General features: G+C 38.5%; 51 protein-coding genes (1 of these 51 running past the window's edge). 15 read left to right on the top strand and 36 right to left on the bottom strand.

Features of this window, described 5'->3' with window-relative positions; genetic code table 11:
* Positions 1–3,574, top strand: partial view of an acyl-CoA dehydratase activase-related protein gene (locus ACFSR0_RS02070; protein WP_379979411.1) — the 3' portion only. It extends 662 nt beyond the left edge of the window; only the last 3,574 of its 4,236 coding nucleotides appear in the window; its start codon lies beyond the left edge, outside the window; it ends in the stop codon at positions 3,572–3,574.
* 52 nt (positions 3,575–3,626) lie between these two features.
* Here the strand turns inward: ACFSR0_RS02070 and ACFSR0_RS02065 are convergent, their stop codons facing one another.
* Positions 3,627–3,764, bottom strand: coding sequence for a hypothetical protein (locus ACFSR0_RS02065; protein ID WP_379979409.1), 138 nt, complete (start codon positions 3,762–3,764; stop codon positions 3,627–3,629).
* 182 nt (positions 3,765–3,946) lie between these two features.
* Between ACFSR0_RS02065 and ACFSR0_RS02060 the strand changes: the two genes are divergently transcribed.
* The 6 genes from ACFSR0_RS02060 to ACFSR0_RS02035 all read left to right on the top strand — a co-directional run bounded on the left by ACFSR0_RS02060 (position 3,947) and on the right by ACFSR0_RS02035 (position 8,463).
* Positions 3,947–4,873: a dihydroorotate oxidase gene (locus tag ACFSR0_RS02060; RefSeq protein WP_379979407.1), complete on the top strand. Its 927-nt coding sequence runs from the start codon at positions 3,947–3,949 to the stop codon at positions 4,871–4,873.
* A 15-nt stretch (positions 4,874–4,888) separates the two neighbouring features.
* On the top strand, positions 4,889–5,395 hold the full coding sequence (locus ACFSR0_RS02055) for a GNAT family N-acetyltransferase (RefSeq protein ID WP_379979405.1): 507 nt from the start codon (positions 4,889–4,891) through the stop codon (positions 5,393–5,395).
* Between the two features lie 70 nt (positions 5,396–5,465).
* Positions 5,466–5,654, top strand: coding sequence for a hypothetical protein (locus ACFSR0_RS02050; RefSeq protein ID WP_379979403.1), 189 nt, complete (start codon positions 5,466–5,468; stop codon positions 5,652–5,654).
* A gap of 101 nt (positions 5,655–5,755) precedes the next feature.
* Entirely contained in the window at positions 5,756–6,628 is an 873-nt protein-coding gene (locus tag ACFSR0_RS02045; protein WP_379979401.1) for a hypothetical protein, read from the top strand.
* Complete coding sequence (locus ACFSR0_RS02040) at positions 6,621–7,637, top strand: hypothetical protein (protein ID WP_379979399.1); 1,017 nt, start codon at positions 6,621–6,623, stop codon at positions 7,635–7,637. The genes ACFSR0_RS02045 and ACFSR0_RS02040 overlap by 8 nt, the downstream gene beginning before the upstream one ends.
* A gap of 94 nt (positions 7,638–7,731) precedes the next feature.
* On the top strand, positions 7,732–8,463 hold the full coding sequence (locus ACFSR0_RS02035; RefSeq protein ID WP_379979397.1) for a class I SAM-dependent methyltransferase: 732 nt from the start codon (positions 7,732–7,734) through the stop codon (positions 8,461–8,463).
* 89 nt (positions 8,464–8,552) lie between these two features.
* On the opposite strand, the gene sstT is transcribed toward ACFSR0_RS02035, so the two are convergent.
* Positions 8,553–9,833 carry a serine/threonine transporter SstT gene (gene sstT, locus ACFSR0_RS02030; RefSeq protein ID WP_379979421.1) on the bottom strand — a complete coding sequence of 427 codons (1,281 nt, stop codon included), beginning with the start codon at positions 9,831–9,833 and terminating at the stop codon, positions 8,553–8,555.
* A 410-nt stretch (positions 9,834–10,243) separates the two neighbouring features.
* On the opposite strand from sstT, the gene ACFSR0_RS02025 reads away from it, so the two are divergent.
* Genes ACFSR0_RS02025 through ACFSR0_RS02005 form a run of 5 tightly spaced genes read left to right on the top strand, consistent with a single transcriptional unit; the run spans position 10,244 to position 15,163 of the window.
* Positions 10,244–11,896 carry a peptide ABC transporter substrate-binding protein gene (locus ACFSR0_RS02025; RefSeq protein ID WP_379979395.1) on the top strand — a complete coding sequence of 551 codons (1,653 nt, stop codon included), beginning with the start codon at positions 10,244–10,246 and terminating at the stop codon, positions 11,894–11,896.
* 25 nt (positions 11,897–11,921) lie between these two features.
* Positions 11,922–13,010, top strand: coding sequence for a dipeptide epimerase (locus ACFSR0_RS02020; RefSeq protein ID WP_379979393.1), 1,089 nt, complete (start codon positions 11,922–11,924; stop codon positions 13,008–13,010).
* A complete protein-coding gene (locus ACFSR0_RS02015) occupies positions 13,007–13,894 on the top strand; it encodes a C40 family peptidase (RefSeq protein ID WP_379979391.1) in 888 nt (295 codons plus the stop codon). The genes ACFSR0_RS02020 and ACFSR0_RS02015 overlap by 4 nt, the downstream gene beginning before the upstream one ends.
* Positions 13,891–14,706 (top strand): serine hydrolase, encoded by an 816-nt coding sequence (locus ACFSR0_RS02010; RefSeq protein WP_379979389.1) that lies wholly within the window; start codon positions 13,891–13,893, stop codon positions 14,704–14,706. The genes ACFSR0_RS02015 and ACFSR0_RS02010 overlap by 4 nt, the downstream gene beginning before the upstream one ends.
* A 58-nt stretch (positions 14,707–14,764) precedes the next feature.
* Positions 14,765–15,163 carry a GNAT family N-acetyltransferase gene (locus ACFSR0_RS02005; protein WP_379979387.1) on the top strand — a complete coding sequence of 133 codons (399 nt, stop codon included), beginning with the start codon at positions 14,765–14,767 and terminating at the stop codon, positions 15,161–15,163.
* A gap of 443 nt (positions 15,164–15,606) precedes the next feature.
* Here the strand turns inward: ACFSR0_RS02005 and ACFSR0_RS02000 are convergent, their stop codons facing one another.
* The 15 genes from ACFSR0_RS02000 to ACFSR0_RS01930 all read right to left on the bottom strand — a co-directional run bounded on the left by ACFSR0_RS02000 (position 15,607) and on the right by ACFSR0_RS01930 (position 31,099).
* Positions 15,607–16,455 carry a DegV family protein gene (locus tag ACFSR0_RS02000; RefSeq protein WP_379979385.1) on the bottom strand — a complete coding sequence of 283 codons (849 nt, stop codon included), beginning with the start codon at positions 16,453–16,455 and terminating at the stop codon, positions 15,607–15,609.
* 81 nt (positions 16,456–16,536) lie between these two features.
* Positions 16,537–17,853 (bottom strand): LCP family protein, encoded by a 1,317-nt coding sequence (locus tag ACFSR0_RS01995; protein WP_379979383.1) that lies wholly within the window; start codon positions 17,851–17,853, stop codon positions 16,537–16,539.
* A 285-nt stretch (positions 17,854–18,138) separates the two neighbouring features.
* Positions 18,139–18,990, bottom strand: coding sequence for a prephenate dehydratase (pheA, locus tag ACFSR0_RS01990; RefSeq protein WP_379979419.1), 852 nt, complete (start codon positions 18,988–18,990; stop codon positions 18,139–18,141).
* Positions 18,987–19,496, bottom strand: a complete 510-nt coding sequence (locus ACFSR0_RS01985; RefSeq protein ID WP_379979381.1) for a shikimate kinase — start codon at positions 19,494–19,496, stop codon at positions 18,987–18,989. The genes pheA and ACFSR0_RS01985 overlap by 4 nt, the downstream gene beginning before the upstream one ends.
* Before the next feature lie 2 nt (positions 19,497–19,498).
* A complete protein-coding gene (aroA, locus tag ACFSR0_RS01980) occupies positions 19,499–20,782 on the bottom strand; it encodes a 3-phosphoshikimate 1-carboxyvinyltransferase (protein WP_379979379.1) in 1,284 nt (427 codons plus the stop codon).
* A gap of 11 nt (positions 20,783–20,793) precedes the next feature.
* Positions 20,794–21,885 (bottom strand): prephenate dehydrogenase, encoded by a 1,092-nt coding sequence (locus ACFSR0_RS01975; protein ID WP_379979377.1) that lies wholly within the window; start codon positions 21,883–21,885, stop codon positions 20,794–20,796.
* Between the two features lie 22 nt (positions 21,886–21,907).
* Positions 21,908–23,074 (bottom strand): chorismate synthase, encoded by a 1,167-nt coding sequence (gene aroC / locus ACFSR0_RS01970; protein WP_379979375.1) that lies wholly within the window; start codon positions 23,072–23,074, stop codon positions 21,908–21,910.
* A 1-nt stretch (position 23,075) separates the two neighbouring features.
* Positions 23,076–24,155 (bottom strand): 3-dehydroquinate synthase, encoded by a 1,080-nt coding sequence (gene aroB, locus ACFSR0_RS01965; RefSeq protein ID WP_379979373.1) that lies wholly within the window; start codon positions 24,153–24,155, stop codon positions 23,076–23,078.
* 14 nt (positions 24,156–24,169) lie between these two features.
* Positions 24,170–25,198, bottom strand: a complete 1,029-nt coding sequence (gene aroF, locus ACFSR0_RS01960) for a 3-deoxy-7-phosphoheptulonate synthase (protein ID WP_379979371.1) — start codon at positions 25,196–25,198, stop codon at positions 24,170–24,172.
* Between the two features lie 11 nt (positions 25,199–25,209).
* Positions 25,210–26,103 (bottom strand): shikimate dehydrogenase, encoded by an 894-nt coding sequence (gene aroE / locus ACFSR0_RS01955; protein WP_379979369.1) that lies wholly within the window; start codon positions 26,101–26,103, stop codon positions 25,210–25,212.
* Positions 26,104–26,528: 425 nt separating this feature from the next.
* Positions 26,529–27,308: an ABC transporter ATP-binding protein gene (locus ACFSR0_RS01950; protein WP_379979367.1), complete on the bottom strand. Its 780-nt coding sequence runs from the start codon at positions 27,306–27,308 to the stop codon at positions 26,529–26,531.
* The gene (locus tag ACFSR0_RS01945; protein WP_379979365.1) at positions 27,309–28,193 is read right to left on the bottom strand and encodes an ABC transporter permease; all 885 of its coding nucleotides are present in this window, start codon (positions 28,191–28,193) and stop codon (positions 27,309–27,311) included. It lies immediately after the preceding gene.
* 1 nt (position 28,194) lies between these two features.
* Positions 28,195–29,214, bottom strand: coding sequence for a tryptophan ABC transporter substrate-binding protein (trpX, locus tag ACFSR0_RS01940; protein ID WP_379979363.1), 1,020 nt, complete (start codon positions 29,212–29,214; stop codon positions 28,195–28,197).
* A gap of 1 nt (position 29,215) precedes the next feature.
* Positions 29,216–30,241, bottom strand: coding sequence for a tryptophan ABC transporter substrate-binding protein (gene trpX / locus ACFSR0_RS01935; protein ID WP_379979361.1), 1,026 nt, complete (start codon positions 30,239–30,241; stop codon positions 29,216–29,218).
* Positions 30,242–30,538: 297 nt separating this feature from the next.
* Positions 30,539–31,099, bottom strand: a complete 561-nt coding sequence (locus ACFSR0_RS01930) for a transposase (RefSeq protein WP_379979359.1) — start codon at positions 31,097–31,099, stop codon at positions 30,539–30,541.
* Between the two features lie 154 nt (positions 31,100–31,253).
* On the opposite strand from ACFSR0_RS01930, the gene ACFSR0_RS01925 reads away from it, so the two are divergent.
* Positions 31,254–32,975: an NFACT RNA binding domain-containing protein gene (locus ACFSR0_RS01925; RefSeq protein WP_379979357.1), complete on the top strand. Its 1,722-nt coding sequence runs from the start codon at positions 31,254–31,256 to the stop codon at positions 32,973–32,975.
* 82 nt (positions 32,976–33,057) lie between these two features.
* Here ACFSR0_RS01925 and ACFSR0_RS01920 read toward each other — a convergent pair whose 3' ends face one another.
* From ACFSR0_RS01920 to ACFSR0_RS01845, 16 genes are all read right to left on the bottom strand, one after another.
* Positions 33,058–33,771, bottom strand: a complete 714-nt coding sequence (locus tag ACFSR0_RS01920) for a carbonic anhydrase family protein (protein ID WP_379979417.1) — start codon at positions 33,769–33,771, stop codon at positions 33,058–33,060.
* A 140-nt stretch (positions 33,772–33,911) separates the two neighbouring features.
* A complete protein-coding gene (gene pyrE, locus ACFSR0_RS01915) occupies positions 33,912–34,541 on the bottom strand; it encodes an orotate phosphoribosyltransferase (protein WP_379979355.1) in 630 nt (209 codons plus the stop codon).
* On the bottom strand, positions 34,542–35,264 hold the full coding sequence (gene pyrF, locus ACFSR0_RS01910) for an orotidine-5'-phosphate decarboxylase (RefSeq protein ID WP_379979353.1): 723 nt from the start codon (positions 35,262–35,264) through the stop codon (positions 34,542–34,544).
* Positions 35,261–36,190: a dihydroorotate dehydrogenase gene (locus tag ACFSR0_RS01905; protein WP_379979351.1), complete on the bottom strand. Its 930-nt coding sequence runs from the start codon at positions 36,188–36,190 to the stop codon at positions 35,261–35,263. Before ACFSR0_RS01905 ends, pyrF begins: the two co-directional genes overlap by 4 nt.
* Positions 36,187–36,960: a dihydroorotate dehydrogenase electron transfer subunit gene (locus ACFSR0_RS01900; RefSeq protein WP_379979349.1), complete on the bottom strand. Its 774-nt coding sequence runs from the start codon at positions 36,958–36,960 to the stop codon at positions 36,187–36,189. The genes ACFSR0_RS01905 and ACFSR0_RS01900 overlap by 4 nt, the downstream gene beginning before the upstream one ends.
* Before the next feature lie 41 nt (positions 36,961–37,001).
* Positions 37,002–40,181, bottom strand: coding sequence for a carbamoyl-phosphate synthase large subunit (carB, locus tag ACFSR0_RS01895; protein ID WP_379979347.1), 3,180 nt, complete (start codon positions 40,179–40,181; stop codon positions 37,002–37,004).
* The gene (locus tag ACFSR0_RS01890) at positions 40,156–41,262 is read right to left on the bottom strand and encodes a carbamoyl phosphate synthase small subunit (RefSeq protein ID WP_379979345.1); all 1,107 of its coding nucleotides are present in this window, start codon (positions 41,260–41,262) and stop codon (positions 40,156–40,158) included. Before ACFSR0_RS01890 ends, carB begins: the two co-directional genes overlap by 26 nt.
* Positions 41,259–42,545 carry a dihydroorotase gene (locus ACFSR0_RS01885; protein WP_379979343.1) on the bottom strand — a complete coding sequence of 429 codons (1,287 nt, stop codon included), beginning with the start codon at positions 42,543–42,545 and terminating at the stop codon, positions 41,259–41,261. Before ACFSR0_RS01885 ends, ACFSR0_RS01890 begins: the two co-directional genes overlap by 4 nt.
* Positions 42,546–42,554: 9 nt before the next feature.
* Positions 42,555–43,487, bottom strand: coding sequence for an aspartate carbamoyltransferase catalytic subunit (locus ACFSR0_RS01880; protein ID WP_379979341.1), 933 nt, complete (start codon positions 43,485–43,487; stop codon positions 42,555–42,557).
* A gap of 10 nt (positions 43,488–43,497) precedes the next feature.
* A complete protein-coding gene (locus tag ACFSR0_RS01875) occupies positions 43,498–44,796 on the bottom strand; it encodes a solute carrier family 23 protein (RefSeq protein ID WP_379979339.1) in 1,299 nt (432 codons plus the stop codon).
* Positions 44,789–45,331: a bifunctional pyr operon transcriptional regulator/uracil phosphoribosyltransferase PyrR gene (gene pyrR, locus ACFSR0_RS01870; RefSeq protein WP_379979337.1), complete on the bottom strand. Its 543-nt coding sequence runs from the start codon at positions 45,329–45,331 to the stop codon at positions 44,789–44,791. The genes ACFSR0_RS01875 and pyrR overlap by 8 nt, the downstream gene beginning before the upstream one ends.
* A 235-nt stretch (positions 45,332–45,566) precedes the next feature.
* On the bottom strand, positions 45,567–46,475 hold the full coding sequence (locus ACFSR0_RS01865) for an RluA family pseudouridine synthase (RefSeq protein ID WP_379979335.1): 909 nt from the start codon (positions 46,473–46,475) through the stop codon (positions 45,567–45,569).
* Positions 46,465–46,935, bottom strand: a complete 471-nt coding sequence (gene lspA / locus ACFSR0_RS01860; RefSeq protein ID WP_379979333.1) for a signal peptidase II — start codon at positions 46,933–46,935, stop codon at positions 46,465–46,467. The genes ACFSR0_RS01865 and lspA overlap by 11 nt, the downstream gene beginning before the upstream one ends.
* Before the next feature lie 16 nt (positions 46,936–46,951).
* Positions 46,952–47,641: a CBS domain-containing protein gene (locus tag ACFSR0_RS01855; protein WP_379979331.1), complete on the bottom strand. Its 690-nt coding sequence runs from the start codon at positions 47,639–47,641 to the stop codon at positions 46,952–46,954.
* Positions 47,642–47,784: 143 nt separating this feature from the next.
* Entirely contained in the window at positions 47,785–49,458 is a 1,674-nt protein-coding gene (locus ACFSR0_RS01850; RefSeq protein WP_379979329.1) for a formate--tetrahydrofolate ligase, read from the bottom strand.
* 115 nt (positions 49,459–49,573) lie between these two features.
* Complete coding sequence (locus ACFSR0_RS01845; protein ID WP_379979327.1) at positions 49,574–49,969, bottom strand: EbsA family protein; 396 nt, start codon at positions 49,967–49,969, stop codon at positions 49,574–49,576.
* Between the two features lie 74 nt (positions 49,970–50,043).
* Here ACFSR0_RS01845 and ACFSR0_RS01840 point away from each other — a divergent pair, with 74 nt between their 5' ends.
* Entirely contained in the window at positions 50,044–50,448 is a 405-nt protein-coding gene (locus tag ACFSR0_RS01840) for a ribonuclease HI family protein (RefSeq protein WP_379979325.1), read from the top strand.
* On the opposite strand, the gene cls is transcribed toward ACFSR0_RS01840, so the two are convergent.
* The 3 genes from cls to ACFSR0_RS01825 form a co-directional block, all read right to left on the bottom strand.
* Positions 50,443–51,909 carry a cardiolipin synthase gene (gene cls, locus ACFSR0_RS01835; protein ID WP_379979323.1) on the bottom strand — a complete coding sequence of 489 codons (1,467 nt, stop codon included), beginning with the start codon at positions 51,907–51,909 and terminating at the stop codon, positions 50,443–50,445. The two genes, ACFSR0_RS01840 and cls, sit on opposite strands and share 6 nt — an antisense overlap.
* Positions 51,910–52,167: 258 nt before the next feature.
* The gene (gene alaS, locus ACFSR0_RS01830) at positions 52,168–54,810 is read right to left on the bottom strand and encodes an alanine--tRNA ligase (RefSeq protein ID WP_379979321.1); all 2,643 of its coding nucleotides are present in this window, start codon (positions 54,808–54,810) and stop codon (positions 52,168–52,170) included.
* Positions 54,811–55,082: 272 nt separating this feature from the next.
* A complete protein-coding gene (locus ACFSR0_RS01825) occupies positions 55,083–56,135 on the bottom strand; it encodes a DUF7278 family profilin-like fold-containing protein (protein WP_379979319.1) in 1,053 nt (350 codons plus the stop codon).
* Positions 56,136–56,270: 135 nt separating this feature from the next.
* Between ACFSR0_RS01825 and ACFSR0_RS01820 the strand changes: the two genes are divergently transcribed.
* Entirely contained in the window at positions 56,271–57,215 is a 945-nt protein-coding gene (locus ACFSR0_RS01820; protein WP_379979317.1) for a DNA-deoxyinosine glycosylase, read from the top strand.
* Positions 57,216–57,671: the final 456 nt, after the last annotated feature.

Below are 57,671 nucleotides of genomic sequence, written 5' to 3'. Positions count from 1 at the left end.
GTTACGGCAACGTTTTATTGAAACCTTAAATTTAGGGCCCGACCAGGTGATATTTCCCACACAATCACAACTGTTTGTTGCCTATGGTGCAGCATTGTATGCACAAGAAGAAAAGCAACCACTACGATTAAGTGAATTGCTCGAAAAACTACAAAGTGAACCTATGATTACAGAAAAACAGGCGAAAACGCTTGAACCATTATTTGTAGATGAAGGAGCTCGAAATGCTTTCGTTGAACGCCACCAAAAAGCAACGGTTCAGGAACGAGAATTGGATACCTATGAAGGACGTGCTTTTTTAGGGATTGATGCAGGCTCAACAACCACAAAAGTCGCTTTAATTGATGAACAAGGAGCCTTATTGTACTCCTGGTATGGCAGTAACGAAGGCCAACCGTTAGAGACGACCATTGCGATTCTAACTGAACTGTATCAGCAACTACCAACGGGCGTAGTCATCGCCAAAACAGCTGTTACAGGTTATGGTGAGCATTTGATCAAGCATGCATTGAAAGTGGATATTGGAGAAGTAGAGACGGTGGCGCATTATCAGGCTGCAAACTTCTTTTTGCCCGGTGTGGATTTTATTTTGGACATTGGTGGTCAAGATATGAAGGCCATGACTATAAAAGACGGGGCATTGTCGGCCATTCAATTAAACGAAGCCTGTTCTTCTGGTTGTGGGTCGTTTATTGAAACGTTCGCAAAATCGTTACATTATCCTTTAGAAGCATTTGTGCAAGGGGCTATCGAGTCCCAACATCCTGTCGATTTAGGTTCTCGTTGTACTGTTTTTATGAATTCAAAAGTTAAACAGGTACAAAAAGAAGGTGCCTCTGTCGGCGATATTGCTGCGGGTTTAGCCTATTCAGTCATTAAAAACGCGATTTATAAGGTTATTAAAGTCCGACGACCAGAACAATTAGGAGAAAAGATTGTTTGCCAAGGAGGTACATTCTACAATGATGCTGTTTTACGAGCCTTTGAATTGGTTACAGGACGAACAGTCATTCGCCCCAATATCGCAGGATTAATGGGCGCTTTCGGAGTCGCACTCATCGCTAAAAATGCCTATCAAGTGGGCGAGGAAACCACGCTATTATCAGTGGATGAGTTAGCTAAATTTGAAGCCAAAAAGGAACTGACTCACTGCGGATTATGTGAAAATAATTGTCTATTAACGGTGACGTTGTTCTCTGATGGTCGACAATTTATTACTGGGAATCGCTGCGAACGTGGCGCTCGAATCAAGATAAAGCGTGAGGATCGTAAAATCAATTTGTATGATTATAAATTAAAACGAATGTTTCATTACCGTTCCTTACGAAAAAAAGAAGCCGTTCGAGGAGAAATTGGTTTGCCCCGTGTCTTAAATATGTATGAAAATTATCCTCTATGGCATACATTTTTTACTGATTTAGGTTTTCGTGTGATTCTATCGCCAAATTCAACGAAAGGACTCTATGAAAAAGGCATTGAAACGATTCCTAGCGATACAGTTTGTTATCCAGCGAAAATGGTTCATGGGCATATTCAGGCATTAATTGACCAACAGCTACCAATTATTTTTTACCCAAGCATTGTTTTTGAGCAAGACGAAGGGCAAGCTGCCGATAATCACTTTAATTGCCCAATTGTCCAAAGCTATCCCGATTTAATTCGAATGAATGTGGAGGAAATCCGCTCAGGTGCTGTTGATTATCGTAACCCATTTTTAAATTTAGCAGATGAACAATCCATGGTTGCCGATTTGACTGAAACATTTGCTGATTTACAAATTTCTGCTGGAGATATTACTAAAGCACTCCATCATGGATTTGAAGAATTAGCAGCGGCGAAAAAAGAGATTCAGTCTAAAGGAGAAGAAACGTTACAACTGCTCATGCAGACCAACCAAAAGGGCATTGTGCTCTCTGGAAGGCCCTATCATTTAGATCCAGAAATCAATCATGGTATCGCTGAAGTATTAACCCAAGAAGGGTTTCATGTTTTGACAGAAGATAGCATCGCACAGCTGGCAGAAGTCAAATCGCTACGTGTGGTGAATCAGTGGATGTATCATTCTCGTTTGTACGCCGCAGCGCATGTTGTTGCCAAATGCCCACAGTTGGAAATGGTTCAATTAAATTCTTTTGGTTGTGGAATTGACGCAGTAACGACCGATCAAGTCGCGGAAATTCTTGAACATGCTGGTAAAATGTATACGGGCTTAAAAATTGATGAAGGTGCGAATTTAGGCGCTGTTCGTATTCGTGTTCGTTCCTTGAAAGCAGCGATTCGTGAACGTGAAAAAGCCGATCGTCCGGTGCATCAGCTAAGTAAGTTGCCAGAAAAAATTGTTTTCACCAAAGATATGCGAAAAACACATATATTACTTATGCCCATGCTCAGCCCGATTCATCAAAATGGTCTATTCGATTTAGCGATGCGTGCCTCAGGGTATCAAATTGTAGGCTTACCCGCAGATGATCCCAGCGTAATTGATACTGGATTGCAATATGTCAATAACGATGCTTGTTATCCCGCAATCATTTCGATTGGTCAATTGATCAAAGCTTTACAAAGCGGACAGTATGACTTAGCGAATTTCAGTGTCCTAATGAGTCAAACAGGCGGTGGCTGTCGCGCAACGAATTACATTCCTTTACTACGAAAAGCATTAAAAGAAGCTGGATTTGAACAAATTCCAGTCGTCTCGCTTTCATTCGGTAATCAAGGGGTCGAAACAAATCCAGGTTTCACCTATTCTTATAAGATGCTGAAGCGGGTGTTACTAGCTGTTTTGTATGGCGATTTATTTGAACGTTTAGTCTATCGCGTGCGACCATATGAACAAAAAGTGGGAGCCACCAATCAATTGCATCAAGCATGGTTGTTAAAAGTGGCGAATAATGTTGAAAATGGTTCCTTAACGCAATTCAATCGTACCGTGAAAAAAATCATCCATGATTTTGATACAATACCAATCCAAGACATTCAAAAGCCAAAAGTGGGGGTAGTTGGGGAAATATTGGTAAAATACTCCCCAATTGCAAACAATGATATTGTTCACTTGCTTGAATCAGAGGGAGCAGAAGTTGTTGTTCCAGACATTTTAGGGTTTATGAAATATTCTCTTTATAATCAAATTTGGAAAGAAGAACATTTGGGCATGCCGTTAAAAAGTAAGCGTACGGCACAATTGCTCCTAAAATTATTGTCTGTGGTCGAACAACCCTTACAAAAATCCTTGGACGCTTCCGAACGATTTCATACATCCGCTCCAATCGAGGACTTAGCCGATAAAGCAAGCCATATCTTATCGATTGGCAATCAAACTGGAGAAGGTTGGTTTTTAACAGCTGAAATGATTGAATTACTAGATGAACACGTGAATAACATTGTTTGTCTGCAACCATTTGGCTGTTTGCCCAATCACATTGTTGGGAAAGGCGTGCTAAAGGAGCTACGTACACGTTATCCACAAGCCAACATTGCTCCGATTGATTATGATCCAGGGGTGTCGATTGTCAATCAATTAAATCGCATTCGATTGATGATGTCGACTGCAAAGAAAAAACAAATACAAAAGTGACAGAATTCGCAAGAGGGTCTGGTCATTTCAAAAGAAAGAGCGACTGCCCGTTTTAACAGTCGCTCTTTCTTTCATAGCCACGAACTTCCATAAAATTGGCCATTGCGGTTGTTTGAAAAAAATTGGTACTATTTGCTTCAAATACCTGATATTCTTTCTCTGTTATTTCACTAAATTGAATTGGGCTCAAGTAGACTCCTCCTTTGGTATGATCCTTTTTTATCTTATCTGGAAAGAACCATCTTTTGGCCACAAGAGTCAAACAGCTACTTATAAGTAATAAAAAACAAGGAGCAGATAAATCATTCTTTTTTATCATTGCCTTCTTTCGCTAAAAAAGCTACACTAGGAAAAAATGAGGGGAGAATCGTTATGTTAAAAACTGTATTTGCTAATCATGAATTTGAAAACCCATTTCTGAATGCCTCAGGTGTGCACTGCATGACAACCGAAGAATTGGACGAACTTGATCATTCTTCATCTGGTGCCTTGATCACAAAAAGCTGTACACCATTGCCACGTCTGGGAAATCCTGAACCACGTTATATTAACTTACCAACGGGCAGCATCAATTCGATGGGCTTACCAAATAAAGGATTCGATTATTATCTCGAGTATGTGACCAATACGCCCTATACCAAACCTTGTTTCTTCTCTATTTCGGGTATGAATACCGATGAAAATTTGGACATGTTGCGTCGATTAGCAGCAAGCTCATTCAATGGCATAACTGAGTTGAACTTATCTTGCCCTAATGTAACTGGAAAAACTCAATTAGCCTATGATTTTGAGCAGACAGAGCGCTTGTTGAATCAAGTATTTGACAGCTATCAAAAGCCTTTAGGAGTTAAATTACCACCATATTTTGATTTTGCTCATTTTGATGAAATGGCCAAAATTTTAAACCAATTTCCTTTAACTTATGTGAATGCTATTAATTCAGTAGGCAATGGCTTAGTGATTGATCTCGATTCCGAAAAAGTCGTTATCAAACCAAAAGATGGCTTTGGTGGGCTCGGTGGCCCAATGATTAAGGCAACTGCTTTAGCAAACGTCCGCGCCTTTGCCACACGGTTAAAAGATGATATTCAAATTATTGGAACTGGTGGCATTGCAACCGGTCAAGATGCGTTTGAACATTTACTTTGTGGTGCAACATTATTGCAAGTGGGCACGCAGCTTCATAAAGAAGGGCCTGCGATATTTGATCGTTTAACTCGTGAACTAGAAGCAATTATGAAACAAAAGGGTTATGCAACCATTGACGAATTCAGAGGAAAAGTAAAGAGCTTTTCTTAAAAAAAGGGGGATAAGATGATCTTAAGACAAGCAACTGAAACAGATTTGCCAGCAATCATGGCCATCTTAACGAGTGGCATTCAATCACTCAAAAAACAAGGTTCCCCGCAATGGCAAAGGGGCTACGGACCAACCGAAGAGCGGATGCGAAAAGATATAGAACAGCAATGGACCTACGTGTTGGAAACGGATCAGCAGGTAGTGGCAGTCGCTTCGCTTATCCCAGGTATCGATCCAGTGTATGAAGCCATTGACGGAAACTGGCACTCCCCTAGCGCTGACTATGTGTCGATTCATCGCTTTGCGGTCAATGCCTCAGAAGCCAACCAAGGATTAGGAAAAATTTTTCTTCGTCGTTTGATTGAACACTTACTAGAATCTGGGAAGAAGGATATTCGTATTGACACGCACCAAATGAATATTGGGATGCAAAAAGTTGCGAAGTCAGTCGGGTTTCAATATTGTGGCACCGTGACATTTCCCATTCCAAATGGTGAACGCCTCGCTTATCAATATCGTTAAAAAAGACCATTTCCTCTTGTCAATCTTGAACACACTTGATAAGATAAACGAGTGAAAAGGATGGTGGCCAGTGAAGAAACGACAAAAGAAAAAGCAAGCATATAAAAACTATATTCAAGCAATATTTGAAGGTTATGAAAAAATGTTAGAAAATCCTGACATAAAGGAGCTAGTCTTCACTTATCTAAAGGAAGAAACCCGCTTAACAAGAGATTCACAGCAACAAATTCATTTTTTAACTCGCGATTTAATTGACTAAAAGCGATTATGGGAATAATCAAGGAAAAGGGATTGTTATCAATCCCTTTTTTTCATGTTTGATGATAAAATAAAAAGGTAAATGATAAAGGAGGTTTAGGCATGACGGAAGAAACCAGCAAACAAAATCCACCGAAACCAGCGATGCCAGATGCTAATTTTGAAACGATTAAAGATGTTGCATCGCAAAACATCGGTTCAATGCTTAAGGATTTGCAAGAATTTGAAGAAGCGATTCGGACAGAAAATATTCCTGCGATTTACCGAATTTACAAAGGTCGTCTTCATCATGAATTAAAAAGTACGGCCAATCAAAACCATGAAATTGACGAGTTGCTGATGAAGAAATTGCATGATAGCTTTTTGATTACCTTCCCATTCATGAAATTAGCGGAAAAAGTCAGTCCCACATTACAGTACTATCAATTAGGAACATACTATCATGAACGACCAACGTTTGGTTTGGATGCAAGTATCCCAGAAGTTTTTGTCCTTCCCGAGATAGAAGAAGAATGGGAAAAACTACAAATCAATGAGGAGAAGCCACTTGTTGCTATTGAAAAACAAATGGATGCATTGACGGCGCGTTCGATTACAGCAGAAGAAGAATTAACAGAAGTGACAGAGCAATTGAAGCAGCTAAACCGAACCGTTGAAGAAAAAAAAGAAACCTCAAAAGGCTTCTTTGCGCGTTCAAAAACAGATGACGAATTAGTAGAATTGAATCAAAAAATTTCAAAATTAACCCAGCACCAAGAAGAATTGCAACGTTTTGTGAACGATAAACAACAACTCGAAAATCAACGCAACCAATTAATGAAAAACTACCAGTCCATGCGTCTAAAGCAAGCCATTATCACAAAAGAATTACGGTTAATTAATCGCCATTTTTCCTCATTTTCTTTGATGGGAGACCAAATTCAAACCTTTATGCATGATTATTTAGCTGAGAAGGAGGGGCAAGCGCATGAGTGAGACAGACAAAAATCAAAACGAACAAACCACTGTTGAAGTAGTCAAAAAAGAAATTTTGACGGTAGCGGATTATCCTGAAGATTTAGAAAATCCTGAGAAACCAACCACTAAAACAGCGACTACTGGGGAAAACCCGCCATCAATGTCGCAAACTGATAGTGTAGATTCCTATTATTTGTTTAAAGAGCAGGAACACGAAGAAATTTTACAGTATATTCAATCAGCGGAAGAAGAATTAGCCGATTTAAAATTGCGCAAGTTGTTGATTGAAGCTGATTTTGATTCATTGTTGGATGGGTATAATCAATTTATCGTCAACGATACACCTATCTCTGCGATTGCCAAAGCTAGTTTACTCGATTATTTTACGTATGAACTATTAAAACCCCTTCGAGCAATTGAATTAGCAAAGGTAGACGCCTTTAATACATGGGAAACGAAACATTTTTTAACGAACTATCGTGTAAATGACAGCCATCAACTTGTGTTAAATTTTAAAATGAATGTGTTAGATACTCGCTTTGAAACGGCTTATTTGCCACTCATTGCTCTGGACACTAAAAAAATGCAAGTCAATGTTTCAGAAAAGGACGTATTGGAACTAATTCGTCTATGGCATGTAGAAAAAATTTTTTCCAGAAATCAACTTTCACTGATTAACTATGATTTAAACGTGCTACTAACCCATTTCAAAGCGCTTGGTTTTGAAGTATTGCCCAACTTCCTAGATAATTCCAATGCGTTATTGGTCCATCTTACAACGCAAGTCACAATCAACGAAAAAATTTTAGACGATATTTTTATTACGACAATGGAAGATGTGGCTTATGATTTTGAAAAAGAGGGGGAGCATACCTACACGGTACTCTTAAATCAAAATCAATCGGTCCACTTCGATAGTTCAAAATTGCCGGTCACCTTGACAATCAACTCAAGAACACGAAAGCGATCAATTTTAGATTTCTTTACACATTACCCGTTTTTGGTGCCATTGATTGTTGAATCTTAATAGAAACGCATACAGAAAAAAGCCGGTTTTTCTACTCGAAATTGGAGTTAGAAAAGATGGCTTTTTTCGCCTCAAAAAAGAAAGGGGGGCGCTCATGGATTATTTAGAAGAGCAACAAAACTATTGGGATGGATTTGCTGATGAGTACTATACTATTCAACAAGAATCTTTTACAACGATAGCGGAAGATGTTGCGAAGTATTTGCTCGAAAGCCAGTGTCTCCCTTGTGGTTTATTTGTTGATCTAGCAGGGGGCTATGGCAAATATTTACCAGCTATCGCACCTTATGTCAATAACTATCTGTTAGTAGACTTTTCGGCCAATATGTTGAACAAAGCAAAAAGCATTCATCCTAACAAAAACATTCAATACATTCAAAGTGATCAAGAAACCTTTTGTGCCAATTCAATTCCACAGCAATATGACCTTGTTTTTTCTGCAATGAATCCTTCTTTACATACATTGCAACAGTTGCAATCGCTGCTACGTATGGCAAAAAAACAGCTGATTCTAATACAGATTCTGGAAGATGTCGATACTGTTTTTACACCACTGGAAACATTATTGCTAAATCAAATGCAACGGCCAGTTCCTTTTAAATCATTCAAAAAGTGGTTGGCGAAAGAAGATCTTCCATGGGTCAGCAAAACCTTTTCTTATCAAAAAGAAGAAGTTATAACCAAACAGTTCGTCAACGATTATTTTGAGCAGGAGCAACAGCAAGAGCAGCGACTAACTGAAGAAATTGAAACTCTCTTTTTGAACGGGTCTCTCATCAAAAATACACATAAAATTACATTTGAATTGCTACGTATCCTCAAATAAATGAAAAAAAACAAACGAACTGTCAGTCAATTGGGCTCATTGGACATTGGCCTTTTGAAAAGCAGCTCGTTTGTTTTATGTTTTTCCTTCTATTCACTATCTAGTGAAAAATTGGTATCCGATAAGCCTTTTGATTGAGCAATTTTAACGCGTTGATTCACGTCGACAGGCTTTCCTGCTTTTGCCAAATCATAAAATTCAGCAGTCGCAGCAAATAATAAATCACTTGCTGAATTAACAGCCGTTTCGACCGAATCCTGAATCACACCGATAATAAAGCCAACCCCTACAACTTGCATAGCAATGTCATTAGGGATATTAAATAAGCTACATGCGAGGGGAATTAACAACAAACTTCCACCGGCGATTCCTGAAACACCTGTCGCAGAAATAGCTGATAAAAGACAGAGTAAGAAAGCCAACGTAATTGGTATTTGCATTCCCAAGGTATGTGCCGCAGCTAACGTCATCACTGAAATGGTGATAGCTGCGCCACCGCTATTCGCTGTTGCACCTAATGGAATTGAAATCGAATAAGATTGACGATCTAGGCCTAACTTTTCTGCCAATTCCATATTAATTGGAATATTTACTGCAGAACTTCTAGTAAAGAAGGCAGGAATGCCACTCTCTTTCATCGTATAGATAGTCAATGGATATGGATTTTGCTTTAATAACAGAAAAACCATAAATGGATACACGACAAAGGCAACAAATAACATCGTCCCCACAACCAGTAGAATAATTTTTAAGTAAGCAGCCATTCCACCCAAGCCAATTTCGGAGATTGTTGTAAATACTAAGCCAATAATCCCGAGAGGAGCAAAAAGAATGACTCCTTGGACTGCTTTTGAAATCACCTCAGAAATATCTGATAATACTTTTTTGGTCCCTTCAGACGCATGTCGGAATCCGAGACCAAGTACACAGCCCCATAAGAGAAGCGCTAGGTAGTTTCCTTCAGCAACCGCACTGACTGGATTTGCCACGGCATTTGTTAAAATGCCACTTAAAATCGCTTGAAGATTATCAGGAGCTGTTTGATCGGTCACTGCATTCGGCAAAACTAGACTCACTTTAAAAAGATAACTTGCGATTACAGCAGTTAGTGCAGCAATAAATGTTGCCAAAAAATAAAGGACAATGACCGTTTTCATGTGCGTCTTGGTTCCTTTTTTATGCTTTGCTAGTGAATCAATAATTAAGAAAAAGACGAGCAGCGGAGCAATGGCTTTTAAGGCACCAATAAATAAATCACCTAAAATAGTTAGAAAAGACCACGAAGGGACAATTGTTCCCAAAATCGCCCCAATAATAATACCAAAAATAATTTGTTGAATTAGACTCAGTCGCTGAATAAGTCTCCACAATTTCATAACCTAACCCCATTCTTTTTATTTTTTAATTTTTCCAAATTATAGCAAAAAAGCTAACATATAAACATAGATTTATTAAAAAAAGATAAAATTAATGATAATTATCCTAATTAAATAAGAAAAAAGCAGAAAAAAAGAAAACATAATTACCGATAAGTAAAAAGAAGAATGTAGAAAAAAAGACCTTTTCTTGAATGAAACCTTGATTGAAAAGCTATTTTTTCTTTAATATCATCCTATTTTGGGACGAAACTAAAAAAAAGCTAGCCAAAATAACGTTCTTTTTAACTGGAATCATTTTTTCCTATTTGTCAATAAATAGACTTAGTTGACTAATTTGTTATTTTTAATTAAAATTTAATGAAATTAGGTTAATAAAATAAATAAATCAAGGGGGATTATCAATGAAAAAAGGGAGAATGACACGGATAAGCTTTTCTATTCTAGGTTTGTTTTTATTGGGTGGTTGTTACAATAATCAATCCAGCTCCAAAACTACTTCTTCAAGTGAAAAGAAACAAGAATTTACACAATTGATTGGTTCAGAATTAGCAACAGCAGATACATCGTTAGCAACGGATACCCTAAGTTTTTACATGATTAACAACTATGATGAAGGGCTCTATCGCTTGGACAAAGATAACCAACCAATTCCTGCTGGTGCAAAAAGTTTGGCCGATGTATCATCAGACGGTAAAACATATACTGTTAAGCTACGAGAAGATGCGAAATGGTCCAATGGAGACAAAGTAACTGCGAAAGATTATGTTTACGGTTGGCAACGAACCGTTGATCCCAAGACCGCTTCACAGTACGCATTCATGTTTTCAAATGTCGTTAATGCCGATGATATTGCAGATGGCAAAAAAGCTGTTTCAGAATTAGGTGTAAAGGCCATTGATGATTATACATTAGAAATTACCTTAACCAAAGCAACACCTTATTTTCCATCATTATTAGCATTTCCTTCATTCTTCCCACAAAATCAAAAATATATTGAAGAACAAGGAACGAAATATGCAGCAACCAGCAACAATTTAATTTTTAATGGCCCCTTCAAATTAGAAGGATACGATGGACCTGGAATTGATACTGAATGGAAATTAGTAAAAAATGATACGTATTGGGATAAGAAAAAAGTCAAATTAAACACCATTAACTTCTCAGTCGTAAAAGAAACATCAACTGCGTACAACATGTTCCAAGATGGTCAAGCACAAGATATTTCTCTAAGTGGAGAACTTGCAAAACAAAAAGCAAATGACAAGGAATACATTGCTGAACCACTTGCAGCCACATTCTATGTTGAATTTAATCAAGCTGCGAATAATTCTCCTTATCGAAATGCCAATTTAAGAAAAGCAATCTCCTATGCAATTGATCGTGAAAGTTTAGTAGAAAATATATTGGGAAATGGTTCCGTTGTTTCAACCGGATTAATTCCATCAGGTATGTCGTTTAACCCTGAAACCAAAGCAGATTTTACAAAAGATGCAGGACTCTCATTAGATTATGATAAAGCAAAAGCAAAAGAATATTGGGAAAAAGCGAAGTCTGAACTAGGGATTACAAGTTTAAGTTTTGATTTCATTTCATCAGATACCGATGCAACAAAACAAGTTACACAATACCTTAAGGCACAAATAGAAGATACTTTAGCTGGTATCACAGTTAATTTAACACCTGTACCAGGGACTGTTCGTTTGGATCGGGTCAATTCTGGGGACTTTCAAGTAGCACTAAATAACTGGGTGGCCGACTACAATGACCCAAGTACATTCCTAGACTTATTTTTAAAAGACAGTTCGTATAATCGAGGCAAATGGCTAAACGATGACTATAATAAAGCAGTCACAGCTGCAGCAAACCAAAATGCAAATGATGAAACGAAACGTTGGCAAGATATGATTGATGCAGATACGATTTTAAATGATGACATGGGTATCGTACCACTGTATCAACCAAAAGAAGCTCACTTGCGTTCTTCTAGCCTCAAGGGAATTGTTAGTCACCCAGCAGGTGCTCAATATGATTTCAAATGGGCATACATTAAATAACTTCAAAAAGAAAGAGTCGTATAGAATGAAAATAATAGAAGTTCGAACAGAGTTATTTCCGATTGCACTAAAAACCCCCTTTAAGACCGCCCTTAGAGAAGTTCAAGCTTTAGATGTCATTCGGGTAAAAATCTATATGGATAACGGCATTATCGGCGTTGGCGAAGCCGCACCAACACCAGCGATTACCGGTGATACCCAAGAAGGAATCCTGCGAGATATTGAACAGCATTATCGACCATATTTACTTAATCGTGAATTGACCCAACCGTTCCAACTGTTATCAGAATTAAAAAAGCTTGTCTCTCATGCGACGAGCGCAAAAGCAGCGATTGACATCGCTGTTTTTGACGCTTTAGCCAAACAACAACACCAACCGCTCTATCAATATCTAGGTGGTACCCGCCCATCTTTGGCAACTGACTACACTGTTAGTATTGGCTCTGAAGAAAAAATGGTGAATGATGCGCGAGCGTATGCTCAAAAAGGGTTTGTTGAATTAAAAGTAAAAATGGGCTTGGACGATCCAGAAGTGGAGGTAGCCAAATTAACGGCTATGAATCAAGCTCTCGATGGGAAAATACGGTTTCGAATTGATGCCAATCAAGGTTGGAGCCCAAAAGAGGCGGTTGAAATTATTCAATCATGGAAGGGACTACCCATTCAATTTATTGAGCAACCAGTTAAAGCACATGATATCAAAGGAATGGCTTATGTCACTGCACATAGTCCATTCCCAATAATGGCTGACGAAAGCCTTTATAGCTTAGCAGACGCCCAAGTGCTCATTGATCATCAAGCCTGCCATATGTTTAACATTAAATTAATGAAAACAGCTGGTATTCAAGGGGCTTTAGAAATTTTCCGATTGGCTAAGGAAGAAAACATCCCTTGTATGATGGGTTCGATGATTGAAGGTTATGTTGGCATGGCGGCAGCAATTCATTTTGCAGCCGGCATGAATACAATCACATACAATGATTTGGACGTACCATTTATGTGGAAATTAACCGATCAGGCAAAAAAACAAATGGGCTTTACTATCAATCGAAATATGTTAACATTATCCCATCAAGCTGGTTTAGGCATTACAATGGAGGAGGGATTAGCATGAAAGAAATTATCCAAAAACGCCATGTTTTTTTGTGGAAACGTCCAGAAATGAATCCTGTGTTGTCGACGATAAATCAGTCCATCAGTGCGGAGTTAGGACTATTAACTGGGAAAGATGCCCTATTGCTTCACGATGCTGACTTAGTAGATTCTGAACTACTTTTCGGTGATCCCGTTGAAGTTTTAGAAGAACGACCAGGATGGAAAAGAGTGGCTGCTGTCACACAGGGGAAAGTAGGAGAAGCAAAAGGATACGAAGGGTGGATTGAAGAGGATGATGCGATTCCGATTTCATATGACCTAGATAATGTCGAAAAAGTAGCAATCATTTGCCAATATGCTCCGTTGCATTTTTGCGATGGCCTAGTATCGGAAGTTGAGTACCCATTTGGCTGTATTTTCCCAATCATTGAGGAATGGCCCACTAATTATTTGATTCATACTCCACTGGGGCAAGCGACAATCGACCGCCGGTATTGCCAAAAAACAACTGCATTGACTGGGGAAGCTCTTGCTAAAAATATTGTGAAATTGGCCAAACAATTTCTAGGATTGAGTTACGTATGGGGAGGAATTTGTGGTTCTGGTTTTGATTGTTCGGGCTTCGCCTATAGTCTTCACCGCGTTCACAATATCTTACTTGCCCGAGATGCTCATGAGCAAGCATTGACCGGAAAAGAAGTCACTTTCGAAGAGGCATTACCTGGAGATTTGTTATTTTTTGCCTATGAAGAGGGGAAAGGCTTTATTCATCATGTAGGCATTTATTTAGGGAGTGACCTCATGATTCATTCGCAGACACCTGGTTCAAAAGTTTTAATCACCCACATGATTGATACCAACTATCAAAAGGAACTTTGTATGATTCGAAGGTATTGGGAATGATCAATTTACAAAAAAAAAGCTGGCAACAATTACTATCCAACCATGAAGAAGATTTAACAATTGGCATCAGTTTATTGGATGAAAAAGGAGAGACCCTCTTCAATTATCACGCAAAGGAAATCTTCCCAGCAGCAAGTACAATTAAATTAGGGATTGCCTTATATATTGCCGAAAATGAATCTCAACAGGGACTTTCAAAAATACTCCAACTTTCCAAAAGAGTACCTGGTGCAGGTGTATTATATTTGCTGAATCAAAAAACAGCCTGGACAATTAGTGAATTATTGCAGTTGATGGTAATGGTTTCTGATAACACTGCAGCCAACACCTTAATGGATCACTATGGTATGGAAACCATTCAAAGCTGGCTAAAAAGGAAGTATCCTTCTGCTAACTTACAACGTTATTTTATGGATTTGAACGCAACGAATCAAAATCATCTTTCTGCACAAGATGCAGCTCAAATGATGGTTGATATTTTCAAAGAACCAACTGATTTTTCAAAGAAAAAAAGCTATGCACTCATTAGGACGGCTCTTGCGCATCAACAATTTTGTGAAGGGCTCTTAGCCAGTATAACTGAGAAAGACATTCCACATTTAAAGACATTTAGCAAAAATGGGACACTAAACGGCATCTACCATGATGTCTGTCGGATAGCATACCAGAAAAAAACGATCACGCTTGCGGTATTTACTCAACAAAAGGAAAAAGATAACGCGCAGCAAGAGCAAGCATTGAGCCACTGTCAACTAGGTCAAAATTTTTTACAACAAGTTGGTTCAATGGTGATGGAAGAAGTTTTATCTTAGTGCAATCGCAAGGAAAGTCGTTCGAAAGATAGAAAATACAAATTGGGGATGAACACGTTTGATCACTTACACTCAAAATAAAAAAATTACGGCCAGTGAGTTAGCCCAGTTATTTGCATCATCTGGCATTCATAGACCAGTTAATGATTTGCCGCGATTGCAAAAAATGCTCGAACATTCGGATATTTTATGGAATGCTTGGGAAAACAATCAGTTAATTGGTATTGCACGCGCATTAACTGATTTTAGTTATGCTTGTTATTTATCAGATTTAGCTGTTGCTAAAGAGTATCAAAAGCAAGGGATTGGTCATAAGTTAATTGAAAAGCTTTACTCCCAACTTGGTCCAGATGTTTCTTTGGTCCTCTTAGCAGCTCCATCAGCCTTAGATTATTATCCTAAGGTAGGCTTTGAAAAAACTGATTCCGCTTTTTTGCGAAGAAGACGTCCATTCTAACGGATAATACGTGAACATAGGCATGGGTAGGCTTTATCATTCTTTAATAATGCTTGAAGGTTTTGACTAAGATACATGTTATTTAAAAAAAATTAGGGACAATTATTTACTAAATTGAAAACACACGTGCTGAATTGCATTATGAACTATTAAAATAATCATACCTAGTTATTAGCTATTGCATGATTGGAATCATCTTTCGTGCAATAGCTAGCTTTCTGCTTTAAATGAAAGAGGGAGGAAGGGAAAAAAGGGGTGATTTTGGTAGGTAAGATGGCAATAATCTTTTTTTATTATTTTAGTTTACATAATATATATTATACAAAGTTTAATCAAGAACTAACTGTCTCATGACTCTTATAAATCATTATTACTTTATTGTTTTTTCATTTAAAAAAACAAAAAAAGCATGAAAAAAATCCATGCTTTTCAATTTCAACAAATTATTGTGCCGATAATGCCAATCCAATGGCTTTTTCGCCTAAATGAGTGCCGATTACAGGTCCAAAATGACCAACTTCAATAATTGCATTGGGATATTCTTTTTGCAGACGTTCTTTTTCTTCAAGTGCCAAACTTATATTATTTGCATGAATTACATATAATTTTACGGGATATGGGATTTCATTTATACGTTGGCCAATAATTTTTTCCGCTCGTTTAAATGCTTTTTTACTAGAGCGAATTTTTTCAAACAACACGATTTTTCCTTGATCAAAGGTTAAAATCGGCTTAATTTTCAGTAACCCTGCGATTAACGCTGCTCCATTTGTCAAACGACCGCCACGAACAAGATTATTTAAGTCTTCCACAATTAAGTAGGCATACGTATTGTCCCGGATAATATCTAAATGATCCATAATCGCGTGTAAATCTTGACCATTATCAATACCATCCAATGCCGCTTCTACCATATGTCCCATAGGCATACTAGTAATCAATGAATCATAAGGTAAAATTTTCAACCCTTCTACACTATCTTTAATTGCAAATAAAGTAGAATAAAAACCAGAAATACCGGAAGAAAGATGAATGCTTATAACAGTATCGTAACCTTTTGCTTTCAAATCTCTATAAACTTGCAACGTTTCACCCAATGAAGGTTGAGATGTTGTCGGAAATTCTTCGCTATTATTTAGAAGCTGGTAATATTCATCTGGTTCAATATCAATTCCTTCGTTATAACTTTTTCCATCAATAATAACTGGGATAGGTATAACATATAAATCTTTATGGCCACGTACTCTTTCAGGTATAAAAGCGGTACTATCAGTAACTATGGCTAGTTTCATTTCATTTCCCCGTTTCGAAAAATTTTTCACATTAATTATAATATAGCATAAATAACTTGCTATTTGAAATAAAAATCATCTTTATTGCGCAAGAAACTTACTAATAGCTTCTGTTTCTACGTCATTATCAAAATAAATAACGCTTTCTCCATTTGAGGTTGTCCCAAATTCCCAGGAACTGTCAGCTGGTACTGATAAACGTTCGATTGCAGAAGCTCCTCTTAACATTGAAAAGCCAATTTTAGCGTAATAACTAAATGGAATGTTGTTTGCGGTGTACCCTAATGCCTTACCAGCCGCATAAGGTAATCGCAAGATAGCCATAGGTGTTTTTAATTGAGCAAAGATGGCTGTCATAACTTGTTGTTGACGACGAATCCGACCAAAATCTCCCTCTTCATCATGCCGAAAACGAGCATACTGTAGAAGTTTTAAGCCGTCCATTACTTGTTCCCCTTTATCAATTTGTATCCCGTCTAAATCCAATGATTTTTCCGCATTGATTTTTACTCCTTTTGGATACAAAGCATTGACAACTTTTTCGAAACTCTGAAAATCAACAGTTACATAATATTTCGTATCTACACCTAGATTTTGTTTAATTGTTTTTCTTAATAATTCTGCGCCTCCATATGCATACGCAGCATTAATCTTGGTTGCATTGTATCCAGGTATTTCGACATAGGAATCTCTCATGATTGAAATTAGTTTGGGTTTCTTTGATTTTCCTGCGAAGCTTAAAATCATAATCGTATCTGCCCGTGAGTTTTCACCGTCACGACTGTCATTCCCGATTAGTAAAATGTTTTTTGCGCCATCTGCTGATACAACACCATTAAATGCTTGAGGTTTTAACGTGGATGTTTCCTTTCTTGCGTCTTTTTGACCTAAATAAAATCCTCCAGCACAGTAACCAATGATAAGTAACAACAGCAAAAGAATTGTACGAATCCAATGATGTTTTTTCTTTTTTTGCTTCTTTGGTTTTTGTTCCATCTTTTTTTCTGCAGGACGTTCTGCAAATTCGTCCTCTTTAAATGATTGTGTAAAGGTAGCTTCTTTTTCCGGACTAGATTCGACTCCTCTTCGTTTCTCCTGATTACTTCTATATATGGATTGACGATGTTGCTTTTGGTGAGCCATACGTGTTTGCGGTTTGCTATTCCTTTGTTCATAGTAATAGAAATCCTCATCTTCATCATTTTCAGAAGTTTTGGTTTCCTCATTTAAATAATCACTTAAGTCCTCATTTGGTTCATCCACCCTATCAGACCAATTCGTTTCAAGGTTTTGATTTTCTTGTTCATCCAGTTGTTTTTCAAGTTTTGATCGTCGATAAGCTTCTCTTGAGAATAGATCATTTTCCCCTTTATTGTGGCGATCCATTCTTTTATTCATCCTAGTTCCCCCTATAAAACAATATCTTATAGTATAGGATACCTTACTACCTAAAAAACTAAAAGAGTGAATTAGAAAAAATTAATAAACCCCAGATCCAGTTTTATTGTGTTCCTTATCATGTATTTTTGAACATGAAAAATTTTGTTTTCTTTTTTCAATTGAACAAAACAAGAAAAAAGAAGACATCTAAACTGCCTTCTTTTTCGAATGGATTCAAAAAGATAATAGTTAATCAAGTGTCTCTAGATATTCATCAAGTTGCTGAATTTGTACACTTTCTAATCATTGTTCGCCACTTGCTGAAATCATGCGGATTTCATAAGGGCCTAATACTCGAATTTCTGCACCTAACAATGCGATTTCTTCAAAAGCATATTGGATTAGCGGCTCATTTTCATCGACTGTTAAATCAATAATGAAATAGTATTGACCAAGACTTGTTTTCAACGGCCGTGATTCAATTTTTGCCAAGTCTATTCCTCGCCATGCGAAGGCTGCTAACATTTTATGAAGTACACCTGGCTGATTTGATGGTAAGGTTAAGAAAAAAGAGAGCTTTCCCTTGGTTACGTTTTGTTGTCGGCTATCCTGTGTGCATCGTTTCGTTATAACCCAAAATCGCGTTTCATTTTGATCATTGTCTTGAATATCATGTCCAATAATACGTAAAGAAAATGCGTCAGCAGCTTGTTTAGAAGCAATGGCTGCGACAGCTTCATCTGGATGCGCTGAAGCATATTCCGCGGCATAAGTGGTTGATGGTGTCTGAACAATAGGAGTAGTTGGATAGTGCTCATTTAAGTAGGCTTGAGATTGCGCCAAGGCTTGTGGGTGTGACATAATCACTTCCGGCTTCTTATTTGGATCAACCATCATGAGCTGTTGACGAATCGGTAAAATCATTTCTTGCTTGACAGTTAAATCTTTTGAATGAAACAAATAGTCCATACTTGCGTGAACAGATCCTTCCAAGGAATTTTCAATTGGAATAACTGCCATATCAATTCTTTGGTCACTAATGGCTTCTAAACACTTAGGAATCGTTTGAAAGGCAAGCTGGATTAAATTGGGAAATCCCGCATTTGTTGCTTGGTAAGTAAATGAATTTTTTGGGCCTAAATAACCAATTTTCAGTTTCTATCACCTACCTCTTTGATAATTTCCTGAACAATCTGTTCAGGAGTTTTCTCCGTTGTATCAATAATGTGTGAAGCAACCTCCCGATAATAAGCCTCACGCTGATGAAATAAATCAATCATTTCTTCTGAGGAACGTGACAGAAATAATGGGCGTACATTTGTAGAGTCTGCTTTTAGTCGCCGAATGAACTCATCAGGATCCGTTTTAAGGTAAACAACGTGTGGCAATTGCTTCAAAATCATACGATTTTCTTTATTTGTGACAACTCCACCACCAGTCGCCAAAATTCCTTTTTTCTCACTTAATTCGGCAAGGACTTGCGTTTCAACTTGTCGAAAGGTATCTTCACCATAGATATCAAAATATTCCTGAATACTCATCGCAATTCTTGTCGTTATTGTCTCATCCGTATCAATAAACGTTTGGCTCATCTTTTGGCTTAATAAGCCCCCAATCGTTGTTTTTCCTGACCCCATGAATCCTACCAAAACAATTTGCATAGTTATCCTTCCTTATCGATTAAATGGTCAAAGTCATCAAAAAATTGCGGATAAGAGATGGAAACTGCTTCAGGATGCTCCAACTCGATTGGTTCATCGGTTAACAAAGCAGCAATTTGCAACATCATCCCAATTCGATGGTCCCCATGACTAGAAACTTGTCCACCGTGAAAAGCTGTTGGACCATGAATAATTAAGCCATCCTGTGTCGTTTCAATACTTGCTCCAAGCTTTCGTAATTCTTTTGCAGTAGCATCAATTCGATTTGTTTCTTTTACTTTCAGTTCTTCGGCGTTTTTTATTACAGTCGTGCCACTCGCCTGCGTCGCAAGAAGGGCAATCACCGGAATTTCATCAATTAGACGCGGAATGATATCACCACCGATTTCCGTTGCAACTAAGTTTGATGAACTAATTTCGATATCAGCCGACTGGTTATGTACATCTTCCTGAAGAATCGTCCAATTTGCGCCCATATCCGTCAATACATCAAGAATCCCTGTCCTAGTTGGGTTTACTCCTACATTTTTTAAAACAATTTTACTGTTTCGAGCAACGGCACCAGCCACTAAGAAAAATGCTGCTGATGAAATATCCCCAGGAACGGTGATTGTTTGACCAGTAAGTTCTTGCGGCCCTGTTAAGCGAATAGTTTTTCCTTCAACTTGAATTGAACCGCCAAATTGCTTGATCATTTCTTCCGTATGATTACGAGAAATTTCTTTTTCGACAATTTTCGATTCACCATTCGCTTGTAATGCTGCAAATAAAATAGCTGATTTTACCTGAGCACTTGCCACAGGTAATACATAGTGAATGGGGTTTAGGTAGTTATTAGGAGAAATCGTGATTGGCGCATATGTCGTGTCATTTACTCCATGTATCTTTGCATTCATTTGAAGTAAAGGTTCTATGATTCGATCCATGGGTCTTTTTGATAGAGAAGCATCGCCAATCAAAACACTTTGAAAAGATTGTTTTGCCAAAATCCCCATTATGAGACGCGTTGTTGTACCAGAGTTTCCCATATCAAGGGGCTTCTCAGCTGGTTTTAATCCATCAAAGCCAGCACCTTGAATGGTAACTGTTTTGTCATCATGTACAATGTGTACCCCTAAATCTTGAAAAGCCTTTAACGTACTCAAGCAGTCTTCCGCTTCCAAAAAATTATGAATAGTTGTTTCTCCTTTGGCAATTGCTCCAAACATTATGCTTCGGTGGGAAATGGATTTATCTGCAGGCACTTCAAGTGTTCCGTTTAAACTTTTCGCTTGATGTAATTTCAAAGAAAAACCTCCTATTTTGTATGACAATGGTAATGAGTATGCGATTCGATATAATTCTTTGCGGAAGATAAATCCGCCTCATTTTTAAAACTCAATTGCAAAATACCGATAATATCTTCACGCGTTTCCAATATTTTCACGTTGACAAGTGACAACTCAGCTTCAGCAATTAAGGAAGTTACCTCAGCAATTACACCGGGATAGTCCGGGACATTGACAAATAAATCATAAAAGCCCGGTATCGCTCCTTGTTGATGAATTGGTAACGTATCGCGTGTTTCTTTTGCATTTTCAAAGAAAGTGTAGATTGCCTCTTTTTGATTCGTTTGAAGCCATTCCTTTAGTTGATTCATATTTGTTTGCCAATTATCAATTAATTGCACCAACAAGGTTTTATTGCTGAGGAGAATATCTGTCCACATCGTAGGATCAGAGGAAGCAATCCTGGTAATATCTCGAAATCCTCCTGCAGCAAGCTGTCTCGCTCGAGGATGATCTGTTGAAAAGTCATCAGCTTGATTCACTAGACTGGAAGCAATAATATGTGGCAAATGGCTTAGCATACCAGTGATTTGATCATGTTCGCTTGGACTAAGCTCGATAAATTTAGCTTTTGTTCCTTCATACAGTTTTTTTAGTTCGACGACTCGCTTTGAAATGGCTACTGTCGGTGTAAAAATAAAGTATGCATTTTCAAATAGGCGATTATCTACTGCTAAAACACCAGATTTATGTGAGCCAGCCATTGGATGTCCTCCGATAAAATCGAAAGGAAACTGCGTGGCATACGCGACAATCTCCGATTTTGTACTGCCAACATCGGTGACTAAAACAGTTGGTTTCAATTGATAATGCGACAGTTGTTCCAAATAATCGATTGTCGTATGGATTGGCCCAGCTAAAATAATAATGTCGGCTTCTATAGCAGCTTCTTCAAACTGGGTAGCAGTGCCATCGATTATTTTTTGTTGTTGCGCAATGGTCATTGTTTCTGGCTGATAATCATAGCCAATAACGGTGACATTCGGGTGTTCATTTTTGATACAAACGGCTAATGAGCTGCCAATTAATCCTAATCCTACTATTAATACAGTTTGATTCATTTTCATCGCTCCCCTATTTTTTTTAAAAATTTGATAAATAGGTACGATAATTTGTCACCGCTGCTTTCAATTCTTCAAATGAATCACTCGAAAATTTTTCTAGAACTTCATTGGCAATCACAGTTGCTACGACACTTTCACAGACAACACTTGCAGCAGGAACAGCCGTACTATCTGAACGTTCCACGCTTGCTTTGTAGGGTTCTTTTGTATCAATATCAACACTTTGCAAGGGCTTATACAGCGTTGGGATAGGTTTCATCACACCTCGAACAATCAATACTTCTCCATTAGTCATACCACCCTCAAAGCCGCCTAAACGATTCGTTCTTCGCGTGTATCCTTTTTGTTCTTGCCATAAAATTTCATCCATGACTTTTGAACCAGGTAGATTCGCTGCTTCGAAACCAACGCCAAACTCAACGCCTTTGAATGCATTGATACTAACAACTGCTTGCGCAATTTTGGCATCAAGTTTTTTATCCCATTGGACGTAGCTACCTAAGCCGGCAGGTACCCCACCAATTAGCACTTCAACCACCCCACCGATTGTGTCACCATTTCTTTTCGTTTGATCAATCAAATCACGAATCGGTTGTTCAACAGCAGGATCCACCACTCGAACATCGGATGCTTCTGAGCGTGTTCGAACTTCTTCAACTGTCAACGTATCTGGAATCGTTGCTTCAATTCCTCCTAAATTAACCACATGACCAGCGACTTGCATATCTAATTCCGCAAGCAGTTTCTTAGCAATTGCACCAATTGCTACGCGCATCGTCGTTTCTCGAGCAGAAGAGCGTTCAAGGACATTTCTTAAATCTGAATGATGGTATTTCATTCCTCCCACCAAGTCAGCGTGACCGGGTCTTGGCCGAGCAACACGGCGCATTTTCGCTTCTTTTTCAGTTACTGGGTCTAGTCCCATCACTTTTGTCCAGTTTTTCCAATCTTTGTTTTCAACAACTAGAGTTACTGGTGAGCCAAGTGTTTTTCCATGTCTAACTCCGGAAGTAATTCGTACGCGATCTGTTTCAATCAGCATCCGACCTCCTCTGCCATAGCCAGTTTGGCGGCGAATCAATTCTTTATTAATATCCTCAGCTGATAAGGGCATACCGGCTGGTAGTCCTTCGATAATCGCTGTTAACTCGGGGCCATGTGACTCTCCAGCAGTAATATAGCGCATCTTATTTTTCCTCCTTCATGCCTAAATAGTCGCGAAACTTGGAAGTATCCATCGTGACTATTTTGGCTGTTCCAATTGTTTCTAATAAAATAATTTTCAACTGCTTGCCGCGCGTTTTTTTATCATTCGAAACAGCTTTAAGTAATGTTTCATTTTCTAATTCTAACCCGTCTTTGCTAATTGGTAAATGAAATTTTTTTAACATTTCTATAATCTTTTTATCAGTATTCTCAGGCATTGTTTTTTGTTTAACAGCAGCTTGGCTGATTAGAGCCATCCCAATCGCTACCGCTTCACCATGACTAACCACACCATAACCTGCCGATTTTTCGATTGCATGTCCAATCGTGTGACCAAAATTTAAGATCAAGCGTGAGCCATTATCAAATTCATCTTCTTCAACGACTTTTTGTTTGACTTTTAACGCCTGAATAATGACAGATTCGGCATGCGCGACTAAGTCAAATTCATCTTGATAGCTTGCCAATTCTTCCCAAAAAGTTGCATCTGCTATTGCAGCACTTTTGACAATTTCAGCAATTCCTTCACGAATTCGCCGTGGTTCTAATGTTGTTAAAACGTCGGGGTCAATCAATACACCGTCCGGTTGGTAAAACGTACCCACGAGATTTTTTGCTGTCGCCGTATTGACACCCGTTTTTCCCCCAATACTCGAATCAACCTGTGCCAGTAGACTTGTAGGGACCTGTACAAAATGAATGCCCCGCATGTAGGTAGAGGAAACAAAACCAGCCAAATCACCAATAACACCACCACCTAATGCGACAATTCCATCGCTACGTGTGAAACTCTCTTTCGCTAGTTGTTCATACAACGTCGCTGCTTGTGTCAATGATTTGCTTCCTTCTCCCTCAGGTACAATCATCAGAGAGACCTCAAATCCCGCTTCATTCAATTTAGTGACAACTTGGTCACCGTACAGTTTCGCCACTCTTGTATCGGATATAATGGCTACTTTTTGGGGTGACCACAATTCGTTAAGCCAGTCACCTATATTTCGCAATGCACCTTTTTCAATGAGAATATCATACTGATGATTGGTTGTTTTTATTGTTAACATAATGAATCCTTCTTTCAGATGGTTTCTAGTTGTCGAATTTTTTTCATCGCATCTACCAAGATGTCTACTTCGGTCATCATTTGTAAGTAACTCTTTTCATTTAAGGATTGTGGACCGTCCGACCATGCATTTTTAGGATCTGGATGAATTTCGACAATCATGCCATCTGCACCACTTGCGACACCAGCACGAGCCATTGGAGCAACTAAATCCCAAACGCCTGTGCCATGACTTGGGTCAACAATAATCGGAAAATGACTGAATTTTTTGATAATTGGAACAGCACTTAAATCAAAGGTATTTCTAGTCGCCGTTTCATAGGTTCTAATCCCGCGTTCAATAAAAATGATTGGACTTTTTCCTTCTACAGCGATATATTCTGCGGCATTTAACCATTCTGAAATCGTCCCAGCAATTCCACGTTTCAACCCAATCGGCTTACCTGTTTTACCGACAGCTGAGAGTAATTTAAAGTTTTGCATATTTCGTGCACCAATTTGAATGATGTCGCTATATTCAGCAACCATCTCAATATGTCCTTCATCCATAACTTCGGTGATAACTTTCAGATCAAATTCATCCGCCGCTTGACGAATTTGCTTCAGACCTTCTTCACCTAATCCTTGAAAGGCATATGGAGAAGTTCGTGGTTTAAATGCCCCACCTCTCAGTATTTTGGCGCCACCTTTTTTAGCAATTTCAGCACAAACTCGAATTTGATCGAGGCCTTCAATTGAACAGGGACCAGCCATCGTAACAAAACTTCCATCTCCGATAGCAACGCCATCCACATCAACAACCGTATCATCAGGATGAAACTCCCGTGAAGTTAATTTATAGGTATTCGTAATTCTGACTGCATCCTCAACTCCTTCATAGCTCTTGAAGGCGATGTCTTGTACTGAGCGAGTATCACCAATTAATCCAAGAACCACTTGTTCACTACCAGTATTGACTTGTACCTCGAGTCCACTGTCTTCTGCCCGTTTGATAACCGTTGTAATTTGTTGTTCCGTTGCTGCTGGTTTCATAATAATAATCATGTTCATTCCTCCTATTTTTTTGTTTTTTCTTGTAAAATGAGTGGATAAATAGTTTCAATCGGCATTTTTTGACTAGTCCATAACTCAAAAGCTTCAGCACCTTGATACAATAACATGCCTAAACCATTGGCCGTTTGACATCCTCGAGCTTTTGCAAGTTTTAACAACTTGGTTTCTAATGGATTATAAATAATATCTACAACCATTGTTTCAGCTGATAAATGGAGCAAGTTGTCTTCAGATAGAGGCATTTGTAATTCATGAGGTTTCATGCCAAGTGACGTAGCGTTGACAAGTAATCGGCTTTCATAAATAGCTTCGTTAACCAATTGCTGATCCTCCATTGTTGCTAATACAATCTGACAGGTTGTATGCTGATGGATTGAAACCATTCGTTGACGGAATGAATCAAAAGAAGCACCTTTGCGATTAAAAACATAGATTTTTCGAGCCCCCTCAAGAGCCGCCTGGGCAACGATTGCTGAAGCAGCACCGCCGCAACCGATAATGGTCATTGTTTGGTCTGTGATGGAAAGATTGCTTTTTTGTAGACTTTTTAAAAAACCAGTTCCATCCGTATTAAATCCAATCAATTTCCCATTTTTATTGACGACCGTATTCATAGAACCGCTGAGTTTTGCGGAATCTGACAACTCATCCATATAAGACATTGCTTCAATTTTAAAAGGCATTGAAATATTTACACCCAACATCTCAAAATCACGGATTGTTTGGATTGCTCGTTCTAGTCCGTTTTCAGGAAGTTCAAATGCCAAATAGCGTGCATCAATTCCCAAAAGTGCAAAAGCTGTATTATGCATAAGTGGAGAAATGCTATGCTTGGCGGGATTCGCAAAAAAACCTGCCAAACGTGTTTTTCCAGTAATACTTGTTTTTTGATCCATTGATAGTCTCCTTTATTATTTTGTAAAGCACTTAAGCAGTTTTCTTGATGAAACAAACCGTGCGCTTTTTACAAATCATCATTTCCATTTCATTTGAACGATTGTAGGCAAAAAAGGGATGTCCACCATGATTTTCATCTACAGTGAACATCCCTTCCAAATTACTGGAATACGATTGTATATAGCCACTGTAGATTTAAAGCATCTACGTGGCGGTTTAGGTTAACATACCAAAAAGCTCCCTAGCCATCATAGATACAAACTGCTCGTTTGTATCCATAATCATGAATACAAACCTATCTAAAATAGCTAAAGTAGAAATGATTCAGTTGTGTGTGCGTTGTATGCATTATCATATATATCGCTCCAAACTGATAAGATGAATCTAGTATAGGTGCTACTCATCTGATTGTCAACCTTCTTTTTTAGTCATTTTCGTCGTCATAGGTATCTTCGAAGAAACTCAATAAATCCGTCATTGTTAATTTTTCTTTTTCTGTTGCCGAAAAGTCTTTAACTATTTTTCCTTTTTGTAGCACAATCAAGCGATTACCATAATGCAAAGCATCCTCCATACGGTGCGTAATCATTAAACAGGTCAGCTGATCTTCTTGTACCTTTTTGTTTGTTAAATGCATCAACTGTTTCGAAGTTTTTGGATCTAACGCTGCGGTATGCTCATCTAAAAGTAAGACATCTGGCTTTCTAATCGTTGCCATTAATAAACTAAGTGCTTGTCTTTGACCACCAGAAAGATTGCCAGTTGGTGTATCCAAATGATTTTCGAGCCCATTACCAATTTCAGCACATAGTTGGTAAAAAAAAGCTCGTTGTTTTTGCAGATTTCTTAAGCGAAAAGGTCTTTTTTGGCCACGAAACTGAGCTAATAATAAGTTTTCGGCAACAGTCATCCGTGGGGCCGTACCCATTTTTGGATCCTGAAACACACGTGCGAAGTAACTAGCTCTTCGCTCTTCCGTTAATTTCGTAATATCAAGATTATCTAATAAAATATTGCCACTTGTTAAGCTCAATGAACCCGAAATAATATTGAACAAGGTACTTTTTCCTGCACCATTTCCACCTAAAATTGTCACAAATTCTCCTTCGTTAACGGTTAATTGCAAATGATTTAAGAGGATTTTTTTCTCATTGGCCCCATTATTGACTAGTTTGGTTGCCTGCTTAATTTCTAATCTTGTCATTTAGAATTCCTCCTTTTCCAATCCAGTTTTCAAATTTAACGCTGATTTTAATTGAGGAATTAATAAACAAATTGATAGAATGATTGCTGAAAAAATCTTCAAGTAGGTGGTATCAAATCCTAGTTTAATAACGAGCAATATTAACAATTGATATATGACACTGCCAATTACGATTGCTACTAAGCGTTCGAAGAAGGTCACCTCACCATAAAGCACCTCACCGATAATAATTGAAGCCAATCCGATAACAATCACGCCTGTTCCTTTGTTAACATCTGCATAACCATCATTTTGAGCAATTAGTGCTCCTGAGAGTGAAATCACACCATTTGATAGTACCAATCCCATAATTTTCATTCGATCTGTTCGGATTCCCATCGAACGTGCCATGGATTCATTATCTCCTGTTGCAATATAGGCTTGGCCCAAATCCGTCTGAAAAAAATAATAGAGAACCGTCAAAAGAATGATTAAAACAATCAGACCAAGAAAAACCGTATCAAAATTAGTAGGCAACTGAAAAACCTTTAATAAATCTAATATTTTGGGTTGATTCAGCAGTGACAAATTCGGTGTTTGCATCACGAATAACATGACCGAATTCAAAGCTGACATAACAAGGATACCTGCTAATAACACTGGAATTTTTCCTTTTGTGTAGAGCAAACCTGTTACCAAGCCCGCGCACATCCCAGCAATCACACCCAAGAGCGTTGCGAGAAAAGGCGATACACCATGGACAATTGCCGTGACACAGACAGCTCCTCCCAAAGGAAACGATCCTTCGGTTGTCATATCTGGAAAATTTAAAATGCGGAATGTCATGAATATACCAAGTCCGAGTACACTCCATAAAAATCCTTGACCAATAGACGAAACAATCATTTTATTCTCCTCCTACTACCGTGGCTTCTTTTTTTATAGCTTCTGGAATGGTAATCCCCAATTCTTTTGCTTTTTTTTCATTGACTATGACGTTTCCCGTTGAAACAACGTCAAATGGAAGTGTCGTTTTGTCCTTCTCTTTTAAGACTTTGGCGGCTAATTTGGCTGTCCGTATGCCGAGTTGATATTGATCCTGTCCAACAGTCGCTAGTCCTCCCTCTTTAACCATATTATCAACAGAAACAAAAACAGGTTTTTTCGCTTTATTCGCTTCATTCATCAGCGTTTGAAAGGCACTTGCAATGCCGTTATCTTGAGGAACATAAATCACATCGGCTTCTTGATTCATCACCTGCACGGTTTGGGCTAAGTCATTGCTTGATTGAATGGCGTAACTTTTGATGTCATACCCTGCTTTGGTTCCTTTTTCAGTGATTGCTTTGACATAGCTTTTTGAATTTTCTTCATTGGCTGAATAGATAACGCCAATTTTTTTTGCATCAGGTAATAATTTTTTTAGCAATGTGATTTGATCAGCAATTGGTGCCTCGTTTTTTACACCTGTTATATTTCCAGAAGGGTGTGTCAAACTTGTAACTAGGCCTGAACCAACAGGATCAGAGATTGCTCCCGCCACGATGGGAATCGTTTTGGTTTCATTTGCCATCGCTTTGGCGGCCGGTGTTGCGATTGGAATTAATACATCCGGTTTTTCCCCGATTAACTGCTGACTCATCATTTGTAGCTTACTTTGGTCTCCTTGACCATTTAAAAAGGTGATGCTCACATTTTCTCCATCTTTAAATCCTTCTTTTGCCAAGCCGTCAACCACACCTTGTTTAATTTGGTCTAAAGAAGGGTGGCTAATATATTGTAAAATACCGATTGTATAGTGCTTTTTTTCTGCCTTCGGTGTTGCTTGCTTGTTTCCATTTGCTTGATGAGACCCAACGATATACCCACCTATACCTAGCAAAGAAAAGAAAAGAATACTCGCAAGAATCTTGCTTAATTTGTTCATACTATTCCCCACCTTCAATTTTTGCTTTCTTTAAAATAGTTTCCGGAATGGTGATACCCAATAATTTGGCTTGTTTTTGATTGACCACAACATCTCCGTCAGAGAATGTATAGACTGGCGTCGTAGCCGGTTTCGAATCACCGTTTAGAATCGCGGCAACCATTTCGCCCGTTTTGATACCTAGTTCTTTTTGATTAATCCCAACAGTTGCCAATCCCCCTTGTTCAACCATTGTATCAACAGAAGGAATAATTGGCGTTTTTGATTTGTTTGCTTCTGCAACCACACTTGCCATAGCATTTGCAATCGTGTTGTCTAAAGGTACATAAATGAAATCTACCGATTGACTCATCACTTGTACGGTCTGACTGATTTCATTGGTAGAAGGAACTGCGTACTTCTTGACCGTATAACCAAGTTCATCAGCAATTTTAGTCGCCTCTGCAACTTGATATTTTGAATTATCCTCAGAGGAAGAATAGAGCATTCCTACCGTTTTAGCTTTTGGAAGAAGTTTTTTGGCTAATTGAAATTGGGCCTTCACTGGTGCTTTATCTGACACACCAGTAACATTCCCACCTGGTTCTTTTAAGCTCTTAACTAAATTAGCACTAACAGGATCGGTCACAGCACCTAATACAATTGGCATACTGTGAGTCGTATTCGCTAATGCCTGTGCCGCTGGTGTAGCAATCCCAACCAAAACATCTGCTTTACTGTCCACTAGCTGTTGGCTCATTGTAGCTAGTTTACTTTGGTCCGCTTGACCGTTTTGAAAAAAAATAGTCAAGTTTTTGCCTTCGGTGTACCCAGCTTTTTTTAATCCGGCTATGACACCTTCTTTGATTGTATCAAGTGCCGGGTGACTAACATATTGTAAAATTCCCACTGTTTTATGGTCTGTTAGCGTTGATTGTTTAGTTAACGCTGGTATTTTTGCTTGTTTTACGCCCATTCCGTACCCATACATCGTTACCAAAAAACCAAATAGTAAAACATACGAAAAAATAAGTCCTTTGTTTTTCATTTTTTCTACTCCCCTTTTCATAAAAAAACAACTGCATCTTTAGGCAGTTGTAAAAAATACAAAAGCCGCGTAATAATCTACGCGGCCTCATCTTATAATTGTCCGACATAGATACAGTTTTTAGATGTACACTCTAAAAAGTTGTATCTATGGATTTGAGTCCATCAATACAACTACCTACGCCAAATTTGCCATGATTGTGATTGCATTTTTACGTAAATAATTCTCATGATTTTCTCTCCTTTTTTTAATATTGTTTAGAATATACCCTAACTATCTCCATCCGTCAATCTTTTTTTAATTAGAAATTTTATCAGTTAAATTCCACATTGGTAGTCGGTTTATTTCCGGAATGAGTTCATTCATTGGTTTTTTTAGCGATTCATACGTAAACTGTTTTTTTTGTTGTCCCTTTTGAAAAAAAACAAACGTTGCCTGATTTGTCGCTAAATGATAAGTTTGCTCCATTTCTTTGACTTGATAGATTAATGGATACACATAAATCGTACGATTCATTTCTGATTCTTTTTCATGAATTATTTGAAAGATTTGTTCATAATGATCTGTTCGAGGACTGATAAACAGGACAGAAAGTGCCGATTTGCTTGCAATCATCTCTTCCAATTCACCGTAAGGAATGACGGTCAATTTTTGGGTTGATTGGAACGCATCCGTCGCTACCTCATTGATTTGAGATTGTCGAATAGCAACTCGCATTTTTTGACCAGTCTGTATACCGAGAAAAACAACAATCAAAAGGCCAATTCCTAACAACGCCCTTTTCATCATTTTTTTCTTATCTGTTAGTTGTATTTTTTTGCTATTGTCCTTGATTACGTTACTTAACTTTTTATACATATGTTTGTCCTTTGCTTCTTACATTTCTCTCGTTATAGTAGCAAGAATAAAAGCAAAACGTCAAGGTACAATTCTCCAAACGGCCTCTGACCTTTGTTTTTTATGGTAGTTTCGTTATAATGGTAAAAGAATCTAAAGAAACGAGGGATGAAACGTGTCATTTGACGGAATTTTCACCCATTTAATGGTACAAGAATTAACAGAAACATTGGTTAATGGCAGAGTCAATAAAATCCACCAGCCTTATGATAACGAAATTATTTTAGTCATCCGAGCGAATGGCTCGACTCATAAATTACTGCTTTCAGCACACCCAACGTATGCACGTGTCCAATTAACACAAATGACGTACCAAAACCCAGATACGCCTCCTAACTTTGTCATGATGCTACGAAAATATTTGGAAGGAGCTATTTTGTCATCTATCCAGCAGATTGCCAATGACCGCGTGATTCATTTGATTTTTCATAAACGAAATGAATTGGGAGATTTGGAAAATATCGTCCTAGTCGTTGAGCTAATGGGGAGACATTCGACAATTTTATTGTTAAATCAACAAACTGGGAAAATTTTAGACGCCATTAAGCATATAGGCAGTTCTCAAAACACGTATCGTTTATTGCTGCCTGGAGCAACCTACCTCGCTCCACCTCCTCAGCAGTCAGTTAATCCATACACATTGACTGATTTAGAAGCTTTTGACATGCTATCTACCATGCAAGAGGTTTCTGCCAAGTCGCTCCAGCTTGCTTTTCAAGGTTTAGGCAAGGATAGTGCCAATGAGTTAGCCTATCGCTTAAGTAAGACTCCGAATGCACGGTTACAAGTTTGGCAAGACTTCAAAAATGACATACAACTACCAAGTAAAGGGTTCATTTACCTAATAGGAAAGAAAGAGTACTTCACACCTTTTGACTATCAATCATTACAGGAAAAGGCTGATGCTGTTCAATCTTTCACTCATCTTAGTGAGCTATTAGATGTCTTCTATCACGACAAAGCAGAACGTGATCGTGTGAAGCAACAAGGGAGTGAACTAATCAAAAAAGTTGAGAATGATTTAAAACGGAATGAAAGCAAATTAAAAAAACGTGAACGCACCTTAGTAGAATCCGAATCAGCTGAAGAACTACGTCAAAAAGGGGAATTACTTACCACCTATCAAGCACAAATTGAGCGAGGCCTCCATGCGATTGAGTTACCTAATTATTACAAAGAAAACCAATTGCAAAAAATTGCCTTAAATCCAGCCCTCTCAGCTGTGCAAAATGCCCAACGCTATTTCCAAAAATATCAAAAATTGCGCAATGCCGTTAAATTAATTGGTACTCAAATTGCTGAAACAAAACAAGAAATTCTCTATTTACAATCGGTCTTGGCACAATTGGAAATTGCTCATCCTTCTGAGATTCAAGGGATTCGTGAAGAATTAATTGCGGGGGGGTATATCAAACAATCCAAAAAAAAGCTTCAAAAACGAGCAACGAAATCAAAACCCACCACTTTTTTTTCCACCGATCATACGGAAATACTAGTGGGCAAAAATAATTTGGAAAATGATCAACTAACAATGAAAATAGCAAAAAAGACAGATTATTGGCTACATACTAAGAATATCCCTGGATCCCATGTGATTGTTCGTTCGGCCAATCCCAGCGAAGAAACTTTGCTAGAAGCAGCTGAATTGGCCGCCTACTACTCAAAATATCGCCATTCGGCCCAAGTGCCTGTTGACTGTGTCCAAGTCAAATACATTCGCAAACCCAATGGTGCTAAACCAGGATTTGTTATTTATGAAAATCAAAAAACCTACTTTGTCACTCCACATGAGGAAACTATTTTAGCTAAAAAAAGTGAGCAATCTTTCCCAAAATAGTCTCTCTATAGAAAACCAACAAAAAATGAGAATGGTCCATGGATGAATCCCCATATTCGCTCATTTTTTGTTGGTTTTTTTGTTATCTTTCCAAATCCGCGGATGAATGCTTTGATACAAAATAAATCTTGCGCTCTTTTTTTTCTTGCAACGGTCGATTATTTACTTCTAAAAGTTCCTCACTAAACTCCTTTAAGAAATCAGGATTAAACCGTTGAATATGGTCAAAAACAAACCATTGAACAGGACCAGCAGTTGGAGGTGTTGTGAGGGAACCAGTATAATGAAAATAGGACCGCTCTTTGGGTAGAAATAGTGCCGGTGAGAACGTCTGCAAGTGATTAGGATAGTCCCATTCAGTCGTCAAATCAATCTTATCCAACTCTGGAGCCGTTAAATCAAACGTGCATAGTACAGCTACAACTAAATTTTTCTGTTGTTGACTGGTGTGAACCAAATGAAATTCAATTTCTTGCGGACGGCCATCAATTACGTGCTCACTGGGTCGATGAAAATGAATATCTGTCAAAAAATAACGAACATTTTGGAAAATAACATAGCTTTCATGGCTAAATGGAACAAAATGCATCGTATTTTTAAATTCTTTTTCCGTGAACTGTTCTTTTTGATAATGAAAAAAAAGTTGGGCTTGCTCGCTGTTCCTAATTAGTTGTTCATTATGAGAAAGAGAAATTGGTGATTGATATGGATATTTTGCCCCTTCTGAGAACCAATCGCAGAGTTCATGCCAATGCTCGGGCCCTCTTTTACCTTCATATCCCCATTCAACATCCATGTTACGTTTGATTTTTTTGACCACGGAATCATCGCCACCTTTTTTTCTAGTTTACACTTCAGTATAATGCATCCTATAAAAAAACAAACGAACGATGCTTAGCACCATTCATTTGTTCTTATTTGTTTTGTACTGTGATCTTATGCTTGCCAATTTTCGGGGTTTTCTTTCCATTTTTCCAACAACGCTTTTTGGTCTTCGCGAATGTATTGTTCTTTTTCTGCAACTTCTAGTAGCGTTGAGTAATTGGTTAATGTAACTAGTGGCATGTTTGCTTTGCTAAAATTGTCTTTTCCTTTCGGTAACTCATAAGAAAAAATGGCTGCCACACCTAATACATCGGCCCCTTCTTTAACAGCAGCATCACACGCCTCCAATACGCTGCCCCCGGTAGAGATTAAATCTTCAATGACCACCATTTTTTGTCCCTCTGTAATACGTCCTTCAATTTGATTCCCTTTGCCATGATCTTTTGGTTTGCTACGAATATAGACCATTGGTAACTGCAAAAGTTCCGCAACCCAAGCAGCATGGGGAATACCAGCCGTCGCCGTCCCGGCGATTACCTCCACATCTGGATAGGTTTCGTTAATTTTTTTTGCTAAGCCTTGAGCAATTGCTTTGCGGACAGCTGGGTAACTCATTGTTAAGCGATTATCACAATAAATAGGACTCTTAATTCTGCTCGCCCAAGTGAACGGCTCTTCGGGATTTAAGAAAACGGCTTTGATTGCAAGTAGTTCATGAGCAATATTTGTTTCTAAAGACATCTATTTTTCTCCATTCCATAATTGATTGATTTGTTGATATTTTTCATATGGTTGTTGCGCTTTTGTAATTGGTCGTCCCACTACAATGTAATTGGCCGTTAATGCCCTTGCCTGATCAGGAGTAACCACTCTTTTTTGGTCTCCGTTATTGTCCTCAATTAATCGAATGCCTGGTGTGAGACAAATAAAATCCGGATGGGTTTGACTATGAATATCTTTGGCTTCTAAAGCAGAACAAACAACACCGTCCAAACCAGCTTTTGCGGTAAGTTGGGCATAACTTAGCACGCATTCAAGTAAGCCAAGAGGGATTTTTTGCTCCTTTTGCATCATTTCTTCACTTGTGGATGTCAATTGGGTAACAGCGATTAGTTTTGGTCGTTCTTTTTTACCACTTTCTTGAGCTCCCTCTAACAATCCCTCTTTTGCTGCACGCATCATCTCAATTCCTCCTGATGCATGTACATTCGTTATGGAGACACCCAATTTTCCCAAATTTCGCATCGCACGATAAACAGTATGAGGGATATCATGCAGCTTCAAATCTAAAAAGACACTATGTCCCTGATCGATTAATTGTTCGACAACCTGCGGCCCTTCCTTGTAAAAAAGTTCCATACCAACTTTAACAAAAAGTTTTTCTTGCTTAGGAAAAAAAGTGAAAAAGTGACTCATAGACAATCTATCAGGAAAATCTAAGGCGATGATTGGTTGATTGTTCATTTTTTTCTCCTTTCTTTTACATCGGTTATCAGTTCTTCAATACTCTCAATCCCCAATTCTTGCATTCGAATAGGCAGTTGCTGAATCAATTTTTGGCAAATCCAAGGATCGGTGAAATTGGCTGTTCCAACAGCCACGGCACTTGCTCCAGCCATGAGCATTTCAAGCACATCATCAACTGTTGTAACCCCCCCCATACCTATAATCGGTAAATGACAAACCTGGGAAACTTGATGAATCATTCGAATGGCGATTGGTTTGATTGCTGGACCAGACAACCCCCCTGTCTGATTCGCCAAAATGGGGACTCTTGTCTTTAAATTAATGCGCATGCCAAGCAGGGTATTAATCATCGTTAGACCATCTGCACCTGCTTTTTCAACTGCGAGCGCGATGGGAACAATATCAGTCACATTTGGTGAGAGCTTCACATATATGGGTACTGATGAAACTTGCTTCACAGCCTTTGTTAATTCGAAGGCAACCGAAGCATCTGTCCCAAAAGCAATCCCTCCTTGTTTAACATTGGGACAAGAAATATTCAATTCTATCGCGTGAACATTCGGGGATTGAGAAATTTTCTCACAAACAGCTACGTATTCTTCCTGAGTAGATCCAGCAACATTGGCGATGATGGGCAGTTCAGGAAATGTCTCAGCTAACTCAGGCAATACTGTATTGGTAATGGTGGTTAATCCGGGATTTTGTAACCCGATCGCATTTAGCATCCCACTTGGGGTTTCCGCTACCCTTGGCATTGGATTTCCCGTACGAGGATCCAACGTACAGGCTTTGATCATGACCGCGCCTAAACAATTTAAGTCATAGTATTGTGCATATTCCTTCCCAAATCCAAAACAGCCACTCGCAGGCATGATGGGATTTTTCAACGCTAGTCCTGGCAAATTGACGACGAGCTTTGTCATTGTAACAACACCTCTCTCGCTTGAAATACAGGTCCATCCTGACAAACCTTCACTGTTTCCGCTGTATTGTTTTTTTTGTGACAAATACAAGCATAACAAGCACCAATACCACAAGCCATACGAGCTTCTAACGACAATTGGACATTTTCTACAATAGGAGCAAATTGTCTGTCAACTGATTGCAGTAACCCTTTGTTTCCACAGCTGTATACGGCATCAGGAACCGTGTAAGTTGAGAATTGTGTTGCGACTGTCCCGAGTTTTCCATAGCTTCCATCATCGGTGGTAACCGTCACTGGTCCTAATGCCTCAAATTTAGGAAGAGAATACAATTTCTCTTTACTAGCAAAGCCAAACAAATGGGAAACTTTTGCACCTCTTAAAACAAGTTGCTTACTGAGTTCATATAAAGGAGGAATACCAATTCCCCCTCCAATTAATAAAACCGTTTGTCCTTGACCGACTTGTGAAATTTGAAACCCATTTCCTAGTGGACCCAGAACGTCTATTAGCTGTCCTTTTTTTAGTGTTGAAAGAACATTTGTCCCTTGCCCCTCAATTCGATAAATTAATTTGCATTCATCTCGTTCTTTTAAAATTTCGTGGATACTAATTGGCCGTCTAAGAATCAAATCTTCTCTCGGCACCTTAATGTGTAAAAATTGTCCCGGTTGTTGCATCTCTTTGACAAGCTCTCCAGTCAATGTTAATTCAAAAATTTGCGGCGCGAGTTGCACCTGATTGACAATTTCCATCGCTTCTTGCTTCATAACAGTGCATCCTTCCAATCCAATGACAAATTTTCATTAAGCTAAATGGAATTAGTAGCAAAAGCTCTTGACTCCATCACTTTTAAAATCGCATCTGCCGTATCCAATGATGTAAATAGTGGCACACCATGTTCAACTGCGTACCGACGAATCAAAAAGCCATCTTCGGAATCTTGATTGCGGTTCTTGTCTGTCGTATTGATGGCGACTTGAATCATTCCTTTTTGAATAATATCAATTACTGTCTCGCCTTCTTCATCAAGTTTGCCAATTTCTTGGACTCGTAATCCCAAATTTTTAAAATAATTGGCTGTTCCTTTTGTAGCTCGTAGACTAAAACCGATGTCAGAGAATCGTTTTGCCAATTCAGCTGCTTCTTCTTTTGACTCATCCGCAATGGTAAATAAAACCGATCCATACTCTGGAATATGTAAGCCAGATGCTTCAAATGCTTTATACAAAGCCTTTTCGAGTGTTGCATCCGATCCCATTACTTCGCCTGTCGACTTCATCTCAGGCCCTAAGTAAGTATCTACTTTTAATAATTTTGTGAAAGAAAAAACAGGTGCTTTCACATGGACTAAATGAGATTCTGGATACAAACCGTCCTGGTATCCTAGACTTTTTAAGGACTCGCCTAAAATTGCTTTTGTCGCAACTTGTGCCATTGGAATACCTGTGACTTTACTCAAAAACGGAACTGTCCGACTCGCCCTAGGATTAACCTCGATGACGTAGACCGTTTCATCGTGTATCACGAATTGAATATTCATCATACCGATGCAATTTAAGCCTAGTGCTAACTTCCGTGTATAATCAACAATGGTTTGTTTGATTTTTTTCGATAGTGTTTGCGGCGGATAGACAGCCATGGAATCGCCTGAATGGACCCCAGCTCTCTCGATATGTTCCATGATACCTGGGATAAGTACAGTTTCCCCATCACAAATGGCATCCACTTCACATTCTTTTCCTACTAAATAACGATCGACTAACACTGGATGTTCTGGCGAAGCTTTCACGGCATTCTCCATATAATCGCGTAAATCATCTTCATTTTCAACGATTTCCATTGCTCGTCCTCCTAAGACGTAGCTGGGACGAACCAACACTGGAAAGCCAATTCTTTTAGCAATAGCCACAGCATCTTCTTTATTTGTCGCTGTATCCCCTTCTGGCTGAGGAATCTTTAATTCTTGCAAAGCATGTTCAAATAAATCACGATTTTCAGCTCGATCTAAATCTTCAATGGTCGTTCCTAAAATAGTTACCCCTGCTTTGACTAAAGGTTCCGCCAAGTTAATCGCTGTTTGCCCACCAAATTGAACAATTACGCCTAGCGGTTGCTCCAACTCAATAACATTTAACACGTCTTCAATGGTTAATGGTTCAAAATACAACTTATCAGAGATGGAAAAATCCGTTGAAACTGTTTCCGGATTACTATTCATGATTACTGCCTCATAGCCTGCAGCTTGAATGGCTTTCACTGAGTGTACAGTTGCGTAATCAAATTCCACCCCTTGACCAATTCGAATAGGACCAGAACCTAAAACTAACACAGAAGGTTTGTCTGAGACAATGCTCTCGTTTTCCCATTCATAGGTGCTATAAAAATAGGGTGTTTCCGAAGCAAATTCCCCTGCACAAGTATCCACCATTTTATAAACAGGTAAAATGGCTTGTTCTTTTCGAAACTGTCTGATTTTTTCTCTTGAAGTTTGCCAAAGTTCCGCAATTTTTTTGTCGGTGAATCCATTCTGCTTGGCATGTTTCAAGGTAACTGCATCAAAAGGATTTTCTAAAAGTAATTGTTCAATTTCAATAATGTGTAACAGCTTATCTAAGAAAAAGAGATTAATTTTAGTCATTTCCTCTAATTCTTGAATGGTGTAGCCTCTACGCAGCGCTTCTGCTAAATAAAACAGTCGATCATCTTGGGCTTTGACAATTTTATTGGTTAATTCACTGTCGGGGACTTCCGTTAATTCATTTAATTCGATATGGTGTGTCCCGATTTCTAGCGATCGAATTGCCTTAAGCAATGACTCTTCGATGTTTCGACCAATCGCCATGACTTCACCAGTTGCCTTCATTTGCGTTCCCAAAAGGCGCTCCCCGTGTTCAAACTTATCAAAAGGCCATCTTGGAATTTTAGCCACCACATAATCCAAAGCTGGTTCAAATTCGGCATATGTGGTTTCAGTCACCGGGTTTTTCATTTCATCTAGTGTCAAACCAACGGCAATTTTTGCTGCCAATTTCGCAATTGGATAGCCAGTCGCTTTACTTGCTAATGCGGATGAGCGAGAGACACGCGGATTCACTTCTATCACATAGTATTGGAAACTTTCTGGGTCCAATGCTAGCTGTACATTGCAACCACCTTCAATTTTTAATGCACGAATAATTGTTAATGATGCATCGCGAAGCATTTGATACTCATAGTCTGATAGTGTTTGACTTGGAGCGAAAACAATTGAGTCTCCAGTGTGAATCCCGACTGGATCAAAATTTTCCATGTTACAAACAACAATGGCATTATCCGCAGAATCTCGCATCACTTCATATTCTATTTCTTTAAACCCAGCAATGCTCCGTTCAATGAGGCATTGCGTAACTGGGGACATTTTCAGACCATTTTCAGCAATATGGCGCAATTCTTCTTCATTTGCGCACATTCCTCCCCCTGTCCCACCTAGCGTAAAAGCGGGGCGAACAATCACAGGATAGCCAATCGTTTTGGCGAAAGTAACGGCTTGTTCCACGGTATTAATAATGTCAGATTCAGGGATTGGTTGCTCTAATTCTTCCATTAATTTTTTAAATAAATCGCGGTCTTCGGCTTGATCAATCGCGCTTAACTTCGTACCTAATAACTCAATATCTAATTCTGCTAATATTCCAGCTTTCGATAATTCCATCGCCATATTTAGCCCTGTCTGACCACCCAATGTAGGTAAAATTGCATCCGGCATCTCTTTACGTAATATGCGTGAAACAAATTCATACGTAATGGGTTCAATGTAAACGCGGTCTGCAATTTCGCGATCAGTCATAATGGTGGCAGGATTGGAATTGACCAAAATGACTTCGTAACCTTCCTCTTTTAATGCTAAGCATGCTTGAGTCCCAGCATAATCAAATTCTGCTGCTTGTCCAATAACGATTGGACCCGATCCAATAACCATGATTTTAGAAATATCTGTTCGTTTTGGCACGTTCTTTTTGCTCCTTCCATGCTTCCATTAATTCAATAAACTCATCAAACAAGTGAACGGCATCATGCGGACCAGGGGCTGCATCCGGATGAAATTGGACACTAAATGCCGGAAACTTGCGATGGCGAATACCTTCAATCGTTCCGTCATTCACTTCGACATGTGTTATCATTAATACTTCTTGATCAATGGATTCTGCAGAAACTGCAAAGCCATGATTTTGAGAAGTAAAATCGATTTTTCCTGTCGCGATCTCTCGAACGGGATGATTCAACCCGCGATGGCCAAACTTCATTTTATATGTATCTGCACCATTGGCTAGAGCGAATAGCTGATGGCCTAAACAAATACCAAATATAGGAATTTTCCCTTGAATTCCTTGAATCATTTTGACAGCTTCGGGTAAACTCTTGGGATCACCAGGACCATTTGTCAACATGACGCCATCTGGTGCCAATGCCAAAATTTCTTCCGCAGTAGCTGAATACGGCAAAACAGTTAAATTACAGGAGCGTTTCGAGAATTCTCGCATAATGCTATGTTTTAATCCAAAGTCAACAATGACAACATTGTGCCCTGTTCCTGGACTTGGATAGGCTTTACTCGTTGATACTTGTTGCACTTGATTCGTTGGAAGAACGGCTGCTTTTAATTGATCATACGCGTGAGCAAATTCGTCACCAATATCCACTATGCTGGCTTTCATTGTACCTACTTCACGAATTTTTTTGGTTAACGCCCGAGTATCAATCCCAGCGATTCCAGGAATTCCTTTGTTTTTTAAAAACGTATCCAGCGTCATTTGCGAGCGCCAATTGCTAGGAATGCGCGCGTATTCTTTCACAACGACCCCTTTGCACGTAGGAACAATCGACTCATAATCATCGCGATTAATTCCATAATTACCAATCATTGGATACGTAAAGGTGATGATTTGACCATTAAAACTTTGATCAGTTATCGTTTCTTGATAGCCAGTCATACTTGTCGTGAAAACCACCTCACCAAAGACATTGGTTGGTGCACCAAATCCTTCCCCTTCAAAATATGTGCCATCTTCTAAAATTAACCACCGCTTCATTCTTGTTCCCCCTTTTGCCAAACAAGCTTCCCATTTACAAAGGTATATAACGTATCCCCTGCTAAAGTCCAGCCGTCAAATGGCGTGTTGACCCCCATTGATTCAAATTTTGTTGCGTCAACTTGATAATCCTGATCGAGATCAAATACTGCAATATCAGCAGGTCGGCCAATTTCAATATACCCTGCCTCAATGCCAAAAATGTCCGCCGGTTTTTTGGTCATCCAGTCGATTACCTGTTTTAATGTAAAAATACCGGGTCGTACGAACTGGCTATACATTAATTGAAAGGCGTATTCCGATCCGACAATTCCAAACGGTGCATTTAAAAAACTTTGCGATTTTTCCTCTAAGCCATGAGGAGCGTGATCAGTAGAGATACAATCAATCGTCCCATCTAGCAGACCTTCAATCAATGCTTGCTGATCTTCTGAACTCCTTAACGGCGGGTTCATTTTCCAAAAACCGAAGTCTGTTGGAATATCTTCGTCAATCAATCGCAGATGATGCGGGCATACTTCACAAGTCACATGAATTCCGGCTGCTTTTGCATCTCTTATAACTCGGACGCTTTCTTTTGTTGATACATGGCAAACATGATAATGAACGCCTGTCGCTTCGGCTAAAAGTAAGTCTCTCGCAATTTGCGACGACTCTGTTACACTTAAAATACCGGGTAATCCGAGTTCTTTTGAGCGTTTTCCTTCATGCATGACTCCGCCAAATAATAACGATTCATCCTCTGTATGAGCGACAATAGGCATCTGAATTTTTGCAGCTTCTTTCATTGCTAAATACATGGTGCCGGCTGTCTGTACGCCCACCCCATCATTCGTAAACGCAAATGCGCCACTCTCTTTTAATGAAGAAAAATCAACAAGTTCCTCACTGCGTAATCCCTTTGTAATTGAAGCATATTGTAATACATTGACTTTCGCATCTTTCGCAATAATTTCCTGAATTTTTTGAAAATTTTCTTTGTTTTCTGGTACTGGATTTACATTAGGCATGGCACAAACCGTCGTAAATCCTCCACGAGCAGCTGCCATAGAGCCCGTTGCAATCGTTTCTTTATAAGTGAAACCAGGTTCTCGGAAATGGACATGTACATCCACCAAACCTGGTGAAGTAAATTTTCCATCTAAAGCATAAATCTCGTCAAAACTTTCTTCAGCAAAATTTTCGCCAATCGCATGAATTCGCCCGTCTTCAATCCAAATATCTCTGATTGCCAACTCTCCGGTAGCAATAAACATTTTTGCTTGTTTTAGTAGTGTTCTCATAAGTTCCTCCTATAAAATGAAGTCTGTCAGTACTGCTTCTAAGATAGCCATTCTTGCGTAGACACCATTCGTCATTTGGGTGACAATCCGTGATTGCTTCGCTTCTACAAGTTCACTTGCTAATTCCACGTCTCGATTCACTGGTGCTGGATGCATAATAATTGCAGACTCTTTCATCAAATTGGCTCGCTCTTTCGTTAAGCCATATTTTTGATGATAGGTCTCTTTTGAAAATAATTGCTTTCCGTCGTGATGACGTTCATGTTGAACCCTTAACATCATTATGACATCAACTGTTTGCACAACCTCGTCAATTGGCATATAGGTACCATATGCAAGGAATTCCTTAGAAAACCACTCTTCTGGTCCTGAAAAATAAACTTCCGCCCCTAGTCTTCGCAACATTTGCATATTTGATTTGGCAACACGTGAATGAATGATGTCTCCTACAATCGCAACTTTTAAAGAATCAAAATTGCCAAATTCTTCATAGATGGTCATTAAATCGAGTAAACATTGACTTGGATGCTGCCCACTTCCATCTCCACCATTAATAATATGAGTCTTGATAGTCTTACTATCAATTAATGGTTGATAAAAAGATTCTTCAGAGTGGCGAATCACACAGACATCCGTTCCCAATGCTGAGAGAGTTAAAATGGTGTCGTACAGCGTCTCTCCTTTTTGAACAGAACTAGAGGAGGTGTCAAAAGAAAGGACCTCAAGTCCCAATTTGCGTTCAGCTGTTTCAAAACTTGTGTGCGTACGTGTGCTATTTTCAAAAAAGAGGTTTGCTGCAAAAAATTGTGCTTTTTCTGGTTGCCAAGAAACTCCTCTTTTGAAAGCCTCCGATCTTCGAATCAATTTCATCACTTCTTGATTGGAAAGACGTTCTACACTGACAAAATGTTTCAATATCACTCGATCATTCACGTTTTTCACCTCTCAAAAATTATTCCTTCTCTTCACTTCTTGCTTGTTCTGGCAAAATAAGATTTAAAACAATACCAAGTACGGTTGCTAAAGCCATTGAAGAAAGTGTAAAGGTTCCAACTTGGAAAACTAGACCACCAATTCCCACTACGAGGATAACAGAAGCGATTAAAAGGTTTTTCTTTTTATCAAAATCAACATGATTCTCAATCAATATTTTTAATCCACTGGCGGCAATGACTCCAAACAACACAAAACTAATGCCAGAGATAACTGGATTTGGAATACTTAAGATTAACGCAGTCAATTTCCCAACAAAGCCTAAGCAAACAGCTAAAACCGCGGCACCACCGATAACAAAAACACTGTGAACTCTAGTGATTGCTAACACACCGATATTTTCACCGTAACTAGTTACTGGCGGACCACCCACAAATCCAGCAACGATTTGAGCAAGTCCATCTCCCAAAAGCGTTTGATTTAAACCCGGGTCATCGAAAAAGTTGCGTTTCGTTAATTTATTTAAAACCATCAAATGTCCAATGTGTTCCGTCATTGTAACAAAGGCAATCGGGGCCATTGTGGTAACTGCGCCAAGATACAATTTTGGTTGATATTTGATAAAGGGAATTTGAAAATCGGGAAGAGCAAACCAATTTGCATCAATAATTGGTTGCACGTCCACAATTCCCACAACCAACGCTAATAAATACCCACTAATAATCCCCAGTAAAATCGGAATAAGACCTAAAAATCCTTTGAGATACATATTGAAAAAAATGGTGATTGCCAAGGTAGCCAGAGCTACAAATACATATTTGAAGTCATAAATTTGATTGTTATCAACCGTACGATACATGGCATTGCTAGCTGCATTTGCTGCTAAGCCAAGCCCGATAACCATTACAACTGGTCCCACAACAATTGCTGGCAACAATTTATCTAACCAAGCAGAACCAATCTTACGAATAATAACGGATACCAAAACGTAAACAAGACCTGTCGTGATCGCTCCTTGTGCAATTGCTGGATAGCCGTCTGTCTTCATCAAAAGTTGCATTGCAGCAATAAATGCAAAGCTACTTCCTAAATAGGCAGGAATCTTGCCGTGCGTTACGGTTAAATAAACAAGCGTACCTAACCCTGAACTTACCAACGCAATACCAGGATTAATACCAACTAGAATTGGAACCAATACGGTTGCACCGAACATGGTAAACAAATGTTGCAAACTAAGACCTAACCAATGGGTTGGTGATGGCTTATCATGGATGTCTAGGACTGCATCAGCATTCCGAAATTCTTTTTGTTTACTCATTGTCTTCCTCCACTTGATTAATTAAAATCCGATCATTTCCATCTAGTTCCTCCATCTCAACAATGATTTCTTCATTTTTAGAAGTAGGAATATTTTTTCCGACAAAATCGGCACGAATGGGCAACTCTCGGTGTCCTCGATCTACTAAAACGGCCAAAGAAATTCTTCTTGGACGACCATAGTCCATCACCGCATCCAGTGCCGCACGAATTGTTCGACCTGTATACAAAACATCATCGAGCAAGATCACTTCTTTTCCTTCAAGCGCAACTGGAATATTTGAAAGCAGCGCAGAGGGTGTCGCATTTTTCTGATCATCCCGGTAGCCAGTTATGTCTAACTCTCCAACAGGAACTTCAACATTCTCAAGCTGTTTTAATCGTTGCGCAATACGTTGGGCAATGTAAATGCCGCGTGTTTTGATGCCAATCAAGACTAGGTCTTCAATTCCCTTATTGCGTTCAATAATTTCATACGTGATTCTTGTCAGTGCACGTTTCATCGTAACGGCATCAATGACTTCTTTTTTGACCATTTCTTCGTTTCCTCCTCAAAATTAATAAAAAAACTCCTGCCTTGTGTAAGGCAGGAGTGAATATCCATGTAGTGCTTTCGTTTTTCTCTAGCAGAAATAAAACGAACTTCTTAGTAAACAGGGCTATGCACGCATGCCTAGCTATTTACTATTCACAACCTTTTTAGCCTCACAGGACTATACTTAAAGGATTACTATTTATTTTTTTCAACTATACCGTTAATTGGAGAAAAAATCAATCATTTTTCGGTAACTTTTCTAATGTGTTTTTGAAAATTTCTGGCAACGGAGCTTCAAATACCATCTTCTCACCTGTCTTCGGATGAGTAAACCCTAATAATTTCGCATGGAGAAACTGTCCATGGCCCTTCAAGGTCTTTTTAGGACCATAAACGGGATCACCTACTAAGGGATAGCCAATATATTGCATGTGTACGCGAATTTGATGGGTTCTCCCTGTCTCCAATTGCAATTCGATCAAAGTATACCCATCATAACGGGTCAAAACTTGAAAATGAGTAACAGCATCTTTTCCTGTATCGACAACTGCTTGCATCTTGCGGTCAACTGTTGATCGACCGATAGGTGCTCGAATCACCCCTTTTTCATGTGGGATGACCCCATGTACAAGTGCAATATATTTTCTCAAAGATGTTTTCTCTTTGAGTTGTTTCGCAAGAGATTCATGTGCTTGATCATTCTTAGCAATCATCAGCAAACCGGAAGTATCTTTGTCAATCCGGTGAACAATTCCCGGTCGAATAACTCCATTGATCGATGAAAGATGATCTAAATGGAAAAGCAACGCATTGACTAGTGTGCCTTTAGGATGACCCGCAGAAGGATGTACAACCATTCCTTGGGGTTTATTAATGACGGCTACGTCTTGATCTTCGTAAACAATTTCTAAGGGGAGATTCTCTGGCAAAAGAGCTAGGGTTTCTGGTTCAGGAATATGAATGAGTACAACATCCCCCTTTTGCACTTTATAATTAGCCTTCACAATTTCACCATTGACTTGGACATAATTTTTCTTTAGCCACATTTGAATTTGTGAACGACTATAATCTACTAATTTTTCCGACAATTGTTTATCAATACGCCCGTTTTCATCTTCTATCATGATTTTTATTTCATTTTGCATGTTTAGATCCTTTCAAACGTTCCTCAAAAATGGTGTAGATAAATAGACATAAAACACCGAAGCACAAAGACATATCCGCGACATTAAAAATTGGAAACTGAATAAAATCCAATTGGAACATATCTACAACGTAGCCCAATCGCACGCGATCAATAAAATTACCTATGGCTCCTGCAAGAATGAAGGAAAAGCCGACCAATAGCAAGAAATGTCCCTGACGATTTTTCATCATCAGAAACAAGATTGCCGCAACTGCCACAACAGTAATAATCGCAAAGAAACCAATTTTTCCTTCAAAAATACTCCAAGCTGCTCCGGTATTTTGTAAATACGTCAATGACAACAAATTAGGAACCACGACATGTGATTCTCCTAGGGGTATTGCTGAAACAATTTCCAATTTTACCCATTGATCCAAGCCAACAAGCAAAAGGCTCAAAATAAAATATAAAACAATCATTTAATCCCATCCATTTCTATTGTTCTACCAAATCCCGTGGACGAATAATCCCAACTAAACTGCCATTGGGTTCCCCACTTTCCGTAATTAAAATAGCCTCCAACGTTGCATGTTTTGCAAACTGCTCTTGGACATAGTCAATCGTTGTATCAGCTGCTACAAACTGATAATTTGTTGTTTTCCTATCATCTTCAAGTAGCGCACTCGCAGTCAACTCTTTTCCAACATTTGGTGCAATAGGGTAATGTTTTGCAAACCAAAACCCTAACATTCTTAAAGTTAGCAAGCCTTTGAATTCTCCATTTCGGTATAAAGGAAATTGTGAATATCTCTTTTTGGCCACAATACTCAACAATTCCTCTAAAGGCATATCAATCGTAAAACCAGTTACTTTCTTTGAAAAGCGTGGCAATACTTTTTCAGGTTCGAATAGTTCTTTTTCAATCTTCTGAATTCGTGAGATTACCCATTCATTTGGTTCAGCGATAACGAAATCTTCGCCAATTTGATCATGGATAATAGCATTTCTTAATTGTGAAAGTTGCAAAAGATCATCTTCAAATTTTTTTATTGGTAAGTCTGAATTTCTTGCAAGCTTTCGAACCATCTGACTAAAGCCCATGGTTGTCTCACTTTTTAGTTGGATTTGCATCCATTTCTCAATGCGATTAAACGTGCTAATGAAAATTTTTGCTCGCTCAGCCATGAACAATTACCCCTTCCATACGAATGAACTAATTAAGTATACCTTATTTTCAATTCCTAGCAAGCGATTTTCGATGAGGAAGAAAAAAACTAAGATCAGTTTCTTAAAAAGAACAAGAAATTGATCCTAGTTTCCTAAAAAATCTAAAACAAACCTACTGCTTGCCCATCGTCAGTGACATCCATATTTAAAGCTGCTGGTTTTTTTGGTAAGCCAGGCATAGTCATAACATCCCCGGTTAACGCAACTAAAAAGCCAGCCCCAAGTTTGGGCACAAATTCCCTGATTGTAACATCAAAATCTAGTGGCGCTCCTAACTTAGATGGATCATCCGAAAATGAATATTGCGTTTTCGCCATACAAATCGGCAAGTTACTCCAGCCCAGCTGTTGAAATAATTGAATTTGCTTCTTTGCCTTTGGACTAAATTGAGCTTGATTGCCACCATAGATTTTTTGAACAATCGCATTGGTCTTGTTTTCAATCGTATCGTCAGAATGATAAAGTTTTCGGTAATCTGTTTCTTCTTGACTGGCAATTGTTTCAATCACTGTTCTGGCTAGTTCTTCTCCGCCAGCACCACCTCTAGCCCAGACCGCACAACGTTTCACCTCAACCTGATCTTTTTTACATAATTCAGTTAGTGCGGAAAATTCTGCTTCCGTATCAGTAATAAATTCATTAATCGCAACGACCACTGGAATGCCATATTGTTGCATATTTTTGATATGTCTTTGTAAATTAGCATAGCCATTTTTTAAACTTTCGACGTTTTCTTGTCCTAAGTCTGTTTTTGCTAACCCGCCATGCATCTTTAGCGCTCGAATAGTAGCTACAACGACGATTGCATCAGGGGCTTTTCCTAATACAGGGACCTTAATATCCAAAAATTTTTCAGCGCCTAAATCAGCTCCAAATCCCGCTTCCGTTACAACAAAATCGCCTAATTGTAAGGCTAGTTTGGAGGCCATCACACTATTACACCCGTGTGCAATGTTTGCAAATGGTCCTCCATGCACAAATGCAGGTGTTCCTTCTAACGTTTGTACTAGGTTGGGTTTCAATGCATCCTTCAAGAGCAATGCCAAAGCCCCTTCAACCTGTAAATCTTCAACCGTAATTGGTTCTTTATCAAAAGAATAACCAATGACTATTTTTCCCAATCGTTTTTTTAAGTCATGAATGGAATCAGCTAAACAAAGAATCGCCATAATTTCACTTGCTACAGTGATATCAAAGCCATCTTCTCTTGGGACTCCTTGCATAGGTCCCCCTAAACCAACGACAACTTTTCTAAGTGAACGATCATTCAAATCAACAACTCGTTTCCAGATAACCCGCCGCGTATCAATCTGTTGCACATTCCCCTGTTGTATATGGTTATCAATCAATGCTGAGAGCGCATTATTTGCTGTTGTAATGGCATGCATATCGCCAGTAAAATGCAAGTTGATATCCTCCATCGGAACAACTTGTGCATAGCCACCACCAGTCGCGCCACCTTTGACTCCCATAACAGGACCTAATGAGGGTTCACGTAAGGCCAAAATAGTCTTTTTCCCAATACGATTCAATGCATCTGCCAAACCAATACTAATTGTTGATTTTCCTTCCCCTGCTGGTGTAGGATTAATTGAAGTGACTAAAACGAGTTTTCCTAGTTTTTCATGTTCTTTCTCTTTGATTGTTTCATATGTCACTTTCGCTTTGTACTTTCCATACAATTCGATTGATTCCTGATCTAGGCCAACTTTTTCTGCGATTTGTGTAATTGGCAACATTGTGGCTGCTTGGGAAATTTCGATATCTGTTTTCATACGTTCCTCCATTATACGAACATTATTGTATTTCTAAAAAAATTAAATCGTTAATATAGGACTATTATAGCAAATATTATTTTTTTTTCATCAAAAAAACAGTAGAATCTTAAAATTAAGACCTACCGTTTTCAATTTTTTCCCATTCCTCGAAAAAACGAGTTCTTGTTTTTTTCGACATTTTACATAAAAATGCTTCGTTTTCTAAACGAATCGATACATGATTGCTGACTTGTTGAATGGTCACAATGCTAGTTAAAGGCAAGTCTTTCTTTTTCCAAAACCGAGCATAGATAATTCTTAAATGATTCTTTTCAAGTATAATTTTTCTGTTCCAACCAATACACATAAAAAGAAGTGAAAAGATGGTCAATCCGATACTAGCTGGGTAGGGTCTAGTATTTTCCAAAGCCATTACCAAACTAAAGAAGAATAGAAAAAAGGCAAACGACCAGAAAATGAGACTAGTAGCTGTTTCAGGTTGCCAATGAAATTTTTTTTGAGATGACATGCATAAAACTCCTTAAGCAAACAATGCTTTTTTATAGATTATAGACATACAAAAAAGAAAAAGGTGATTATTCAATGTTAAAAATACATATCGATGCTTCAACCAAGGGGAATCCTGGTCCAAGTGGCGGAGGATTTATGATTACAGGCAACGATACATATGTTCAAAAATCATTCGCGCTGCCGCAACTCTTTACCAATCATCAAGCAGAATTTGCTGTCTTATTGTCTTTATTAGACTATTTACTTGAAAACAATTTAAACGAACAATTCATAACCATCTATACAGATAGCAAATTGGTAGAACAAACGATTGCCAAAAGATTTACAAAAAACCCTGATTTTCTCTTTATCGTTGATGAGATTATAACAAAATTAGCATTTTTTCCTCTTTTATTCTTAAAATGGATTCCAGAGGCAAACAACAAGGGTGCGGACAATTTGGCCAGACAGGGACTAAAAAAAGCATTAAACCTATAAAATCGGCGAAAGCAATCTGGAAAAATTTTGTTTGAAACGTAACCATCGTGATTGATTGCGAATCATTTCTCGCGTCAACTCGACAGAATGCTTCATATCATTTTCAAAAATGGTTGCCAATGCACAATTCACTTCTTGATTGTATGCAAACGCACTGACTTCAAAGTTTAAGGCATAACTTCTAATATCCTGATTAGTGGTGCCAAAACTTGAAATTGTCTCATCCATGATTAACGTTTTAGCGTGAATGAATCCATTATTATAAATATAAATTTTTACGCCCCTTTTTTGAAGATAATTTGCATAATGCTGGGTTGCACGGTAAATAAACGGATGATCTGGCATGCATGGAATCATAATCCGAACATCAATTCCAGAACGGACAGCTATCACAAGTGCCGCAATCATCGAATCATCAGGTATGAGATAAGGGGTTTGAATCCAAACTCTCTTTTCGGCACCTAATAACATCTTTATAAAGCCACCTTTAAGGATTTGTTCTTCCGTATCAGGTCCATCTGCAACAATCTGCATTGTCACATCGCCTGATTCTTCTTTTGTTGGTATTGTAAAGTAGCGCGCATCATATTCCATCATTTGGGAATCTCTCTTAACGGAGGCATTCCAGTCTTTGATGAATATTTCTTGTAAGCTGAATGAAGCAGTTCCAACAATTCTTGCATGAGTATCGCGCCAATATCCAAATTTTTTACTTCCACCTAGGTATTGATCGCCTACATTAAAACCACCAGTCCAACCAATCTTGCCATCAACCACAACAATTTTACGATGTAAATGGTAATTTAGTCTTGTTTTACGGATAATATTTCGCGAAGTAATAAAAGGCAGTACTTTGCCACCAGCTTGAACCAATGGAGCAAAAAATTTGATTGTTGTCTTTCCACCCCAAGGATCAAATACTAAGCGAACTTCCACGCCTTCTTCGGCTTTTTCAATCAATAAATTTAAAAACTGATTGCCAATGTGGTCATCAAAAAATGCGTAATACTCTACATGAACTGTTTCCTTAGCCGCTCTGATATCCTTAAAAAGTGCTTCAAATTTCTCTTTCCCATCAATAAAAAAGTCGACTTTGTTCCCCTTGGTTAAAGGAGACTCTTCCACATTGTTGAAATAATTATTTAACAACTGAGATTCGACGGTTTTAACGGTCTGATGATAATGACGGTTGTTCTCTTTTATCAATTGATTAATTTCGCGAATCCGTTTTCGATGGGTATCTTTAAAGCGATACATTGCTTCTCCATCAATCCCACGCCCACAAAAGATATACAAAATAAACCCAAAAACTGGGAAAAAAACTAACGTCATCATCCATGCGAAAACACTCGCAATTGAGCGCGGTCGACGAAAAACGGTCACAAAAGCCCCAATCGTATTCAGCATGATTAATGCAATAATGACATTGTATAACAAACTCATATTCATCTTTATTACCATTCTACTCCTCCTATCGTAACTAAAAAAATTAGTTACCCCCAAAAGCAAGCCAAAACATTACAGAAATTATAACATAAAAAAGAGATTGTGACAGAAGAGAACAAATAAGGAAAACCGGAAATCAACTTATCAAAAAGAACGCTACAGTTTAGATTTTCTCCGTAAAAAGAAACAATCAAGCCTTGATAATATTAATTATTCGGGTATTTCCTTATTCTATTCTTCTATAACAACCCTTTTTTTATTCTTACAATTTCGTTAGTTCGCCATGAGCCATGACTTAACAGCTTCTAAGGCTTCAGGAATACCGGCTGGATTTTTGCCACCTGCTTGTGCCATATCAGGTCGACCACCGCCATTACCACTGACTTTCGGTGCGATGGCGCGAATCAAATCACCTGCTTTGAATCCTTTTTCAATTGCTTTGTCATTCATCGCAACTAATAAATTGACTTTTTGATCAGCAGCAGTTGCCAATACCAAAATATCAGAAATGGTCTTTTGTTTCCATTGATCAGCCAATTGACGTAATTGATTCATATCTTTCACATGAACTTGTGCAGCGATATAGCTAATGCCATTGCATTCTTGAATATTTGTAAAAATCGTACTAGCTTGTTGATTGGCTAACTTAGTAGCGAGCAGATCATTTTCTTTTTGAATTTCTTTCATTTGTTGTTGCATTTGATCCACTTTGTTCACGGTTTCTTTGATTTGTGGTGATTTTACCAAGGCAGCGACTTGTTGCAGTTTTTCTTCTTGATCACGGAACATCAGATAAGCTTCCTTACTGGTTACTGCTTCAATCCGACGTACACCAGCCCCAATTCCTGACTCGGAAACGATTTTAAACAAACCAATATCTTCGGTGTTTTTGACATGGTTTCCTCCACAAAGTTCAATTGACCAATCGGAGATATTCACGACGCGAACATCATGACCATACTTTTCTCCAAATAAGGCCATAGCGCCCATAGCTTTTGCTGAGTCAATATCGGTTTCAATCGTGACAACTGGTAAGGCTTCCCAAATCTTTTCGTTGACAATTTGCTCCATTTTGATGAGTTCTTCTGTCGTCACTTGTCCAAAATGAGTGAAGTCAAACCGTAAATGTTCTGGCGCTACCAATGAGCCAGCTTGGTTGGCATGTGAACCTAATACCTCTTTTAAAGCTTTGTGCAGCATATGGGTAGCAGTATGATTTTTAATGGTTTTGTTATGTTTCCCTAAATCGACTTGCAAGAAATAGTCAGTACCTTCTGAAAGAGGACCTTTTACAGTAACTGTATGAAGAAATTGTCCGTTTGGTGCTTTCTTAACATCGGTTACTTCGGCCACAATCATTCCTTCACTATTGACGATGATACCATTATCCGCAACTTGTCCACCCATTTCCGCATAAAAAGGCGTTTCTGCAAAAATTAATTGGGCGGAGCCTTCTGTAATTTTGCTTACTAATTCATCCTCGTTAATAATCAATAGCAGTTCTGATTTTACTTCAAGATTGGAATAACCAACATAATGACTTTCTACTTTAATATCGGTCAAAAGGTTTGATTGTACGCCCATGGATAGTTCCTTTGAACGACCTGCTCTTGCGCGGTCACGTTGAGCTTGCATTTCTATTTCAAAACCGGCATGATCTACTTTCAAACCAGCATCTTCGGCGACTTCCTCTGTTAATTCAACTGGAAAGCCATACGTATCATAAAGTTTGAAAATATCTTTTCCTTTGAGCGTCGAGCCCTGTTCAGTTTTCACTTGTTCAATGACTTCATTTAAAATAGCTAAGCCTTCATTAATCGTTTCGTGGAATCGTTCTTCTTCATTCCGAACCACTTTTTCAATAAAGACTTGTTGCTGAAGAACCTCAGGGTAATAACTTTCCATGATATGACCAACAACTGGAACCAATTTGTATAAAAACGCTTGTTGAATACCCAGTTTTTGTCCGTGCATGACTGCTCGTCGAAGAAGGCGACGTAGGACATAGCCTCGACCTTCATTTGAAGGAAGGGCTCCATCTCCAATTGCAAATGACAACGCACGGATATGGTCAGCAATCACTTTAAAGGAGATATCTGTCTGCAAACTATCCCCATAATGAATGCTTTGGCTCAATTCTTCTACTTTGTGGATGATTGGTAAAAACAAATCTGTTTCAAAGTTAGTAGGGGCGTCCTGGATAATAGAAACCACTCTTTCAAGCCCCATCCCAGTATCAATATTTTTATGTGGTAAAGGTTCGTAAGTGTCATCAGGTTTATGATTAAATTCTGAGAAGACAAGGTTCCAAATTTCTAAATAGCGTTCATTTTCCCCACCAGGATAATTTTCTGGATCATCTTCGGCTATGTCAAGATATGCGGGACCACGGTCATAGAATATTTCACTATCTGGACCACTTGGACCTGCACCAATATCCCAAAAATTATCTTCTACCTCAACGATATGCTCCGGCGAAAGGCCAATTTCTTCAGACCAAATTCGTTTCGCCTCTGAGTCTTTTGGATAGACAGTCACATACAATTTTTCGGCTTCAAATGCCAACCATTCAGGCGAAGTTAAAAATTCCCAAGCCCAATGTATCGCTTCTTCTTTGAAATAATCGCCAATTGAAAAATTCCCAAGCATTTCAAACATCGTGTGATGACGTGCGGTTTTACCAACATTTTCAATATCATTGGTTCGGATTGATTTCTGTGCATTTGTGATTCTTGGATTTTCAGGGACAACACTTCCATCAAAATATTTTTTTAATGTTGCAACACCAGAATTGATCCACAATAAAGTTGGGTCATTTACTGGTATAAGCGATGCACTTGGCTCAACGGTATGTCCTTTTGAACGAAAAAAATCTAGAAAAAGCTGTCTTACTTGTGCACTTGTTAGTTGTTTCATCATTTTCCCCACTTTCAATTTATAAAAAAATAAAAAACACCCTTGCAGACAAGGACGTTCATACGCGGTACCACCTTGTTTGCAATGATGTTCCAATCATTACCTCTCTAAACACTCTTTAACGCAGAGTAACGTCAATGTTTCCATTGAACTTTAAAAAGGGAGCAACTTATTTTTTGTTCTCTTTCACCATTGAAGAACTCTCTTGTCGTCAATAAGCCATATCCTTTTGCTACCTTGTGAAGTATAGCGAAAATAAGCAGAATTGTCAATTACTCTGAACGAATGATAATTGCCTTTCGATAAACGTAGTCCAGTGGTGACAACTGTTCATCCCGGTCAAAGCTGTGTCTTGATCGGTAATAGCTAGCCTGCGGAAGTAAATCCAATAAGGACAGACCCGTTCTTTCCCACTTTTCTCCTTTTAAGTTGAGTGAATCTGTTAACTCCCAGCCATTATTCTGGGATGAAAATAAAAGGCCAAACATATTTTCGTGAGCAATCATCTGTTCAACAAACTCTTTTTGAACAGGAGTATCACAACTTACCATACTTCCCCAGCGGAATAATTTCCGACTTCCAGCCCCCACAACGTATTCCCACTGATCTTCATCGAGTAGTTCGTATACTTGGCTATTGAGCTGTTCTTTTAGTTCGTGAAAACTACAAAGCTGATGCGTATAAATCTCATAAACCTCTTTTGTTTGATTTAATGCTGCATAGAATTTATTTTTTTCATACAATGTCTTTGGTTGCTGCCATGTTAAACTTTCCTCGAAAGTCTTGGGTGCTGAAAATGCGGCTTGAAATTCCTTCTCAATGGATTGGAATGCTGCATTTTTCCCATTAAATTCCCCAGTTATGAGATCAAAATAGCCAATGTAACTAGTCCCAATCGGTTGAGAATATTTCTGAACAAACATTGCTGGCATATCTTTTTTTCTTAAAGGGCTTGTCGATTCATTAATGAACGTTGACCAATCATCTTTTGTTTTTAATTGATAATTTTGGATTATTTTTTTCACTTGCTTCGTTTCGTTCTCTAACTTATCATGCCAAGCCGTGATTGGTATTCCACTAATGCCAGCATCCCATCCGAGAATGGTATCTGCATTTCCAGGAATAAAAACAAACCACTCGCCATCAATTTGAAATTCAAATGTTTGGCATTTTATTCCGTCAAGTGCGAACTCCTTGTAACGTACATGAGAAACTTTTTTTAAAGGACTAACAAAATACATTAATAATTGACTAATTACCTGTACCTTTACTTCTTTTGCGAGTGTTTTCCAGATACTCCAATCAAGTACATCATAAAAATTCATACGTTCACCCCATCATTGAATACATTTGTACTATAATTGTATTGTTACAGGAAAAAGAGAAAAAGTAAATCACTATTTGGTCCTACCTGCCTCTTTTTTCCTTTTAAAAATTACTGAAGATTAGGAGCCAACGAGATGGAAAATAGCTTTCAACCAATTGTCTCACCAAGTACTCGAACACTCATTTTAGGTAGTGCACCTAGTACAACCTCCTTAAAAAAGCGAGAATATTATGGTCACACCGGAAATCGTTTTTGGCCACTATTTTCTGCTTTTTATCAAGTACCTTTCCCGATGCCCTATGCCGACAGATGCCAACAATTATTAGCTAAAAAGTTAGGTCTGTGGGATGTATACCGTAGCTTCAACCGGATTGGAAGTTCTGACAATGCTTTCACTAAGACCGAGTACAATGATTTAAAGCAATTCACGATAAATAAACACCTTTCCCTATTCATAATTAATGGTAAAAAGGCAGCTTCTGAAATATCAAAACAATTGATTTTGCAAGACAAACTTCTGTTGGTTTGTCCTTCAACTAGCGGAGCCAATAATGCACAGACTATTTTTCGTCAAAAACAATGGTTTCTAGCTTATAAAATCCATGAACAAATAAATCATGGCCCACTAGACAACTATCTCGTCTATTTTGGTCATTCATCAGACCTAAAACGCAAGGTTTATCAGCTCCGAAAAGAGGTCTTTGTTGAAGAACAACAAGTGAATGAAGCAGATGAATTTGATTTAAGAGATCAACAACCAGACACAGACTATTTTTTGGTTTGCACATTGGAAAATGAACCGGTTGCCACCATTCGCTACCAAATGCTTTCAAACCAGATTATTCAACCCGACCGTTTTTGTGTAAAAAAAGCCTATCGAATGAAAAAAATAGGGACAGATTTATTAAAAATCTACGAACTTTATGCTCAATTTCAGGGATTTTCAAAGAGTGTCCTCTCAGCTGAAACAACGGCACTCCCCTTTTATCAAAAAATGGGCTACTCTACCAATGGACTTCCATATATTGAAGATGGTATTCTTTGCCAACAAGTCACAAAATCCCTCCATCTTCTATAAGCAGGAAACCATCTCACACATTTCATGACTGACATCTCTCCCTTTTCCTTGATCAATAAATGAATACTCACACAAAACTAACAGATAAACTGCATGTGTCAGCGGGATTCAATACGGACTATCACTTACTATCACCAAAAAATAAAAAAGATAGTAAAAACGATTGAAAAAAGTACGCAGTTTTCTCAATAAGAAACAGTTCAATAAACGTTAGTATGTCAACGTTTATTGAACATTTTTGTTTTTTAACTGTCAAACTTAAAATCATTATTTGAATGCGATAACTGGACATAGCGTTTGTTATGGGTTTAGAAACACGTTTGAAGAGCGAGTTCATAGAAAGATAGAAAACTGTTTATGGCAGAATAAAAGTACACACGGTTGCAGCGCAAAAGTGCATAGTCCCGCAAATCGCTTAAGATATATTAAAAAGCCATTGCGGGCAACCTGAAATTC

Source organism: Enterococcus camelliae, assembly GCF_042685105.1.
In the GTDB taxonomy this organism is placed as follows: domain Bacteria; phylum Bacillota; class Bacilli; order Lactobacillales; family Enterococcaceae; genus Enterococcus_G; species Enterococcus_G camelliae.
The sequence above is the reverse complement of the archived record's forward strand: the minus strand, read 5'-3'. Positions and strand labels throughout refer to the sequence as shown.

What these genes read in the sequence shown, in the direction of transcription:
- trpX (WP_379979363.1), bottom strand. Translation starts at nt 29,214, where the DNA reads ATGAACAAATTAAGCAAGATTCTTGCGAGTATTCTTTTCTTTTCTTTG.
- ACFSR0_RS02045 (WP_379979401.1), top strand. Translation starts at nt 5,756, where the DNA reads ATGACGGAAGAAACCAGCAAACAAAATCCACCGAAACCAGCGATGCCA.
- pyrF (WP_379979353.1), bottom strand. Translation starts at nt 35,264, where the DNA reads ATGAACAATCAACCAATCATCGCCTTAGATTTTCCTGATAGATTGTCT.
- ACFSR0_RS01920 (WP_379979417.1), bottom strand. Translation starts at nt 33,771, where the DNA reads ATGGATGTTGAATGGGGATATGAAGGTAAAAGAGGGCCCGAGCATTGG.
- alaS (WP_379979321.1), bottom strand. Translation starts at nt 54,810, where the DNA reads ATGAAACAACTAACAAGTGCACAAGTAAGACAGCTTTTTCTAGATTTT.
- ACFSR0_RS02000 (WP_379979385.1), bottom strand. Translation starts at nt 16,455, where the DNA reads ATGAAACTAGCCATAGTTACTGATAGTACCGCTTTTATACCTGAAAGA.
- ACFSR0_RS01975 (WP_379979377.1), bottom strand. Translation starts at nt 21,885, where the DNA reads ATGAATCAAACTGTATTAATAGTAGGATTAGGATTAATTGGCAGCTCA.
- aroE (WP_379979369.1), bottom strand. Translation starts at nt 26,103, where the DNA reads ATGGATCAAAAAACAAGTATTACTGGAAAAACACGTTTGGCAGGTTTT.
- ACFSR0_RS02015 (WP_379979391.1), top strand. Translation starts at nt 13,007, where the DNA reads ATGAAAGAAATTATCCAAAAACGCCATGTTTTTTTGTGGAAACGTCCA.
- ACFSR0_RS01890 (WP_379979345.1), bottom strand. Translation starts at nt 41,262, where the DNA reads ATGAAGCGGTGGTTAATTTTAGAAGATGGCACATATTTTGAAGGGGAA.
- ACFSR0_RS02060 (WP_379979407.1), top strand. Translation starts at nt 3,947, where the DNA reads ATGTTAAAAACTGTATTTGCTAATCATGAATTTGAAAACCCATTTCTG.
- lspA (WP_379979333.1), bottom strand. Translation starts at nt 46,935, where the DNA reads ATGATTGTTTTATATTTTATTTTGAGCCTTTTGCTTGTTGGCTTGGAT.
- pyrE (WP_379979355.1), bottom strand. Translation starts at nt 34,541, where the DNA reads ATGTCTTTAGAAACAAATATTGCTCATGAACTACTTGCAATCAAAGCC.
- aroF (WP_379979371.1), bottom strand. Translation starts at nt 25,198, where the DNA reads ATGATTATTATTATGAAACCAGCAGCAACGGAACAACAAATTACAACG.
- ACFSR0_RS01905 (WP_379979351.1), bottom strand. Translation starts at nt 36,190, where the DNA reads ATGACAAAGCTCGTCGTCAATTTGCCAGGACTAGCGTTGAAAAATCCC.
- ACFSR0_RS01950 (WP_379979367.1), bottom strand. Translation starts at nt 27,308, where the DNA reads ATGACAAGATTAGAAATTAAGCAGGCAACCAAACTAGTCAATAATGGG.
- ACFSR0_RS01845 (WP_379979327.1), bottom strand. Translation starts at nt 49,969, where the DNA reads ATGTCATCTCAAAAAAAATTTCATTGGCAACCTGAAACAGCTACTAGT.
- ACFSR0_RS01885 (WP_379979343.1), bottom strand. Translation starts at nt 42,545, where the DNA reads ATGAGAACACTACTAAAACAAGCAAAAATGTTTATTGCTACCGGAGAG.
- ACFSR0_RS01930 (WP_379979359.1), bottom strand. Translation starts at nt 31,099, where the DNA reads ATGTATAAAAAGTTAAGTAACGTAATCAAGGACAATAGCAAAAAAATA.
- ACFSR0_RS02055 (WP_379979405.1), top strand. Translation starts at nt 4,889, where the DNA reads ATGATCTTAAGACAAGCAACTGAAACAGATTTGCCAGCAATCATGGCC.
- ACFSR0_RS01875 (WP_379979339.1), bottom strand. Translation starts at nt 44,796, where the DNA reads ATGAGTAAACAAAAAGAATTTCGGAATGCTGATGCAGTCCTAGACATC.
- pyrR (WP_379979337.1), bottom strand. Translation starts at nt 45,331, where the DNA reads ATGGTCAAAAAAGAAGTCATTGATGCCGTTACGATGAAACGTGCACTG.
- ACFSR0_RS01825 (WP_379979319.1), bottom strand. Translation starts at nt 56,135, where the DNA reads ATGAATTTTTATGATGTACTTGATTGGAGTATCTGGAAAACACTCGCA.
- ACFSR0_RS01855 (WP_379979331.1), bottom strand. Translation starts at nt 47,641, where the DNA reads ATGGCTGAGCGAGCAAAAATTTTCATTAGCACGTTTAATCGCATTGAG.
- ACFSR0_RS01995 (WP_379979383.1), bottom strand. Translation starts at nt 17,853, where the DNA reads ATGAATAAAAGAATGGATCGCCACAATAAAGGGGAAAATGATCTATTC.
- trpX (WP_379979361.1), bottom strand. Translation starts at nt 30,241, where the DNA reads ATGAAAAACAAAGGACTTATTTTTTCGTATGTTTTACTATTTGGTTTT.
- ACFSR0_RS01865 (WP_379979335.1), bottom strand. Translation starts at nt 46,475, where the DNA reads ATGCAAAATGAAATAAAAATCATGATAGAAGATGAAAACGGGCGTATT.
- ACFSR0_RS01900 (WP_379979349.1), bottom strand. Translation starts at nt 36,960, where the DNA reads ATGAAGCAAGAAGCGATGGAAATTGTCAATCAGGTGCAACTCGCGCCG.
- ACFSR0_RS02020 (WP_379979393.1), top strand. Translation starts at nt 11,922, where the DNA reads ATGAAAATAATAGAAGTTCGAACAGAGTTATTTCCGATTGCACTAAAA.
- ACFSR0_RS01985 (WP_379979381.1), bottom strand. Translation starts at nt 19,496, where the DNA reads ATGCAAATTGTTTTGGTAGGATTCATGGGGTCAGGAAAAACAACGATT.
- ACFSR0_RS02035 (WP_379979397.1), top strand. Translation starts at nt 7,732, where the DNA reads ATGGATTATTTAGAAGAGCAACAAAACTATTGGGATGGATTTGCTGAT.
- cls (WP_379979323.1), bottom strand. Translation starts at nt 51,909, where the DNA reads ATGGTAATAAAGATGAATATGAGTTTGTTATACAATGTCATTATTGCA.
- aroB (WP_379979373.1), bottom strand. Translation starts at nt 24,155, where the DNA reads ATGTTAACAATAAAAACAACCAATCATCAGTATGATATTCTCATTGAA.
- ACFSR0_RS01840 (WP_379979325.1), top strand. Translation starts at nt 50,044, where the DNA reads ATGTTAAAAATACATATCGATGCTTCAACCAAGGGGAATCCTGGTCCA.
- ACFSR0_RS02010 (WP_379979389.1), top strand. Translation starts at nt 13,891, where the DNA reads ATGATCAATTTACAAAAAAAAAGCTGGCAACAATTACTATCCAACCAT.
- ACFSR0_RS01820 (WP_379979317.1), top strand. Translation starts at nt 56,271, where the DNA reads ATGGAAAATAGCTTTCAACCAATTGTCTCACCAAGTACTCGAACACTC.
- ACFSR0_RS01850 (WP_379979329.1), bottom strand. Translation starts at nt 49,458, where the DNA reads ATGAAAACAGATATCGAAATTTCCCAAGCAGCCACAATGTTGCCAATT.
- ACFSR0_RS01945 (WP_379979365.1), bottom strand. Translation starts at nt 28,193, where the DNA reads ATGATTGTTTCGTCTATTGGTCAAGGATTTTTATGGAGTGTACTCGGA.
- ACFSR0_RS02040 (WP_379979399.1), top strand. Translation starts at nt 6,621, where the DNA reads ATGAGTGAGACAGACAAAAATCAAAACGAACAAACCACTGTTGAAGTA.
- aroC (WP_379979375.1), bottom strand. Translation starts at nt 23,074, where the DNA reads ATGCGCTATATTACTGCTGGAGAGTCACATGGCCCCGAGTTAACAGCG.
- ACFSR0_RS02025 (WP_379979395.1), top strand. Translation starts at nt 10,244, where the DNA reads ATGAAAAAAGGGAGAATGACACGGATAAGCTTTTCTATTCTAGGTTTG.